Raw genomic sequence first — 55,022 nt, 5'->3', positions numbered from 1 at the left:
CCCGGGCGCGAGTTCGCGGTCGGTGGGGAAGAACTGCAGCGGCACGCGGAAGTTCACGAACGCCGTCCGGTCCCCGAACCAGGCGAAGGGCAGGTGGAACCAGTCCCGCACCCCGCGCTCGCGCAGCCACTCCCGCTGCATCCGCGCCGCCTCGCGCTCGGTCACGCCCGGTTCGAGGCGCGCCGCGACCGCCTCCGCGCACTCGTAGGCGAGGCGCTGCACCCTTCTGAATCCCCGCAGCTCCGTGGGGAGTCCACTGCTCACTGCCGTCGTCATGCCGCCTCGTCCCGTGGTCCGGCCGACTCGCGTCGGATGCGGTACGCGTTCGTAACTTGACACGGAGAATCTCGCAGTTGTTAGAGGTGGCGTCAATAGGCGGGAGCGCAGGTTGGGGACGACTCCGGGTAACCCCTGGGAGGGGCGGCCCTTAGGGACCCGTAATACCTGGGTCGGAGGTGAAGACGGCTCTGTGGTCTGACGACCGGCGTGGCCGGGATCACTACCGTCGGACGGGTGACTGTGATCGCGACCGAAAGCCTGAGCAAGCGGTTCCCCCGGGTGACCGCGCTCGACCGGCTGTCCGTGGACATCGGACCCGGTGTGACCGGACTCGTCGGGGCCAACGGCGCCGGCAAGTCCACCCTGATCAAGATCCTGCTGGGGCTGTCCCCCGCCACCGAGGGCGGCGCCCGGGTGCTCGGACTGGACATCGCCACCGAGGGCGCCGCCATCCGCGAGCGGGTCGGCTACATGCCGGAGCACGACTGTCTGCCGCCGGACGTCTCGGCGACCGAGTTCGTCGTGCACATGGCCCGCATGTCGGGGCTGCCGCCCACGGCCGCGCGCGAGCGCACCGCGGACACCCTGCGCCATGTCGGCCTCTACGAGGAGCGCTACCGCCCCATCGGCGGCTACTCGACCGGCATGAAGCAGCGCGTGAAGCTCGCGCAGGCCCTGGTGCACGACCCCAAGCTGGTCTTCCTGGACGAGCCGACCAACGGCCTCGACCCGGTCGGCCGGGACGAGATGCTCGGCCTGATCCGCCGCGTCCACTCCGACTTCGGCATCTCCGTCCTGGTCACCTCGCACCTGCTGGGCGAGCTGGAGCGGACCTGCGACCACGTGGTCGTCATCGACGGCGGCAAGCTGCTGCGCTCCAGTTCCACCACCGACTTCACGCAGACCACGACCACCCTCGCGATCGAGGTCACCGACAGCGACACCCACCCCGACGGCACCCGGGCGGTCCGCGAGGAGCTGCGGGAGCGCGGGGTGGAGACGCACCAGGAGGGCGCGGGCCTGCCCGGCGCGGGTCACATCCTGCTGCTGACCGCCGCGGGCGAGGAGACGTACGACCTGGTGCGGGACGTGGTCGCCGACCTCGGGCTCGGCCTGGTCCGCATGGAGCAGCGCCGGCACCACATCTCCGAGGTGTTCACGACCGCCACCGCGGGCGACACCGCGGGCGACAGCGACGAGCAGCGGAAGGAGGCCGTCGGCCATGGCGGTTGAGCAGCCCCTGACCTCGCCCCCGGGCGAGACGAGCCGGATCCACGACATCGGCTATCGCGGTTACGACGGCCCGCGCCTCGGCCGCGCCTACGCCCGCCGCTCCCTGTACTCGCAGTCCCTGCGCGGCGCCTACGGCCTCGGCCGCTCGGTGAAGTCCAAGGTGCTGCCCATGCTGCTGTTCGCGGTGATGTGCGTGCCCGCCGCCATCATGGTCGCCGTGGCCGTCGCCGCCAAGACGCACGAACTGCCGGTCGCCTACACGCGATACGCGATCATGTTCCAGGCCGTCATCAGCCTGTACGTCGCCGCGCAGGCGCCCCAGACCGTCTCCCGCGACCTGCGCTTCAAGACCGTGCCGCTGTACTTCTCGCGGCCGATCGAGACCGCCGACTACGTGCGCGCCAAGTTCGCCGCGCTCGCCTCGGCCGTCTTCATCCTCACCGCCGCTCCCCTGCTGGTGATGTACGTGGGGGCGCTGCTGGCCAAGCTGGGATTCGCCCACCAGACGAAGGGATTCGCCGAGGGACTGGTCTCCGTGGCCCTGCTCTCCCTGCTCTTCGCCGGCATCGGGCTGGTCATCGCCGCCGTCACCCCGCGCCGCGGCTTCGGCATCGCCGCCGTGATCGCCGTACTGGTCATCACCTACGGGGCGGTCTCCACCCTCCAGGCCATCGCGGAGGTCCAGGGGCATTCCGGCGCCATCCCGTGGATCGGCCTGTTCTCGCCGGTCACCCTGATCGACGGCGTGCAGTCCGCCTTCCTGGGCGCCACCGCCCGAAACCCCGGAGGAGTCGCTCCTTCGACCGGGGAGGGCGTGGTCTACGTCCTCGTCACCCTCGCACTGATCGCCGGCACCTACGGCCTCCTGCTGCGCCGCTACAAGAAGGTGGGCCTGTGACGACCCTCAGCCTCGACCACGTCTCCCGCTGGTTCGGCAACGTGGTCGCCGTCAACGACATCACCATGACCATCGGGCCCGGCGTGACCGGCCTGCTCGGCCCCAACGGCGCCGGGAAGTCCACCCTGATCAACATGATGGGCGGCTTCCTCGCCCCCTCCACCGGCACGGTCACCCTCGACGGGCAGCCGGTGTGGCGCAACGAGGAGATCTACCGGCACATCGGCATCGTCCCCGAACGGGAGGCGATGTACGACTTCCTCACCGGGCGCGAGTTCGTCGTGGCCAACGCGGAGCTGCACGGCCTGGGCGACAAGGCCGCCCAACGGGCCCTGGCCACGGTCGAGATGGAGTACGCGCAGGACCGGAAGATCGCCACGTACTCCAAGGGCATGCGCCAGCGCGTGAAGATGGCGAGCGCCCTCGTGCACGACCCGTCGCTGCTCCTGCTGGACGAGCCGTTCAACGGCATGGACCCGCGCCAGCGCATGCAACTGATGGACCTGCTGCGCCGGATGGGCGACGAGGGCCGCACCGTGCTGTTCTCCTCGCACATCCTGGAGGAGGTCGAACAGCTCGCCCGGCACATCGAGGTCGTCGTCGCCGGGCGGCACGCGGCCAGCGGCGACTACCGCAGGATCCGCCGGCTGATGACCGACCGGCCGCACCGCTACCTCGTGCGGTCCAGCGACGACCGCGCGCTCGCGGCCGCGCTGATCGCCGACCCGTCCACGTCCGGCATCGAGGTCGACCACACCGAGGGCGCGCTGCGTATCCAGGCCGTCGACTTCGGACGCTTCACCACCCTGCTGCCGAAGGTCGCCAGGGACCACGGCATCCGGCTGCTCACGGTCTCGCCCTCGGACGAGTCCCTGGAGTCCGTGTTCTCGTACCTGGTCGCGGCGTAGGAGGCCGAAGATGTACGACCCCACAGTCGCCCGGCTCACTTACCGGGCCCTGCTCGGCCGTCGCCGGGCCCTCATCCTCGGCGCGCTGCCGCTGCTGCTGATCGTGATCTCCGTGGCCGTGCGCGCCCTCAGCGGGGCCGACGACCAGACGGCCTCCGACGTGCTCGGCGGGTTCGCGATCGCCACCATGGTGCCGATCATCGGAGTCATCGCGGGCACGGGCGCGATCGGCCCGGAGATCGACGACGGCTCTGTCGTCTATCTGCTGGCCAAACCCCTGAAGCGGCCGACGATCATCTTCACCAAGCTGATCGTGGCCATCGCGGTGACCATGGTCTTCTCCGCGGTGCCCACGCTGATCGCGGGACTGATCCTCAACGGCAACGGCCAGCAGATCGCCGTCGCCTACACGGTGGCCGCGCTGGTGGCCTCCATCGCCTACTCCGCGCTGTTCCTGCTGCTCGGCACGGTGTCCCGGCACGCGGTGGTCTTCGGCCTGGTGTACGCGCTGGTCTGGGAGGCGCTGTTCGGCTCCCTGGTGCCGGGGGCGCGCACGCTCAGTGTGCAGCAGTGGTCCCTCGCGGTCGCGCACAAGGTGGCCGGGGGCGAGCTGGTCACGTCCGACGTCGGGCTGACCACGGCGGTGGTGCTGCTGGCGGCCGTGACGGTGCTGGCCACCTGGTACGCGGGGCAGAAGCTGCGGTCGCTGAAGCTGGCGGGGGAGGAGTGAGGGTTTCCGGGGGCTGCCGGTCTTGACGGGGACTTCATCCCTGGCGGGGCACACTGGGCAAATCGTGATGTATGGCTAGGAGGCCGGGGATGGCGGAGGAGATGCCGGGGGGTGGCGGGGGATTCGCGGGGGACGCCTTCGAGGGGCTGGTCCTGGACGAGGACTTCGTGCGGGCCGCCGAGGCGTCCGAGCCGTCCGCCCGAGCGCGGATGCTGGCCGCCCGCTGGCGCGCGGAGGCCCCGGAGCCCCAGCCGTGGCGCGCGGACGTGCCTCCGGCGGGGTGGTTCTTCAGCAAGATACGACGGCGGCGGTGGCGTCGTCGCCCGTGACCCCGAGCCGGGGCCGGGCGGGGGTCGGGTCGCCTGCCCGCGCCGGTGCGGGGAAGCTGAAGAACCCTAGGCCAGCAGTGTTTCGAGGACCACCGCGATGCCGTCCTCCTCGTTCGAGGACGTCACCTCGTCGGCCACGGCCTTGAGTTCGGTGTGGGCGTTGGCCATGGCGACGCCGTGGGAGGCCCAGCCGAACATCGGGATGTCGTTCGGCATGTCGCCGAAGGCGATGGTGTGCGCGGCCTTGAGGCCGAGCCGGCGCGCGGCCAGGGAGAGCCCCGTCGCCTTGGAGAGGCCGAGCGGGAGGAGTTCCACGATGCCCGCGCCGGCCATCGCGACCGAGACGAAGCCGCCGGCCGCCTGCCGGGCCGCCTCCGCCAGCTCGTCGTCGCCCAGGGTCGGGTGCTGTATGTAGATCTTGTTCAGCGGCGCCGCCCAGAGATCGGACGTGTCGGTGAAGGGGACCGCGGGGAGCGGCCCCGCGAGCGCGTACCCGGGCCCCGCGATGACCTCGCCGTCCAGCCCGTCACGGCTCGCGGCGAGATGCAGCGGGCCGACCTCCGCCTCTATCTTCGCCAGCGCCACCCCCGCCACCTGCCGGTCCAGGGTGACCGAGGTCAGCAGGCGGTGCGCCCCGGCGTCGTAGAGCTGCGCGCCCTGGCCGCAGACCGCGAGGCCGTCGTAGCCGAGGTCGTCGAGGACGTGGCGGGTCCAGGGGGCGGCGCGGCCGGTGACGACGATGTGCGCCGCGCCCGCCGCGGCGGCCGCGGTGAGCGCGTCCCGGGTGCGCGGGGAGACCGACCCGTCGGAGCGCAGCAGCGTTCCGTCCAGGTCGGTCGCGACGAGCCCGTAGGGGAAGCTCACCTGGCCACCGGCTCCAGGACCTCCCGGCCGCCCAGGTAGGGGCGCAGCACTTCGGGGATCCGGACGGAGCCGTCGGCCAGCTGGTGGTTCTCCAGGATCGCGACGATGGTGCGCGGTACGGCGCACAGCGTGCCGTTGAGCGTGGCGAGCGGCTTGACCTGCTTGCCGTCGCGGACGCGGATCGAAAGCCGCCGGGACTGGTACTCGGTGCAGTCCGAGGTCGAGGTCAGCTCGCGGTACTTGCCCTGGGTGGGGATCCACGCCTCGCAGTCGAACTTGCGGGCGGCCGAGGAGCCGAGGTCACCGGAGGCGACGTCGATCACCCGGAACGGCAGCTCCAGCGAGGTCAGCCACTGCTTCTCCCACGCCAGCAGGCGCTGGTGCTCGGCCTGGGAGTCCTCGGGGTCGACGTACGAGAACATCTCGACCTTGTCGAACTGGTGCACGCGGAAGATGCCCCGGGTGTCCTTGCCGTGCGAACCGGCCTCGCGGCGGAAGCAGGGGGAGAAGCCCGCGTACCGCAGCGGCAGCTTGTCGGCGTCGATGATCTCGTCCATGTGGTACGCCGCGAGCGCCACCTCGGAGGTGCCGACCAGGTAGAGGTCGTCCTTGTCGAGGTGGTAGACGTCCTGCGCGGCCTGGCCGAGGAAGCCGGTGCCGGCCATGGACTGCGGGCGGACCAGCGCCGGGGTCAGCATCGGGGTGAAGCCGGCCTCGGTGGCCTGGGCCATCGCCGCGTTCACCAGGGCCAGTTCCAGCAGGGCGCCGACGCCGGTGAGGAAGTAGAAGCGGGAGCCGGAGACCTTGGCGCCGCGCTCGACGTCGATCGCGCCGAGCAGCTGGCCCAGCTCCAGGTGGTCCTTGGGGTCGAAGCCCTCGGCACCGAAGTCGCGGATGGTGCCGTGCGTCTCCAGGGTGACGAAGTCCTCCTCGCCGCCGACGGGGACGTCGGGGTGGACGAGGTTGCCCAGCCGGAGCAGCAGCTCCTGGGTCTCGGTGTCGGCCGCGTCGCGCTCGGCGTCGGCGGCCTTGACGTCGGCCTTGAGCTGCTCGGCGCGCTTGAGCAGTTCGGCCTTCTCGTCGGCGGTGGCCTTGGGGATCAGCTTGCCGAGCTGCTTCTGCTCGGCACGCAGTTCGTCGAAGCGGACGCCGGACGACCTGCGCCGCTCGTCGGCAGACAGGAGGGAGTCGACGAGCGCGACATCCTCTCCACGGGCGCGCTGCGACGCGCGCACACGGTCGGGGTCCTCACGGAGCAGGCGAAGGTCAATCACAGGGCCAAGGCTACCGGTGCGGGGATGCCGCTCACGAATCACTATTACGGCGCGCTTGGATTTGCGGCTTACGGTGCGTTATGCGCTAATTGCCGAGCGTGTCAAGGGAAAGTGTCTCACTCCCTGGGACGGGGCACACGCGGGGTGTCCGGTTGACTCGATTTCCTTGTGGAGAACGGAACTTGGCAACCCGGTTGTCCACAGAAATCCACACCCCCGGAAGAGTTATCCACAGGGTGTGGGGAAGTTCTGTGGATGCGGGAATTGATCGCTCCGGATCCGCTGAGCGACGTGCAGAATTCCCTGGCGAAAGTGGATCGACGCCCACTTTCGGGTGGAAAACGGTCGCCCCAAAAGATGAACCAAAGGAAACGGGTGGACGAAGGGTGAGTCGCGTGACGGCCGCCTCACCTGTGCGATGTGAGGCGATTTGTCGACCGGGTCGCACTTCGCTGTCGACTTGTCCCCAGGTCGAGAAGCGCGCCTGTGGATAACTCTTGTGGATAACTAGAAGCGGCCGTCCTGGCAGCGCGCCACCCAGTCCGCGGCCCGTGTGAACTCCTCGTCCGAGGTCCCCGGCTGTACGGCCCGTGCCTGGTCCGGCGTGATGTCGGCGCGCGGGTACGAGCCGAGGAAGCGCACCTCGCGGCAGAGCCGCTTCAGGCCCATGAGCGTCGCCGCCATCCGCCGGTCGGAGATGTGCCCCTCGGCGTCCACGCAGAAGCAGTAGTTGCCGATGCCGGCGCCGGTCGGCCGGGACTGGAGCAGCATCAGGTTGATCCCGCGCGAGGCGAACTCGCCGAGCAGGTCGCGCAGTCCACCGGGATGGTCGGTGCGCTGCCAGAGCACCACCGAGGTCTTGTCGGCACCGGTCTTCGCGGCGGGCCGGGCCGGGCGGCCGACCAGCACGAACCGGGTCTGCGCGTTCTCCGCGTCGTGGATCCCGGTCTCCAGCACCTCCAGGCCGTACCGGGCGGCGGCGAACTCGCCCGCGAAGGCGGCGTCGTAGCGGCCCTCCTGGACCAGCCGGGCCGCGTCCGCGTTCGAGGCGGCCGACTCCCAGACGGCGTCCGGGAGGTTGTCCTTCAGCCAGTTGCGCACCTGCGGCTGGGCCGCGGGGTGCGCGGAGACGGTCTTGATGTCGGCGAGCCCGGTGCCCGGCCGGACCAGCAGCGCGAAGGTGATGGACAGCAGCACCTCGCGGTAGATCGTCAGCGGCTCGCCCGCGACCAGGCCGTCCAGGGTGGCGGTGATGCCGCCCTCGACCGAGTTCTCGATCGGCACGAACGCGGCCTCGGCCTCGCCGGCCCGCACCGCGTCCAGCGCGGACTGCACCGACACGTACGGGATCAGCTCCCGGGTGGCGGCTTCCGGCAGCGTCCGCAGGGCCACCTCGGTGAAGGTGCCCTCGGGACCGAGATACGCATAGCTCGCTGGCATGGTCCTCACCCTAATGGCCGTGGGCCGTCCTGGCTCAGGCGTCTCATGACGACCACTCGACCGGGTGGTTTGGAGGCGGATATCCGCAGAGTCAGTGGAATGTCGGCTAGGCGACGGCTGGGCGGTTGCTGAAGGCTCGACGGCCGGCCGGGATTCCGGCTCTCAGCCCTCCAGCAGCCGCTGCCCCACGTACTCGCCCTTTCCCGCCCCGCCCGGCACCGCGAACAGCGCGCTCGACTCGTGCCGGATGAACCGCGACAGGGCGTCGCCCCGGTCGAGCTTGCGCTGCACCGGCACGAAACCGCGCAGGGGGTCCGCCTGCCAGCACACGAAGAGCAGCCCGGCGTCCGGCACCCCGTCCGCGTCGATGCCGTCGTGGTACGAGAACGGGCGCCGCAGCATCGCCGCGCCGCCGTTCTTGTCCGGCCGGGTGATCCGCGCGTGCGCGTTGAGCGCGATGACGTAGTCACCCTTGGCGTCGGTCTTCTCCAGCTCCATCGCAGACGTCTCGTGCCCCCCGGTCAGCGGCGCCCCGTCCGCCTTGCGACGCCCGATGACCTGCTCCTGGGCGGACACGGAAAGCTTCTCCCAGTCGTCCAAGAGCATGCGGATACGGCGTACGACGGCGTAGGAACCGTTGGCCATCCACGCGGGCTCGCCCGAGGCGGGCACGAAGATCTGCTTGTCGAAGGCGGCGTCCGTCGGCTTCGGGTTGCCCGTGCCGTCGATCTGGCCCATGAGGTTGCGGGCCGTCATCGGGCGGGCGGTGGCGCCCGGGGCGCGGTTGAAGCCGTTCATCTGCCAGCGCACCCGCGCTGCCGCACCGGCGTCCTTCTGGATCGCGCGCAGGGCGTGGAAGGCGACCAGGGCGTCGTTCGCGCCGATCTGCACCCACAGATCGCCGTCGCTGCGCGCCTTGTCGAGATGGTCGGAGGAGAAGTCCGGCAGCGGATCGAGAGCGGTGGGCCGCTGCTTCTCCAGACCGGTCCGGGTGAAGAAGCTGTTCCCGAAGCCGAAGGTGACCGTCAGCGAGGAGGGGCCCGCGTCCCGCGACACGTCGGTGTCGTCGTGCGGGGCCGGCTCGCCCGCCATCAGCCGCTCGGCCGTCGCCGACCAGCGGCGCAGCAGGGCCTGGGCCTCCTTGCGGCCCGCGCCCGCCGTCAGATCGAAGGCGATGAGGTGGCCGCACGCCTGGAGGTCCTCGGTGATGCCGGGCTGGTGTTTCACGTGAAACATCGCGCGGCTGGAGCCCACCGAGGTGAGCGGGGTGGCCGGGGCGGGCGCGGCGGCGTGACCGACGGCCCCGCCCGCCGCGCCGAGCACCAGCCCGGTGGCACCCGCGGTGCCGAGCAGGGTGCGCCGGGAGACGCCCCCGGAACGGGCCTCACGCGCCGGGGCCTCGGGGACACGGGCCTGCTGGGTGGACTGGTCGTGCATGGTCAGGTTCAGCCGATCTGCGCGTTCTTGGAGACGGTCACTTCGTCGATGTCGGAGGTGCGCACGGTGACGGCGACCTTCCAGTCGCCTGCCATCGGGATCTGCACCGCGTCCGCCGCCCAGTGGCCGGTGGTGATGTGCTCGGGGGCCACGGTGAGCGGGCCGATCTTCTTCGCCTCCAGGGTGAGGGCGATCTTCACCTCGGGGACGTCGAAGGGCTGACCGTCGGGCTTGCGGACGAAGAGGTGCAGCTCGTTGGCGCCCGCGTGGGCGGGGTCGAGGTCCAGGGCGACCACGCCCTTGCCGTTCGCGCCGCCCGTGTCGAAGGGCAGGTCCAAGGACACGGTGCCGTCGGTGGGCGCGGTGACGGATCCGGTGGAGGTGGCGGCCTTGGCCTCCTGCTCGGTGCGGCCCGGCTCGGTCTGGGTCAGCGCGGTGGTGACGGCGAGCAGCACGATCGCGACGGCCGCCTCGGCGAGCACCGAGCGGCGCAGCCCGAAGCGTCCCGCATCGCCGTCCCGCAGTCGCTTCCACCGGGCCGTGTCCATCGCGGCCCGCTGCCGGGCGAGCTGGGCGGCGCGGCGGGAGTCACCGGAGCCCTCGGGAGCGGCGCCCAGTGCGGCCGCGTCCGGCTCGGTGACGACGTCCGATGCGTCTGCCGCGGTCGTGGCCGCATCCGCATCCGCATCCGTGGCCGTGTCCGTGGCCGTGTCCTGCCCGGTCGCTGTCGCCGCGGCGACGGACTCCTTCTCGCCCGCCGCCCGCTCCCCCTCCGCCGGCTGCTCCTCCGCTGTCTGCTTCTCCTCCGCGCCCTTGTCCGCGAGCCGCCCCGTCCACCGCCGCGACGCCGACGCGATGCCCACCATGACCGCCACCAGGACGATCTTGGCCAGCAGTAGCTGCCCGTACCGGGTGTCGGTGAAGGCGGACCAGGAGCCGAGCTGGCGCCAGGACTGGTAGATGCCGGTGGCGACGAGGACTACCACCGAGCCGAAGGCCACCCGGGAGAAACGGTGTACGGCGGCGGCCTCGACCGGCGTCTCGGCGGGCGCCCGGTACAAGGCGACCAGCAGCGCGGTGAGCCCGCCCAGCCAGGCGGCGACGGCGAGCAGATGGACGACGTCGACCGGCATGGCGATGCCCGGCTGGAGCCCCACCGAGGCGTGCTCGGCCATCGCCCAGCTGGTCGCGAGCCCCGCCGCGACGACCACACCCCCGGCCCCGAGCCCGAAGGTCAGGTCCCGCTTCTCCGCACCCTCCTCGCGCCGCTGGTACGACCCGAAGAGAACGGCGATGAACAGCGCGGCGGCGGCGAGCAGCAGCAGCCGGGAGACCAGCGCGGCCCCCGGCTTGGTCGCCAGCACCTGGCCGAGCAGCCCGAGGTCGAAGACGTCGGCGAACTTCCCGGAGGTGGTGTACGAGCCGCGCAGGAGCAGCAGCCACAGGGTGGCCGCGGTCAGCGCCAGCCAGCCGCCGACGACCAGTCGTTGCAGCGCCCGTACGCCCGTGCCGCGCCGCCAGCAGACGAGCACGAACGCCGCGCCGCCCGCGAGCACGATGAAACCGGCGTACGACACGTACCGCCCGGCCTGGTAGAGGCCGCCGACGACCCCGCCGCCCACGGTCGGGCCGGTGCCGGAGACCACGGTCCGCGACGGTGCCCCGATGGAGAAGGTGTACGCGCCGGCGACGGGATGGCTGTCGGCGGAGACGACCTCGTAGGTGACCGTGTACGTGCCCCTGCCCAGGCCGTCCTTGAGCCGCACGGCGTACGTCGTCCCGCTCACGTGGGCGGGGGCGCCGGTCTGGACGGGCTTGCCCTTCGGGTCGAGGACGCGCAGCGAGTCGCCGTTCATCGCCACCTTCTCGGAGAAGGTGAGCGACACCCGGGCGGGCGGCTGCTCGACCACCGCCCCCTGCGCGGGGTCGCTGCCGGTCAGCGCCGCGTGGGCGGAGGCCGGTCCGGCGCCCGCGAGCAGCGCGCCGGTGACGGCGAGGAGCAGCAGCACCAGGGTCCGCAGGCGGGGGGTGATGGTCCGGGTCACGGTGGTCCCTTCCCTCAGTTGCCGGTCGTGGGGTGGTACGTGGCGGACTTCACCGGCATCTCGACGGTGAGGGGGCCGGTCTTGGCGAAGGTGAGCTTCAGGGTGACCGTCTGGCCCTGCTTCGGCCGGTGCCGCAGCTGCTCGAACATCAGGTGGTTGCCACCGCTTCTGAAGACGAGCCGGCCGTGGGCGGGTATGGCGAAGGAGGACCGCTCCCGCATCTCGCCGCCCAGGGTGCTGTGCATCGTGATCTGACCGGCGGCTTCGCTGCGCACCGCGGTCAGTTCGTCCTTCGTGCCGCCCTTGTTGGTGATCGTCAGAAAGCCGGCGGCCATGTCGGCGGAGACGGGCTGCGGCATGTACGAACCGCTCACCGACAGTTCGGCCTTCGACGTCCCCGAGTCCGAGCAGCCGGTGAGTGCCAGCGCGCCGGTGACGGCGGCCGCGGCGGTCAGGGCGGCGGGGCGGCGGCTCACGGCTTGGCTCCCTCGACGAGCTTGGGCAGGTCCTTGATGTAGTCGTCGACCGTGGCGTCCTCGCCGTAGAGGACGTAACCGCCGTTCGTCTTCGGGGAGAAGGCGACGACCTGGGTGCCGTGGACGGAGACGAGCTTGCCGTTCTTGTCCTTCGTCGTCGGCTCGACCGCGATGCCGACGGTGCGGGCGCCGGCCTGGACGGTCTTGAAGTCGCCGGTCAGTCCGACGAACCGGGGGTCGATGCCCTTGAGCCAGCTGCCGAGGGCGGCCGGGGTGTCACGGCCGGGGTCGGTGGTGACGAACACGACCCGCAGGTCGGCGCGCTGGGCCGGGGTCAGCGCCTTCTGGGCCGCGACGGCGATGTTGCTCATGGTCGTCGGGCAGATGTCGGGGCAGTGCGTGTAGCCGAAGTACAGCAGGGTCGGGTGGCCCTGGGTCTCCTTGCGGAGGTCGTACTGCTTGCCGTGGGTGTCGGTGAGGACCAGGTCCGGCTTGTCGAAGGGCTGGTCGAGGACGGTGGCGGGGCCGCTGCGGCCGGACTCCTGCGAGATCGAGGAGACCGGTGACCCGTCGTCCTTCTGGGTGCCGCAGGCGGAGAGGGTCAGGGTGGCGGCGGCGAGCAGCGCGGCCGCGGCGAACGTCTTCTTGCGCATAGAGAAATGTCCCAGATGTGAGAACTGCGGCGCGCACCGGGGTCGTACGGGGGCCGGGCCTGACACGGCCCCGGCGCGCGCTGCGGAAGGGTGGGGCTAAGCGGCGCGGCGGCGGCCGGCGAGGACGCCGTAGGCCACGCCCGCGGCGCCGACGACGATCCCGGCCACCCCGAGCACCCGGGCGGTGGTGTCACTGCCGCCGCCGGAGTCCGGGGCGGCGGCCGTGGTCTCCTTCTTGTCGTCCTTGCCGGCGGACGCGTCCTGGGTGTCCGACGTGGCGTTTTCGCCGGCCGGGGCGGTCAGCTGGAGCACCGGGGCCGGGTTCTGCGGCTCGTCCTGGCCGGCCTGCGGCACCTCGATCCAGCGCACGACCTGGTTGTCGGAGTACGTCTGGAGCGCCTTGAACACGAGCTGGTCGGTGTTGTCCGGCAGGGCGCCGACGGAGAGCGGGAACTTCTGGAAGTAGCCGGGCTCGATGCCCTTGCCGTCGGCGGTCCAGGTGACCTTGGTGACGGCCTGGTCGACCTTGTCGCCCTCCACGGTCAGCGGCTTGGCGAGCTTGGTCGTGGTGAGCCGCACGCTCCAGCCCGGGATCGGCTGTGCCATGACGGAGGCCAGCGGGTGGTCGGCGGGGAGGTTCACCTCGACCTTGGTGGTCGAGGCGTCGTCGCGCTCGTTGGGGACCTTGAAGTCGACGACCGCGTAGCCGCCCTTGGCCGCGGCGCCCTCGGGCTGCACGGTCACGTGCGCGAAGGCGGGGACGGACAGGGCGAGCACGGCGGTGCCGGCGACGGCGGCACCGGCGGCGACGCGGGCGACGGTACGACGGGACGCGAGGGACGCGAGGGACGCGAGGGACGCGATGGGGAAAGCCTGCATGACAGGAGCACTCCGTGGTGAGAGTTCCGGTGAGGGGTGAGGAGCGAAGGCGCGCACGCGCGCGGGCCGCGCGACGGGCGGCACCTCCTCGGATCCCGGAGCTTTCCCAGGGAATGGGGGGCGGGCGCGTCGCGTCAGGCGGCGAGTCGCAGGCCGGCGGCGGGCGGACCGCGCCGGATCACCGTGTGCTGGAGCGCGCGGGTGCCCGGGGCGGACGGCTCGTCCCGGTCGGTACGAGGGCCACGCGGGCCGGGCCCGGCGGCGGTCGTCAGACCGGCGCACAGGGCACCCGCCAGCGCGAGCGCCGCCCGCAGGGACCGTACGAGCGCCGTCTCGGCGACTTCGTGCGCGGACAGTTCGAGCAGCCGCAGCACGGCCAGGTCGCCGCGGCGCAGCAGCCAGCCGACGGCGACGGCCGCGAGGACGTGCCCGAGCAGCATCGGCAGCGAGGGCAGTGAGGGCAGCAGCGCCGCGGTGGCGCCGGTGGCGCCGGTGGCGTGCGGCATGGGCGCCGCCGCCCCGGCCACGGGACGGCCCGAGTGGTCGACGAGGTGGGCGGCGAGCAGGAGGTGGAAGGCGTGGCCGGGGGTGAGCGCCGAGGCGTTCGCTCCGCACAGCAGCCGGCCGGCTTGTTCGACCAGCGCGGTGTCGTCGAGCACGGAGCCGCCCGGAGCGGTCTGCCCCGTCGGCATCCCGCTCATGGCCATGGGCGCCCCGTGCTGGCCCAGGTCGAACAGAGTGTGCAGCGCGGTCTGGCCGAGCACGAGGAGCGCGGCGATGCCCGGCAGCGAGCGGGCCCGCCCGGCGAGCGGGATCACGAGCAGCAGCGAGCCGAGGAAGCCCACGCCGAGCGTCCACAGCGGCACGCCCGCGCAGGAGGCCAGGGAGTGCCCGGCCGCGGCCAGCACGACGCAGACCGCGGCGAAGACCGCGGCCCGCAGCATCCGGAGCCCGGCTCCGGGACGCGCCGTGCGCGCGTGGAGGGCAGACATGGCGGGCTCATCATCCCACCGCACCCCCCGCCGCCCCACCTCAGGTCCGGGCGATCCGTCCCTCGAACCGAAGGGATTCGTCCCTCATACACCGATTCCTCCCGTGGCGCACCGGCCGTATGGGCGGAGTCACGTGAACGGTGTGCTTACGGCCGTCTATGGACGGCAATAGGTATCGGTATGTCGAGCCGCGGCCGGGAGGCTGGAGCATGAGCATCTGGTGGTCCCTCCGTCTGCGGCGCGAGGCCGCGAGCGTGCCGCTCGCGCGGCGGTTGCTGATCGGCACCATGGAGACGGCCGGGGTGGATCCGGAGATCTCCTACGACCTCTCCGTCGCCCTCACCGAGGCGTGCGCGAACGCCGTCGAGCACGGCGGCGGCGACGGCACCTCGGCGGTGTACCGGGTGACCGCGTACCTCGACGGGGAGAAGTGCCGTATCGAGGTGACCGACTCCGGCCCCGGTTTCCACCACACCCGCGAACTGCGCGCCGTCCGGCCGGACGCCGAGCACGGCCGCGGCCTCTGTCTGATCCGCGAACTCGCCGACCATGTCCACATCGGCCCCAAGCCGGGCCGTCACGGCACGGTGGTCAGCTTCGACAAGATCCTCAAGTGGCGCGACGACGCACCGCTGCTGGCGGTGTAGCCCCGGACCCGCATAGTGGGGGAATGAGCATCGACAACGGGGAGACGGCGGCGCTGGCCGGGGGAGTGACCTTCCGGCCGCTCGCCGCCGATGACGCGGAGGCGCTGGCGGCCGCCTACACGGTCAACCGCGAGCACCTGGCGCCCTGGGAACCGGTACGGCCGGAGGCCTTCTTCACGCCCGAGAGACAGCGGGAGCGGATCGAGGGCCTGCTGCGGCAGCGCGCCGAAGGCTTCGTGGTGCCCTGGGTGCTGGCGGAGGCGGACGGGCGGATCGTCGGGGCCGTCACCCTGACGGGGATCAGCCGGGGCCCCTTCTGCAGCGCGTATATCGGCTACTGGGTCGCCGTGGACCGGCAGGGCCTGGGGCTGGCCGGCGCCGCCGTGTCGCGGGTGTGCGGGCTCGCGCGGGACCGGCTGGGGCTGCACCGGATCGAGGCGTCCACGCTGGTGGAGAACACCGGGTCGCAACGGGTGCTGGCGAAGTGCGGGTTCGAACCGATCGGCATGGCGCCCGACTACCTGCACATCAACGGCCGCTGGCGCGACTGCCGGTTGTTCCAGCGGATCCTGCACGACGGGGATCCCGCCTGGTAGGACCCCGCGACGACGACGGCCGGACACCTCCCGGTGCCCGGCCGTCTCTCCTCGAATGCCGGCTCGTTCGAAGGCCGGCCTTCAGAGGATCAGCCCTTCAGCGTGGCCATCCACGCCTCGACCTCGTCGGACCGGCGCGGCAGTCCGGCCGAGAGATTCCTGTTGCCGTCCTCGGTCACCAGGATGTCGTCCTCGATCCGGACCCCGATGCCCCGGTACTCGGCCGGCACGGTGAGGTCGTCGGCCTGGAAGTACAGACCCGGCTCGACCGTGAGCACCATGCCCGGCTCCAGGACACCGTCCACGTACGTCTCGGTCCGCGCGACCGCGCAGTCGTGGACGTCCATGCCGAGCATGTGACCGGTGCCGTGCAGGGTCCAGCGGCGCTGCAGACCCAGCTCCAGGACGCGCTCCACCGGGCCCTCGACCAGGCCCCACTCGACCAGCTTCTCGGCCAGCACGCGCTGCGCGGCGTCGTGGAAGTCGCGGTATTTGGCGCCCGGCCGCACCGCCGCGATGCCGGCCTCCTGGGCCTCGTACACCGCGTCGTACACCTTCTTCTGCAGCTCGCTGTACGTGCCGTTGATCGGCAGCGTGCGCGTGACGTCGGCGGTGTACAGCGTGTGCGTCTCCACGCCGGCGTCGAGCAGCAGCAGGTCGCCGGAGCGGACCGGGCCGTCGTTGCGGACCCAGTGCAGGGTGCAGGCGTGCGGGCCGGCGGCGCAGATGGAGCCGTAGCCGATGTCGTTGCCCTCGACGCGGGCGCGCAGGAAGAAGGTGCCCTCGATGTAGCGCTCGCTGGTGGCCTCGGCCTTGTCGAGGACCTTCACCACGTCCTCGAAGCCGCGCACCGTGGAGTCGACGGCCTTCTGCAGCTCGCCGATCTCGAACTCGTCCTTGACCAGGCGCATCTCGGAGAGGAAGACGCGCAGCTCCTCGTCGCGCTCGGCGGTGACCTTGTCGGTCAGGGCCGCCTCGACGCCGGCGTCGTAGCCGCGCACGACGCGCACCGGACCGGTGGCCTCGCGCAGCCGGTCGGCCAGCTCGCGCACGTCGGCGGCCGGGATGCCGTACAGCGCCTCGGACTCGGCCAGGGAGTGACGGCGGCCGACCCACAGCTCGCCCTGGCCGTCGAGCCAGAACTCGCCGTTCTCGCGGTCGGAGCGGGGCAGCAGGAAGATCGTCTCCCGGTGGCCCTCGCCCTCGGGCTCCAGGACGAGGACGCCGTCCTCCGTCTGGTTGCCGGTGAGGTACGCGTACTCGACGGAGGAGCGGAAGGCGTACTCCGTGTCGTTCGAGCGGGTCTTCAGGTTGCCCGCCGGGATCACCAGGCGCTCGCCCGGGAAGCGCGCGGAGAGCGCGGCGCGGCGGCGCGCGGTCTCGGCGGCCTGCTCGATGGGCTTCAGGTCACGCAGCTCGGTGTCGGCCCAGCCGGACTGCATGTTCTCGGCCAGCTCGTCGGAGACGCCCGGGTACAGGCCGTTCTTCCGCTGCTTGATGGGCTCCTCGGACTCGGTTTCCGGGGTCGCCGGAATGAGTTCGTCGGCCACGTGATCCTCCTCGGTACGGCGTGTGATCTCCCCCGGCGGTCCGTGTGGCTCGCCATGGTGGGGTCACTGTGTCCGAGCCGGGGACCTCCATCATCGTACGGTCGTATCGGGAAGGGATCGGGGGCGGATGCCCTGTTATGCCTGGTCACCGCCCGGTCACTGACTGGTCATGCCCGGTCGGGGTGCCGTCTCAGTCGAAGCGGGCCGCCAGCAGCACCACGTCCTCCTCGCTGTCGGCGGCGTCCGGGCCGTCCGGCAGCACCATGCGCAGCACATGGTCGGCGACCGCGCCGGGATCGTGCCGCAGGGCCCGCGGAACGCTCGCGGCGGCCGTGTGCAGCCGGGCGAAGGCACGGTCCATGGGGTCGCCGGTACGGCGCAGCAGCCCGTCGGTGTAGAGCAGAACCGTCTCTCCGGCTTCGGCCTGGATCTCCACGGTGGGCGCCTCCCAGCACGCGAGCATGCCGAGCGGCGCGGAGACGGAGGTCTCGGCGAACTCGGTGCGCCGCTCGCCGGTCACCAGTGGCGGGCTGTGCCCGGCACCGGCCAGCGTGACCCGGCGCAGCTCGGGCTCGCAGTAGGCGAACAGGGCAGTGGCCGAGCGGGCGGGCTCGGTCAGCCGCAGCAGCAGCTCCAGGTCGGACAGGACGGCGACCGGGTCCTCGCCCTCCATCACGGCGTACGCGCGCAGGGAGGCGCGCAGCCGGCCCATGGCGGCCACCGCGCTCGGTCCCGAACCGGTGACCGAGCCGACCGACAGGCCGAGCGCGGCGTCCGGCAGCGGCAGCGCGTCGTACCAGTCGCCGCCGCCGCGCGGGCCGGTGTGGTGCCGGGCGGCGAGCTGGATGCCGGGCAGGCGGGGCAGCCGTGAGGGCAGCAGCTCCTCGGCGATGGTCGCCACGCACGCGCGGGTGCGCTCCACCTCCCGCAGCCTGGCCAGGTGTTCGGTGGCGTGCCGGGTGTAGAGACCCGCGAGGTGGCGCTGCCGTTCGTGGGGCTCGGCGGGCTCGTCGTAGAGCCAGACGGCGGCGCCGAGGCGGCCGGCCCCGTCGGTGGCGAGCGGCACGGCGTAGCTGGCGGCGTAACCGAGGCGGGCGGCGACCTCGCGGTGCCGGGGGTCGAGGCCGTCCTCGGCGAACAGGTCGGGATGGACGATCTCGGCGCCGCTCGCGGTGTCGTACGGCAGCGCGCCGCGCGGCACGGTCTCCAGATGGCCGAGGTCGGCGCGGCCGAGTCCGAGGCCGAGGGTGGTGTGGGGACCGAGTCCGTCGCCGGGCTCCAGGACGACGAGGCCGCGGCGGGCACCGACGAGGGCGGCTCCGGCGCGCAGCAGTTCGTCGAGGGCGGGCTCCAAGGCGCTGGTGCGGGTGAGCCGTTCGGTGAGTTCGTGCAGCGTGGTGAGGTCGGAGACCCAGCCGGCGAGGCGGTCCTGGAGAAGGGTGCCGGGGGCGGGTGCCGGGGAGTGCGGCGCGGGGACGGCGGGGGTGGTGCCCGCGGTGGTGCCCGATGCGGCTCCCGGGGCGGGAGGGGCGGGCGCGACAGTGTGGGCGGGCGTCGGAACGGCGGGATCGATTCCGGCCACTTTCGGAGGGTGCGGGGCGCTCATGGCGCACGGCCTTCCGACCGGTGCACAGTGCTCAAAAGCATCGCAAACCCCCATGTGATTCTGCGCCGCTAGCAGTGTCTCCACATGTACACGCACTCGTGAGGGGATGTCCAGCATTGTCCTGCTGGGATTCCTGGTGTCCAAGGGGCTGGTGGGTTATTTCCCGGAACCCCTTGCCTTACCGTCAAGTTGGCTCAAAACTGCCTGGGGGAACGGTCCACTGCGATCGACTGGGCTCGCTCCACGGAGCGTCACAACGGTCGTGATGGGTACGTACTCGGAGAAGACCAGGGGTGGTTGGGGGCCACCCGGAACCTGGCGACGGACCCGGGCGTCATAGCCACCGACGGCCGAGCCCCATCCTCCCGTGGCGGAGGCGGAGAGAACCACGCGCGACGGCAAACGCCATGCTTCGCCACCCCCACGCCGTGACCGTGTCCTGCCTTGAGTGCCGTGGACGCGGCCGCGGCCGACGCTCGACCCCCTGGGGATCCCATGCCGAGTGCAGGGATGTGATGCGCCACCAGGTACGCACAGTGAAGTGATCAACTCATGTTGTGATGTGGACCACGGTGTTGCCAGCGGTGCAACGGAAAGGAACGAGCGCTCATGCGCGAGATCCTCGGAAGGCGACGCAGGCTCCTGTCCAGGCGACGGAACGACGGGAAGCCTGAGCCGATCAGCGCGGCCCTGACCTTCGCGACGGAGTGGCAGTGGCCCGTACTCCCGGGTGTGGCCCCGGATCCGCAGGGCCGGGCCCGTTGCGGCTGCCCGGACCCGGAGTGCACGGTGCCCGGCGCCCACCCCTTCGACCCGGGCCTGCTCGCGGCCACGACCGACGCGCGCATGGTGCGCTGGTGGTGGACCAACCGGCCGAGCGCGCCCATCATCCTCGCGACCGGCGGGAAGGCGCCCTGCGCGGTCAGCCTGCCGGCGCTCGCCGCCTCCCGCGCCCTCGCGCTGCTCGACCGGCGGGGCATGCGCCTCGGCCCGGTCGTCGCCTCGCCCACTCGCTGGGCGCTGCTCGTCGAGCCGTACTCCATGGCGCAGTTGGGCGAGCTGCTCTACGCCAAGGACTTCGTCCCCGGCTCGCTGCGCTTCCACGGAGAGGGCGGCTACATCGCGCTGCCGCCCTCCGAGACCGGCGCCGGCGAGGTGCGCTGGGAGCGGGCGCCGCTGCCGGGTTCGGCCGCGCCCTGGGTGCCGGACGTCGAGGCCGTGGTGGATGCCGTGGTCGACGCCCTCACTCGTACGGGTGTGAGCGCACCCGAGTTGTAGGGCTGTCCGGGCGCGCACGGTGCGGACGGGCGTGCCGTGCTCGTTATCTTCCGCCCATGCTGCGAATCATTGGGGACCATGGGCCGCGTCGGCCGCGCCACGGGGGACTCGGGCGCCGACGGCCGAACGGCGGAGTGCCGGGGCACGACGGCGGCCGGGATCAGGCGCCGCCGGGCGGCGGGGCCGGTCTCCAGGCAACAGTGGTCGGTGGAGTCGGCCTCCGGGCGTCGGCGGACGGTGGGGGCGATCCACGGGTGCCGGTGGGCGGTGGGGCTGGTTCCCTGGCGTCGGCTGACAGGTGGGGCGGCTCTCAGGCGCCGGTCGGCAACGAGGGTGGATCTCTGGTGTCGGTGGACAGCGAGGCCGGTCCTCGGGTGTCACCGGACGGCGGGGCCGATCCCCTGGTGTCGGTCGGCGGCGGGATCGGTATCGGTCCACAGGTGGCGGCCGGCCGTGAGGCCGGCTTCCAGATGGCGGCGGACGGCTGGGGCGGCCCGTGGACGTCGGCAGGCGGCGGGGTCGACCCGCGGACGTCGGCCGACAGCGGGGGCAACTCCCCGGCCGGTGCCGACGGTTCGCCCGAGCCCCGGTACGCGTCCGGCGGCGGAGCCGAGCCGCGGCCGAGGGCCGGGTTCCGGCGGGCGCGCTACGGCAGGGGCGATCCGCGGCGGACGCACCTCGTGGGGCTCGCGTGCGTGGTGACCGCCGCCGTCGTGCTGCCGCTGACCGTGGCGTCGGCCGGGCAGGTCCGGGACGTGGGCGACGCGCTGGTGCCGGCCGCGCTGCGGCGGGGTGACGGCAAGGCCCCCTCGGCCGCGCCGGGCGGCCCGCCCGCGCTGCTGGGCCTGGGCCTCGCCACCACCGCCCGTTGCGGTCCCCAGCTCAGTTCCCCCGAGGGTGTCGAGGCGCAGACCTGTGTGCTGACGCAGGGCGTGGTCACCTGGGCGCGCTCCTACTACCGCAACGCCACCGGCACATCGCTGGACGCCGAGCTGAGCCTCATGGGCCCCGGCGGCCGCACCACCCAGATGCGCTGTGACACGGGAGTGGACGACGAGCCCGCCACCTGTGAGACGCCCCGCGAGCACAGCCGGGGCACGGCGGCTGCCTACACGGCCGTCGCGGAGTTCGCCGAGCGCGGGCCCGCGGGGGCGCTGCTGCTGCGGTCGGGCAGCAACTCCGCTGAGTCGAACGACAGTTGACGCTGCGCGACATGCCGGGCGCCGGGCGCGGGCATGGAAAGGCCCGGTTGCTGGCGACGGGGGATGCACCAGCAACCGGGCTACTCGAACGGTAACAAGAGATCGGCCGTTCGCAAATTCCGACTCAGTCATTCGGCCACCGATTTCCCGGCGGTCTCCCTGTCGGAGCCACAAGTTGTGACGTGGGTCACTCGCCGGAGGCCTCGGTGTCATGGCGGACCGACCGCCCCGCCATGACACCCACGCGGACGCCGTCAGCTCAGCGTGACCTGGCGGTTGGTCAGTCCGCCACGGGCCCGGCGCTCCTCCGCGGTGAGCGGTTCCTCGACGGCGAGGGCGGCGGCCAGCCGCTCGGCGAACTCGGCGGCCGGCTTCTCCACATCCTCCGCGCTGACCTCGCTCGGCAGGTCCCAGACCGGCACGGTGAGCCCGTGAGCACGGAAGGAGCCCACGAGCCGGGTGCCCTCGCCGAGGCTGGAGCGGCCCTGCGCGTGCAGGCGCGCGAGAGCGTCCAGAAGCCGCTCCTCCGCGTGGGGCATCACCCAGCGCAGGTGGTTCTTCTCCGGGGTCTCGCACCAGTACGCCGCGTCCACGCCGGACAGCCGCACCGTCGGGATCGCCGCCGCGTTGGCGCGCTCCAGGGAGGCGGTGACCTCCGCGGTGGCGTTCTCCGCGTCCGGCACCCAGAACTCGAAGCCGCTGTGCACGACCGGCTCGAACGGGGCGTCGGCCTCCAGCAGTTCCTGCAGCCGGGGGCCGTCGGCGGGGGCGCGCCGGCCCTGCACCGGGGTGCCCGGCTCGGCCTCCAGCGCGCGCTGGAGGGTGTCGGCCAGGTCGCGGCTGATGTCGCCGGACGCCGTGTCGTTCTGCAGGCCGATCAGGACCGAGCCGTCGTCGCGGCGCAGCGCGGGCCAGGCCATCGGCAGCACCGTGGCGAGCGTGACCGACGGGACGCCTTCGGGCAGGCCGTTCTTGAGGGTCAGCTCGACCGTGGCGGCCGGGACCAGCTCGCGCAGCGCCACCCAGTCGCACTCGCCGGGCAGCCCCTCGAACGGGCGCTGCACCAGCTCGGTCACCGCGTGCGCGGCGGCCCGGCCGTGGCACGCCTTGTAGCGCCGGCCGCTGCCGCAGGGGCAGGGCTCGCGGCCGCCGACAACCGGAATGGCACCATCGGCGCCTGCGGCGCCCGCCCCGCCCGCCGGCTGCGGGCGCTTGGCCTTCGTCTGGGGTCGCTTCTTGGCCATCGTGGATGTCTCCCGGTTGCGGCTCTTCTCGTACGGCGGGAGCCTAGCCGTTCGCGCCATCGCGGACGGGAACCTGTGGACAACGGGCGCGCGCGGGTGTCCGCCGATGCGTGACCTGTGGACAGCGCCCGCCCGCCGGGCGCGGATGACCCGCCCCGCTGACCGGTTCTCAGGCCAGGTCCTCGAACGCCTCCGCGAGATCCAGCCCGGACAGATCCGGCGGCGCCGTCGCGGTGAGCCGCGCGGCGACATGGTCGCGGCGGCAGCCCGCGTCCGGATCGTGCACGTCACCGTGGACCACCACCCAGACCGTCACCTCACCGCGGACGTCGTCCCGCACTCCCCAGTCGTCGGCGAGCGCGGTGATGATGGCCAGCCCCCGGCCGCCGTGCGCGGTCACCGACGGGGTGGCCGGCGCCGGGCGGGTCGGGCCCCCGCCGTCCGTCACCTCCACGATGAGCCGGCCCCGTGCGTCGACCCGCCACGCGGCCCGTACGTCACCGCCGTCGTGACCATCGCCGTTCCTGGCCCTGGTGTCGCCCAACGGCCGTCCGTGCTTGCACGCATTGCTCAGCAGTTCGGAAAGGATCAGTACGGCATCGTCGACAACCGATTCCGCCACGCCTCCGCCGCGCAGCTGCGCGCGCATCCGGCGCCTCGCGTCCCCCACGCCCGCAGGGCCATGGGGTACGGCCATGCACGACGACGTGGGCACCTCCTGTGCCACCACCAACGCCACCCCCGAGACCTCCTTCGCCCCACGCCACGGTGTGGATGCCCCGGTGACCTGTACCGGAAACCGGCCAATCCCCTTCCGGTGACGCATTCGGTACACGCGCGCACGCAGCGAACGCGCCGGAGCACTCCCCGTGACGGCGCCGTCGGCGGGCGGCGGGGTGTCAACAAGGAAGGTCAGCGGCCGAGCTGGTCCAGGACGGCGCGCGGCCGGTTGGTGATGATGGCGTCGACGCCGAGTTCGAGGCAGAGGTCGACGTCCTCGGGCTCGTTCACGGTCCACACGTGCACCTGGTGGCCCGCTCGCTTCAGCCGCTCCACGTAACCGGGGTGGTTGCGCACGATGCGCACCGAGGGGCCCGCGATCCGCACCCCGGCGGGCAGCCGCCCGTCGCGCAGCCGGGGCGAGAGCCACTGCACCAGGTAGACCGTCGGCAGTGTCGGCGCGGCCGTGCGCACCCGGTGCAGGGAGCGCGCCGAGAAGCTCATGACGCGCACCGGCGACTCGGCGGCCGTGGCGGGCGCGGCCAGGCCGAACCGGCCCAGCAGGCCCAGCAGCCGCTCCTCGACCTGGCCCGCCCAGCGGGTGGGGTGCTTGGTCTCGATGGCCAGCTCGATGCGCCGCCCGGAGTCCGCCACCAGTTCGAGCAGCCGCTCCAGGGTGAGGACGGAGGTCCCCTCGCGGTCCTCGGGCCGGTGCTCCCAGTCGGGCTCCTCGTCTCGGCCGTGGAAGGTCTCGGGGGTCTTCCAGGAGCCGAAGTCGAGGGCGGCGAGATCGGCCAGCTCCAGGGCGGAGACGGCGCCCCGGCCGTTGGAGGTGCGGTTCACCCGCCGGTCGTGGACGCAGACCAGGTGCCCGTCGGCGGTCAGCCGCACATCACACTCGAGGGCGTCGGCGCCGTCCTCGATCGCCTTCCGGTAGGCGGCCAGGGTGTGTTCCGGTGCGTCTTCGGAGGCTCCCCGGTGGGCGACTACCTGGACGGAGAGCTGTGGTGCGTGGGTGGTCACCGCGTCATGGTGCCACTCTCGTGGGGTAGGCGGGATGGCACTCATGTGTCCGGGCGGTCAACGGTGGCAGGCAATGCGCCGGTTTATGTAACTTTTGCCCTGGATGCCCAATGTAAGAGTCGGTCCCGGACCCACAGCCACGGCTTATGGTGCTCTGACGGCCCGTGGGAAAAGCTGACTGCATACAAACTGGAACCTGGAACAGTGAACGCAGGACCATGCGCAGCCGCATCGTGACAGGCCACGACCAGCGTGCACGCGCCGCCGAGCGTGAACGAACGTGACCGACTGCGACCGAGAAAAGACAGCCGTGGATCGAGGAGTAGACCTGTGAGCACCGAGAACGAGGGCAACCCGGTACCCCCGGCCCCGTCCGCACCTCCCGTGCCGGTGGCCTCTCCTGACGCGTCCCCGCAGGCGCAGGACAGCACGCCGGAGGGGACCGAGGGGCCGGCGGGCCCGGGGCACCAGACAGAGCAGCAGACGGCGCAGCAGGCGGGGCAGGCAGCCCCGGCGCCCCAGGCGGACCACCAGGCAGACCGGCCGGTTCCGGGCGGCAACGAGCCGACCACCCCGCTGCCGCCGGTCCCCGGGAGCGCCCCGCAGCCGCCCGCCGCCACCCCCGAGGGCGCCTGGCCGCCCCCGCCGTCCGGCACGCCCGCCTACGCCGACGGCGCGGGCGACGGTGCCGCCTGGGGAGCGTCGTACCAGCAGCCCGCCCCCAAGCCCCGCGGCCGGGGCGGCCTCGTCGCCGCGGTCCTGGTGGCCGCGCTGGTCGCGGGCGGTCTGGGCGGCGGCCTCGGCTACACCCTGGCCAGGAACAACGACAACGGGAGCTCGACCACCGTCTCCGCGTCCGACAACGGCGTGGCACAGGTCAAGCGCGCCCCCGGCACCATCGCCAACGTGGCCGCCAAGGCGCTGCCCAGCACCGTCACCATCGAGGCCGAGGGCAGCAACGGCGACGGTGGCACCGGCACCGGCTTCGTCTTCGACAAGCAGGGCCACATCATCACCAACAACCACGTGGTGGCGGACGCCCTCGACGGCGGCAAGCTCAGCGCGACGTTCCCGGACGGCCGGAAGTACGACGCCGAGGTCGTCGGCCACGCGCAGGGCTACGACGTGGCGGTCGTCAAGCTCAAGAACCCGCCCTCGGACCTCAACCCGCTGGCGCTCGGCGACTCCGACAAGGTGGCCGTCGGCGACGAGACGATCGCCATCGGCGCCCCCTTCGGCCTGTCCAACACCGTGACGACCGGCATCATCAGCGCCAAGAACCGCCCGGTGGCCTCCAGCGACGGCAGCGCCACGAGCAAGGCGTCGTACATGAGCGCCCTGCAGACCGACGCGTCCATCAACCCGGGCAACTCCGGCGGTCCGCTGCTGGACGCCTCCGGCGCGGTGATCGGCATCAACTCGGCGATCCAGTCCTCGGGCACCAGCGGCGGCTTCGGCTCCGGCGGCCAGTCCGGGTCGATCGGCCTCGGTTTCGCCATCCCGATCAACCAGGCCAAGTACGTCGCCCAGCAGCTGATCAAGACCGGCAAGCCGGTGTACGCCAAGATCGGCGCGTCCGTCTCCCTGGAGGACTCCGCGGGCGGCGCGAAGATCACCGACCAGGGCGCGGACGGCGCCGCCGCGGTCGAGGCGGGCGGCCCGGCCGACAAGGCGGGCCTCAAGCCCGGCGACGTCATCACCAAGCTCGACAACTCGGTGATCGACAGCGGCCCCACCCTGATCGGCGAGATCTGGACCCACCAGCCCGGCGACAAGGTGACACTCACCTACAAGCGCGGCGGCCAGGAGCACACGGCCGAGCTGACCCTCGGCGCCCGCGCCGGCGACAGCTGACCGACCGCCTCCCACCGGGGCCGTTCTCCCCAACGCCCCCGCGACCGCCCCCGGGCCGGTACGCTGTACCCCGCTCCGCCCCAGGTGGGCGGCGCGGGGAGGCGTGCCCGAGCGGCCTAAGGGAACGGTCTTGAAAACCGTCGTGGCAGCGATGTCACCGTGGGTTCAAATCCCACCGCCTCCGCGTGACGAGCACGGAATACGGCCCCTGACCTGGTGACCTGGTCGGGGGCCTTTCGTATGACCGGACTCCGCGCGGTCTCCACGGGCCCGGACACGGGCACGGGTACGGACACGGACACGGGTGAAGGATCCATACCGCCCGGTCCGCGTCGTCGCGGTGGATCAGAGGGTGGCGGCGCGCAGCACGATCAGGGCGACGGAGGCCACGGTGAGGACCAGCGCCGGAGGCGCGCCCTTGCGGTCGCCGACGCGCAGGTGGGAGGCGACCGCCCCGGCGAAGTAGAGCGTCAGGCCGATCGCGGCGGCGATTCCGACGGGTCCCCACCAGAGTCCGGCGATCGCACCGGCCGCGCCCGCGATCTGAGCGCCGATCAGGAAGGCCATCATGCTCTGCGGCACCCCGAGGGTGGCCATCTGCTCGGTGATGTGCCGCGTCCGCAGGGACTTGGCCCCGGCCGACACCAGGAGAACCGCCGACATGAACACGGTGACGATGGCAAGGGAGACGAACACGGCTGGAACCTCACCGCCAGCAAGTGGTTCATGGTCACGCTCTTCGCGCTGACCGATGGCCCGTTGCGCCACGGCGAGCTGGTCGAGCTCAGCGGTGGCATCTCGCGCAAGGTACTGACCCAGACGCTGCGCCGGCTCCAGGCCAACGGGCTCGTCGAGCGGCACGCCTACGCCGAGGCGCCGCCGCGCGTGGAGTACAGCCTGACCGATCTCGGGCGCACCCTGGAGGAGCCCATCAGGATGCTCACCGCCTGGGCGCGGGAGAACGGCGAGGCGGTCGTCACCTTCCGGGAAGCGGCCGAGGCGGCCGGGACCGCCGAGGAGGCCGGGACCGTCGAGGCGGACCGGGCGACCTTGGTGAAGGCCCCTCCTGCTGATGAGGAACTGATCCGTCTGTGAGGCTCAGGCGGCGCCCGGATCGTCCTACGCCCGGGTGAAGCTGTCCGCGCCGTAGTTCGTCCAGTCGACCGTCATGGCGTTCTCGGTCAGGCCCCAGATCTTTCCCACCGTGCGCTTCGCGTGCGGGTCGTCGCACTTCAGGCGGATGGTGAGGATGCCGTCCTCCCTGGCGACCGAGCCGGCGCAGGCTACTCCCCCGCCCCGGAGTCCGACCTGACGACCGGTGAAGTTGAGTACCACGGTCGGGCCCGAGAAGAACGCGCCCCAGGAGCCATGGAGTTGCGCGATGGTCTCGGCCTCGGTGGCCGGTGATGCCGTGTTCCGAGGGCCGGTGGCGTGCGTCTTCGGTGATGCCGGGTCGGAGCTGCCACAGCCGACCAGGAGGAGGAGCGCCGGGACCGTCAGCGCGACGTGTGTTCGCTTGAGCATTTGATCTCTCCGGACGGGAAGGTGTGGAGGCGGGGACCAGCGAGGCGGAGAGTATCGCGGAGATGCCAACGCCCTTGAGTCCGCTGTGCGTTACGGCAGGCGGCCCGGGAGGGCGACCCCCGATGCCGGGGGGCCGGCATCGGGGCTGGTCCTGGCGGTGTACGGACGGGCCGGTCGGGGTACGACCCGCAGACGCGTGCACCCCTGCTCCACCTTCAGGAGGTGGGGCCGTCCCCACCCCTACAACCTGAGGGGGATCCCGCTTCGGCACCTGCGGCCGATCCGGGGGCGCGGAGCCCGCTCATAGCGTGGAGCCATGACCACACCCGTCTGCACCGGCACCTCGGCAGCGGCCCCCGCGTACCCGTCGTTCACGTCGTACGTGCGCGCCCGCCGGCCCGTCCTGCTGCGCGCCGCGCGCTCGCTGACCGCGAACCCCTGCGACGCCGAGGACCTGCTGCAGACCGCGCTGGCCAAGACCTACGCCGCCTGGGAGCGGATCGAGAACCAGCGGGCGCTCGACGGCTACGTGCGGCGCGCGCTGCTGAACACGCGGACCTCGCAGTGGCGCAAGCGCCGGGTGGACGAGTTCGTCTGCGACGAGCTGCCCGAGCCGGAGCCGCTGCCCGGCGACGACCCGGCCGAGCGGCAGGCGCTGCACGACGCGATGTGGCGGGCCATCATGAAGCTGCCCACGCGACAGCGGGCGATGGTCGTCCTCAGGTATTACGAGGACCTCAGCGAGGCCCAGACCGCGGAGGTGCTGGGGGTGTCGGTGGGCACGGTGAAGTCGGCGGTGTCGCGGGCGCTCGGGAAGCTGCGCGAGGACCCGGAGCTGGACCTGGTGCGGTAGCGCCGCGGGCCGGAGGGCGCCGGATCGCGATTTCCGCCCCCGTTTCCGCCCCAGTGGCATTCCGCCTAGTGACATACCACGCGGTATGTGCGCAGAATCAGCGCACCCCCCTACTACCGCGTAGGCACCGTCGCCGGGAGGACTCCGTGCTGAGCACCATGCAGGACGTACCGCTGCTGATCTCCAGGATCCTGACCCATGGGTCGACGGTCCACGGCTCGTCGCAGGTGATCACCTGGACCGGTGAGGCCGAGCCGCAGCGGCGCTCCTACGCCGAGATCGGCGCCCGCTCGGCCCAGCTGGCGCACGCCCTGCGCGACACCCTCGGGGTGGTCGGCGACCAGCGGGTGGCCACGCTGATGTGGAACAACGCCGAGCACGTCGAGGCGTACTTCGCGGTCCCCGCCATGGGCGCGGTGCTGCACACCCTCAACCTGCGGCTGCCCGCAGAGCAGTTGGTGTGGATCGTCAACCACGCCGCCGACCGCGTGATCATCCTCAACGGCTCCCTGATCCCGATGATCGCCCCGCTGCTGCCGCAGCTGAGGACCGTCGAGCACCTCGTGGTCACCGGCCCCGGCGACCGCGCCCCGCTGGCCGGCGCCACCGCGCGGGTGCACGAGTACGAGGACCTGATCGCGGACCGGCCGACCGGCTACGACTGGCCCGAGCTGGACGAACGCCAGGCCGCCGCCATGTGCTACACCTCCGGCACCACCGGCGACCCCAAGGGCGTGGTCTACAGCCACCGTTCGATCTACCTGCACTCCATGCAGGTGCAGATGACCCAGTCGATGGGCCTGACCGACCGGGACACCTCGCTCGTCGTCGTCCCCCAGTTCCACGTCAACGCCTGGGGCCTGCCGCACGCCACCTTCATGACCGGCGTCAACCTGCTGATGCCGGACCGCTTTCTGCAGCCCGCGCCGCTCGCCGAGATGATCGAGCGGGAGCGGCCGACCCACGCGGCGGCCGTGCCCACCATCTGGCAGGGCCTGCTCAAGGAACTGCTCGCCCGGCCCCGTGACGTCGCCTCCCTCACCCACGTCACCATCGGCGGCTCGGCCTGCCCGCCCGGTCTGATGCGGTCCTTCGACGAGCTGGGCATGCCGGTCGTGCACGCCTGGGGCATGACGGAGACCTCTCCGCTCGGCACCGTGGCCCGCCCGCCGGGCAGCTCCCTCGGCACCGACGCGGAGTTCGGCTACCGCCTCACCCAGGGACGCTTCCCGGCCGGTGTCGAGGCCCGCCTCACCGGCCCCGACGGGGAACGCCTGCCCTGGGACGGCGAGTCGGCCGGTGAGCTGGAGGTGCGCGGCCCCTGGATCGCGGGCGCCTACTACAACGGCCCCGACGCGGAGCCCCTGCGCCCCACCGACAAGTTCAGCGCGGACGGCTGGCTGAAGACCGGCGACGTCGGGGTGATCTCCCCCGACGGCTTCCTCACCCTCACCGACCGCGCCAAGGACGTCATCAAGTCCGGCGGCGAGTGGATCTCCTCCGTGGAACTGGAGAACGCGCTGATGTCCCACCCGGACGTCGCCGAGGCCGCGGTGGTCGCCGTACCGGACGACAAGTGGGGCGAGCGCCCGCTGGCCACGGTCGTCCTCAAGGAGGGCGCGGGCGCCGACTTCGCGACCCTGCGCGCCTTCCTCGCCGAGGAGGCCCACATCGCCCGCTGGCAGTTGCCCGAGCGCTGGTCGATCGTGGAGTCGGTCCCGAAGACGAGCGTGGGCAAGTTCGACAAGAAGGTGCTGCGCAGGCGCTACGCCGACGGCGACCTGGACGTCACCCGGCTGTGAGACACCGGGGGCCGGGGCCGGGCAGGAACCCGGCCCTCCCCTGACGGCTAGTTGGTGCCGATCCGGGACAGCAGGTCCACGATCCGGGACTGCACCTCGGTGCTGGTGGACCGCTCCGCGAGGAACAGCACCGTCTCGCCCGAGGCCAGCCGGGGCAGGTCGGCGGGCTCGACGGCGGCCGTGTAGACGACCAGCGGGGTGCGGTTGAGCTGCCCGTTCGCGCGCAGCCAGTCCACGATCCCGGCCTGCCGCCGGTGCACCTGCATCAGGTCCATCACCACGAGGTTCGGCCGGAACCGGCCCGCCAGCGCCACCGCGTCGCCGTCGCCCGCGGCCCGCGCCACCTGCATCCCGCGCCGCTCCAGCGTCGCGGTCAGTGCCAGCGCGATCTCCTCGTGCTCCTCGATCAGCAACACCCGCGGCGGATGCTGCTCGCTGTCGCGCGGCGCGAGCGCCTTCAGCAGCACGGCGGGGTCGGCACCGTACGCCGCCTCGCGCGTCGCCTGGCCGAGCCCGGCCGTGACCAGCACCGGCACCTCGGCGGCGACGGCGGCCTGACGCAGCGACTGAAGGGCGGTGCGGGTGATCGGCCCGGTCAGCGGGTCCACGAACAGCGCGGCGGGGAAGGCCGCGATCTGCGAGTCGACCTCCTCGCGCGAGTGCACGATCACCGGCCGGTAGCCGCGCTCGCTCAGCGCCTGCTGCGTGGTCACGTCGGGCGCGGGCCACACCAGCAGCCGCCGCGGGTTGTCCAGCGGCTCCGGCGGCAGCTCGTCGTCCATCGGCTGCGGCCGCGGGGTGTCCGCGATCTCGACGGCCCCACCGGGACCGTCCAGCGGCTCGGGCCCCTCGGCGGCGTTCGCGTCCGGCGCGCCGATGGCGTACGACCGTCCGCCGCCCTCGGTCCCCGGCGCGCGCCGCTGCTGTCCGGGCAGCGCCGCCCCCGGAGCGGCGGGCGCCACCTCGGTCGACGGCTCCTGTCGCGCCGCCGGATCGGGCGGTGTGCCCAGCTTCCGCCGCCGCCCGGAACCACCCGGCGCGTGCGGAGGCGGGGTCGCCTGCGCGACCTGCCGGGCGAACGGCACGCCCTGCCCGAGGGTCCGCACGCTGATGGCCCGGCCCTGGGTGGAGTCGGGGTCGTAGGCGGGAACGGTGGCCTCGGCGGGCAGCGGCAACGGCTGCGCGGCCCGCTGCGGCCGGGCGGCGCCCGGGTGCTCGGCGGGGAGCGGGGTCCCGGCGGGCGGAGTCGTGGCCTGCGGGGGTACGGCGGTGCCGGCGGCCGGGGTGGGCTGCGGCATGGGGGTCCCGGGGGCCGGTGCGGCCGGGGACGGCTGGGCGGTCGCGGGCCCCTGCGCCGCCGCGGGCACCTGCCCGGCACCGGCCTCGGCCGGCAGCGGCAGCGGTTGCGCGACGGGGGTACCGGCGGCCGGGGTCGCGGGGGGAGCCACGGGGGGCTGCGGGGCCGGAGCGACGGGCGCCGCGGCACCGGGCCGCGCGGGAAGCGGCGGTACGGCCTTTGGCGCGCCCGGCGCGACGGGAGCCACGGGCGCCGCGGCAGCCGCCGGAACGGCCGGCGCACCCGGCGCCGGAGGAACGGGAGCCGGAGGAAGAGGAGGAGCCGCCGGGGCCACCGGAGCGGAAGCCCGCACCGCGACCGTGGGCCCGGCCTGGAGGGCGATGCCCTGCCCGACCGTCCCCGGGGCCGGCGCCGGAACGCCCTGCCCCGGCATGCCCGCGCCGGGCAGCGCAGCGGCCTGCGCCGGAGCCCCCGGTGTCGGCCCGGCCTCCGCGACCTGCGCGGGATGCGCCACCGCCCGGCGGCGCCGACCGGTCGGCGCGGTCGTGGGATGTGGCTGCGGCGGGGTGTGGTCCTCGGCCTGGCTCAGGGGGACGGCGTCGTGCCGGCCCTCGTCGCCGGGCGCGCCCTCGACGACCGGCGTTACCGGCACCTGCTCGGCCCCGCTGTGCGGCCCCACGGCCTCAGCCTCCGGGGCGCGGTCGGCCGCGGCGGGCGGCAGGGCGAAGACCGTACGCGCCCCCGCCTCCTGCGCGGCGGCCCGCTCGGCCGCGGCGGCCAGGGCGCGGCGGCGCCGCCCGGAGGACTGGCCCGCGTCGGCCGCGTCCTCGGCATCCGGCGCGCCCTCGCCCCCGGCCGCCGGAAGGGCGGCGGGCAGCGCGGCCTGCGGAGCCGGCTCGGCGCCCGGGTGGGCGGGCACGGGAACTCCCTGCGGCGGCACGGTCCCCCCGAGCCCCGTACCGGAGGCGGCGGCCCCCGCGGCATGCTCGGCCGCGGTCACCACGGCCCCCTCGGCCACTCCGTCGGCACCGGCGTCGGCGCGGGCGGGATCGAGTTCGGCGGGCCGTCCGCGGCGCCGTCCGGTCCCGCCGGACGCGCCCTGCGTGGCCTCGACCGGCACCGCGGCCGTCTCCTCGGCGGGCACGGCCGCGCGCCTGCGCCGGCGTCCGGTGGGCACGGGCGCGTCACCGGCCGGGGTACCCGAACCGCTCACGTCGGCGTCCAGGAAGGCGTCCGTGGACCCCCGCCGGGCCCGCCGGCGGCCACCACCGGTGGTCTCCTCCGCCGCTTCGGCGGACTCCAGCTGCGCGGGCGGTGCCGCGACGGCCCCCGCGACGGCCCCCGCGACGGCCCCCGCGCCGCCCCCGAGCGGCACCTCCAGGACGTACGCGCTGCCGCTCATGCCCGGCACCTCGTGCGTCTGGAGCACACCGCCGTGGGCGCGCACGATCCCGCGCACGATCGGCTCGTGCACCGGGTCTCCGCCGGCGTACGGCCCGCGCACCTCGATCCGGGCGACCGAACCGCGCTGCGCGGCCGCGACGACCACGGTGTTGTCGAGGTACCCGCCCGTGGAGACGGGCGCGTTGCCGGTCGCGTCGACGCCCGCGACGTCCGCCACCAGGTGCGCGAGCGCGGTGGCGAGCCGCTGCGGGTCGACCTCGGCCTCGATGGGCGGCGCGTGCACGGCGAACTGCACCCGGCCGGGGCCGATCAGCTCCACCGCGCCGTCGACACCGGCGGCGACGACGGCGTCCAGCATCACCTTCGTACGGGTGATGTCCTCGCTGCCCGTGTCGATCCGCTGGTAGGCGAGGACGTTGTCGATGAGGGTGGTGATCCGCGAGTACCCGGCGGAGAGATGGTGCAGCACCTGGTTGGCCTCGGGCCACAGCTGCCCGGCGTCGTCGGCGGCCAGGGCGGCCAGCTCGCGCCGCAGCTCGTCCAGGGGGCCGCGCAGCGACCGCGCGAGCAGGGTGAGCAACTGCTCGTGCCGCCCGGCCAGCGCCTCGTACCGGTCCTTCTCCCGCTCGCCGAGCGCGGCGTAGCGCTCCTCGCCCGCCGCCAGCTCCTCCGTGTGCTTCTCGCGCAGCTCGGCCAGCTCGGTGTCGTACTTCTCGCGCAGCTCCTCGACCTCGGTGGCGTGCTGCTGGCGCAGCGCGGTGAGGTCGGAGGCGTGTTCCTCGGAGAGCTTCTCCAGTTGTTCGGCGTGCGCCTGCTCCAGCGTGGCCTTCTCGTCCACCAGGGAGTCGAACGGCCGCCGGTCGGTGAAGGTCATCACGGCGCCGACGAGCTGGTCCCCGTCCCGCACCGGCGCGGTGGTCAGGTCGACCGGCACCTGCTGGTCGCCCTTGGCCCACAGCACCTGCCCGCGCACCCGGTGCTTGCGCCCGGAGCGCAGGGTGTCGGCGAGCGGCGACTCGGCGTACGGGAAGGGGGAGCCGTCGGCCCGCGAGTGCAGGACGAGCTCGTGCAGCTCCCTGCCGCCCAGCTCGCCGGCCCGGTAGCCGAGGATCTGCGCGGCGGCCGGGTTGACGAGCACGATCCGCCCGTCGGTGTCGGTGCCGACGACGCCCTCGGACGCCGCCCGCAGGATCATCTCGGTCTGCCGCTGCGAGCGGGCCAGCTCGGCCTCGGTGTCGACGGTCCCGGACAGGTCCCGGACGACGATCATCAGCAGCTCGTCACCCGTGTAGCCGTAACCGTCGTACGCCTGCTGCCCGTTCTCCAGGTTCGCGCTGGTGACCTCGACCGGGAACTCGGTCCCGTCGGTGCGCCGGGCGACCATCCGCGCCGGCTTGGTCCGGCCCTGCGGGTCCCGCTGGCCGGGGCGCCGCATGGAGCCGGGGATGAGCCGCGAGTCGAACTCGGGCAGCAGATCGAGCAGCCCGCGCCCGACGAGCGCGGTGCCGGGCGCCTCGAAGGCTTCCAGCGCGATGGTGTTGGCGTTGACGACGGTTCCGTTGGCGTTGACCAGGATCAACGCGTCCGGCAGAGCGTCGAGTATGGCTGCGAGGCGAGCAGCGCCTCGGGATGGCCTGCTGCTCACGAGACGCTTCCTCCCTGTTACCGCACCTTGCCGACCGCTCGGGCCATCTTGCCAACCGGCCCGCGACGTGTCACGCGAGGGAGTCTATGCGCACGTGTTGTGCCGGGGGTGCGGGATGAGAGGGAGGTCCCACGAGGAAGTGACGCCGATGCGGTGACGACCGGACCTTTGGGCCGGGCCTATCCGATCTCCGGCAGCAGCGGCACCATCCGCTTCCACCGCTCGATCTCGCACCCGTTGTGCCGGTCGTACGAGGCGTCGACGGGCCGTCCCGCCCAGGTGCCGATCACCCGCGCGGTGGCAGGCCCGCCGGAGATCATGCTGCAGATGCTCCCGGGAGGCACCGGCGCGAAGAGATCGCGTCCCCACTGCGTCTGCGCGTCAAGCTTCTGACAGGCCTGCTCCGCGTTCGGGTGATGCCCGCCGCTGGGATGACAGAACAGCTCGTGCGTCCCGTCCCGCCCGGCCCCGGCGTGCCGGACGACGACGGTGAGGTGATCACCCCTGTGCTCGTGCCCCTGGCCGACGGCGGCGGCGGGGGCGGCGATCAGCGGGACGACGGCGACGGCGACGGCCGCGGAGACGGCGGACGCGGCGGAGATGGCGAGACCGGTGACACCGGACAGAAGAGAACTCATGCCCCTCTCAACGCCCGACTTCCGAGGACGTTGCGCCACGTTCCCCCGGAAAACGCCACCCCGAGGAAGAAGCCCTTTGCCCTGTGGCCCGACTCCCTAGTACCGTGGGGGTCAATTGGTGACGGGCCACTGGCTGTGTCATCATCTGCACGCACCACTCGCGCGCTCGCGGGAGCGGTTGTGCTGGAGGCGTCGCCTAGTCCGGTCTATGGCGCCGCACTGCTAATGCGGTTTGGGCCTTAAAGCCCATCGAGGGTTCAAATCCCTCCGCCTCCGCCCCAACCGAAGCCCCGGTCCCTGTGACCGGGGCTTCGTCGTTCCCACCCGGGGTCCGCTCCCGGCTCCGCCCCGGCTCCGCTCCCGACCTCGGTCCTGGACGTTTCCGCAGGTCAAAAGGGGTGTGCGAATCGGATTTCACATGACGGCGGCAGTCATGTAATGTTCTTCCTGTCGCCGGGACGGGCCGAAAGGAACGGAAACGGAGACAAGAACAAAAGAACAAGCACTCGTAGCTTAACGGATAGAGCATCTGACTACGGATCAGAAGGTTGCAGGTTCGAATCCTGCCGAGTGCACAACAGTTCAGAGGCCCTGTGGAGTGATCCACAGGGCCTCTGGCTTTTGCCTTGACGGCAGTGTTTGACGGCAACCGCCTCGGAGCGCGGATGCGGAGCCGATCAGATGGCTATGAGGACACCGGCCGTGCCGTCGTCATCATCCGGCCGGTTGCCGTCACCCCTCAGCGCGTCTCCGACGCGATCGAACGCAGAGCGCTGGGAGTCGAGCCGGACGAAGGTGTAGACGTCCATGGTCACGCGAATGGAGCTGTGACCCAGGACCTCCATGATCATTCGGGCGTCGGCGCCCTGTTCGTGGAGCAGGGACGCGCAGGTGTGGCGGAGGTCATGGAAGCGGACCTTACGGACTCCAGCGCGAGCGCACAGCGTCTCGAAGGACCGGTTCAGGTTGCGCGGCTCGATGGGGGTCCCGTTCTTCGTGGGTGAAGACGAGGCCCTGACCCGTCCCCTTCCAGTTGGCACCGGCTGCCTTCCGGTCGGCTACCTGCTGCGCGCGCTGAGCACGGAGCGCCGTCACACATTCGGCCGGCAGAGCCACGCGGCGGGCCGAGCGCTGAGTCTTCGGCGCGACGATCAGCAGTTCGCCACCGACCCGCTGTAGGGCCTGCCGGACGGTGAGGACACCTTCGTGGAGATCCACGTCCGACCAGCGCAGTCCCAGCAGTTCACCCCGACGCAGCCCGACGCGGACCGCCAGCTCGTAGACGGCCCACAGCCGGGACTCACGGGCCGTCGCCAGGAGCTGACGCCCTTCCTTGGCGGTGAGCGGTTCGATCTCGCGCTTCGTCCCCATGCTCAGCTCCACGTTCCGGGCCACGTTGCGCGGCAGTTCGTCTTCTCGTACGGCGTGCTGAAGGGCGGCCCGCAGGATCACGAGCAGGAAGCGCACCGTCCGATCAGAGGGGAGCTTCTTGCAGCACTTGCCGAGGGCGCAGCAGCGCCGCTTGTGCTCCGGCCGCCTCTTGTCCTTGCCCTGCGCGCAGCACTGGCAGGTGGCCGCCGTCTTGGCCAGGAAGGCCCGGATATCGCGGGCGGTGAGCCGGGCCAGCTTCTTCCTGCCGAACTCAGGCGTGACGTAGTTGCGGATGAGCGATTCGTAGTTGACGTACGTTGTCCTGCGCACCTTTCCCTGGGCGACGTTCATCAGCCAGTACGTCAGGTACTCACTGATGGTCATCTTGCTGGTGGCTACCGGCAACCCGTTGAGGGAGTCGGCCTTGAGCTTGGTCAGCTTCTCGTGTGCCTCCTCCCAGGTCTTGCCGTAGACGCTGCGCCGCTTGTAGGTGCCGTCCGTCGTCAGAACGTAGGCACTGCCTTCCCAACGGCCGTCCTTCCGCTGGTAGATGGTGCCCTCGTTGTTGGCGTTCTTCTTCGGCTTGGCCATCAGGCGGCTTCCTGTTCGGTGCGGAGGGATACGTAGGCGTCCAAGGCGGCTTCGCTGATGCGGCGGCAGCGGCCGATCTTGAAGGAGGCGAGTTCACGGGAGCGGATCAGGTCGTGGACCTTCCAGCGGCTGATGCCGAGACGTTCCGCGACCTGGTCCACGGTGAGCACGGCCGTCGTCATGCGGGTACAAGTCCTTCCTGCTTGAGGCGTTGGGTGTGGGCGATGTCGTAGCGAACCTGGGCGGCGAGGAGTTCTTCGCCCGGGCGGTAGCCGCTGCTGAGGTAGGTCCAGGAGGAGGCGGTGACGAGAGTGGTCTCGTTGGTGGTGGGGTGGCCGGCGCGGGCGCGGGCTGCTTCGGCCTGGGCGAGGCGCCAGGCGCGGCGTACGTCGCGGAGTGCGCCGAGGGTGGTGGAGTAGGCGCGGGATTTGCTGGAGAAGTGGCCGCGGAAGCCGAGCATGTGAGCCCACTTCCAGAGCTTGAGTTCGGCGAACTCGGGCAGGTGGCCGAGGGCCCAGGCGGTACGGATCATCTGCCGCACGTGCTGCTGGACGGGCAGGGCGTCGGTTGTGACCGTCCAGCCGTGGAGGTTGATGGGACGGGTGCAGCCGCGCAGGTTGCGGACCTGTTCGGTGACGCGGTCGAAGTCGTGGGTGTTGGCCAGTTCGATCAGGTCCCGCAGGCCGGGGCTGACGACGTGCCGCAGGTCGAGGGGGCGGCGCATGAGTGGCGGGGTCTCCTCTCTGGCGCGAGGGTGTGACCTGCGGGCAGCAGCGAACAGTGCGCTCGGGCTGCTGCCCGCAGGCATGACGGACTGGGCCCAGGGACGGGCGAAGGTGGGAGATGCCGAGGGCCGGCGGGGTAGGGCGGCCTTACAGGGCGGCGTGGAGGGCGGTGGCCATGGGCAGGCCGATGCCGAGTCGCCTCTTGAGCTGGGCCGCTGTGATGGGTTCGCCGTGCTCGGCGTGGTGGGATGCGGCGATGGAGCGTGCTTCGGCGAGCAGCGGCTCAGGCACCTTGACGGCAGGCGCAGGCGCAGGCGCAGGCGCGGGTGCGACGAGCGCCGGGGCGCTGGGTGCGACGACCGGAGCAGGTTCCGGCGTGACGGGTGGTGCAGGCGTCGGGGCAGGTTCCGGCTCGGTTGAGGTCGGGGCGTGCTCTCGGGCGGGTTCCGTCTCGGCAACCGGGTCGGGGGCGGGCTCTTGGGCCGGTTCCGTCTCGTCAGCCGGGGCCGGGGCGGCTGCGTCGGTGGTGACCGCGTGGAAGGAGCGCAGGAGCTGCGGGCCGACCGATCCCCAGCCGAGGAGCAGTACCGGGGCCACGGCGTCCACAGCGGCGCGGCCGTAGTGCTCGGCGACGATGGGTTCAGCGATGTTGAGGGCCAGGGTCAGCAGTCCGGAGACGTGCATGAGACGGGTGGCCGCTTTCATCTGCTCGGGCGGGACGCCGCGCAGGGAGAGGTAGCGCAGGGCGACCAGGAGGCCGACCACGGACAGATCCACCATGGGGGCGATCAGGGGTGCGATGGGGGCGGGGACGCCCAGGCGCAGGGCCAGGTCCCAGACGTTGCCGAAGGAAAAGACGAACGCCAGGGCGGCGATGATGCCCATGACCACGGTCACGGTGCGCTGGGTGATCCGGTCCTCAGACATTGGGAGTTCACCTCCTCTCGTGGTGTCGATGGCGAATCGGCGGGGGTGGTCAGGGACTGGGGGCGAGGCCGGCCCGTCTGGCAGCGTTCGGGCCGAGGTAGGTCTCCAGGACCCGACGTTCGTTGGCGTTGGCGACGCGGTAGGCGGCGATGCCGATCCGACCGGCCAAGTCGAAGTCCTGAGCGGTGATCGCCTTGCGCATGTGCCGGATGTAGATCCTCATGAATCGGCGCATGTCAGGCCGCCATGGCGGGGGGCGTGGGGTCGTCCTTGGTGAGGTCCACGACCGTCCGCCCGGTCAGGTCCTCCAGGAGCCGGGCCGGATGGCGTACCAGGTGGGCGGTGGCTTCGGCGACGCGGGCGGCGTCCTCGTCGGCGACATAGGGGGTGCGGATGCGGATGAAGCCGGGTCGGCCGTGCTGGGACATGACCGCGACACCGACGTACGCGGGGTCCTGAAGAAGGACCGGGCTCGCGTCGGGCCACTCGCGGATGTCGTCGCCGAGCGCGGCCACGGCGGCGTCAGCGGTCTTCTGCGCGAAGGACAGGCCGACCGGGCAGACATCGCGGATGAAGGTGGGGATGGCGTCTCCGGTGGTCTTCTGCGTGGTGAGCAGCGTCAGGAAGCCGACGGAGCGGCCCTTTTTCACCAGGTCCTCCGTGAGCCGGGCGTTCTCCGCCGCCAACGCCGCGAGCTTCTTCGTGGCCTGGTCGGAGCCCTTGTGGTCGCGGAAGTAGGTGTGGGCCTCGTCGATGATGACGACGATCAGGGGCCAGTCAGCCGACGGGCCGACGTGCCACATGTTCTTCGTTCCCAGCACCTTGCGGATGCTCGCGGAGCGGGCGCGGCGCAGCTCCACCAGCTCCTTGAGGAGCTTGTTTGCTTCCTCCAGGTCATCCCCGCAGAACGCGAACGCCCGCTGTACGAGGTCGGCGTAGTCGCCCTCGTAGGCGTGGGACACCTTCCCGTCGAAGAAGACGAACTGCACGGCCGACGAGGGCGCCCAGTCACACACCAGCCGGTTCACACACGAGGTCTTCCCGAAGCCCGGCAGACCGCCGATAGCCACTCCGGGCACTTCCTTGAGGGGCACGAAGACGGGCATGCCGAACTCGTCCACCCCCAGGTCCCACTTCGCGTACTCCTCAGGCGGGCGGCCGGTGGGCGTGTGAACGGTCGGTGTGATCAGCGGATCCACGCGCACCCCGCGCAGCATGACGTGTCCGGGCTTGTCCCCCGGCAGCGCGGACACGCGGGTCATACGCCAGGCATCCGCCAGGTAGGGGGCCGCCTTCTGGTACTCGGCCAGGCCGACGCCCGGCAGACAGCCTGCCCGCGCGATCACCCCGAACGCGTCATGCGTGACCTTCAGCGCGGGGACCAGGACGCGAGGCTTCACGGGCTTGCCGTCCGTGCTCGCCAGCGAGGCCAGCGGGGTCGGCATCTTGTCCGTGGCGCACAGCTTCAGCATCTGTGCGAGCCGCTTCCACGTCCGCCGCACCCGCACGGCCTGCCGGATGGATTGCCGTGTCATGGCGTCGGCCCGCAGGTAACGCACCACCCACCACACCGACCAGCCGATCAGCACGACCAGAGCCACGCTGACGACCAGGGGGGCGTAGCCGAAGACCCCTCCGGTCGGATCGTTGTCCTTCATGTGTTGCTCTCCTGATAGTTGTAGAGGAAGGCAGCGAGGGCCATTTCGAGCGCCGCCTGATCCGGGGTGGCGCGGCATGGCAAGCCGTAGCCGACGAGCACGGCCGCCACCGAGTTGCTGAGGGAGTTACTGAGCCGGGCATCCGGCCCGGCGTGAGGCAGTGGGTAGCCGCACTTGACGCCGGACCGGAACGCATAACCGCTCACGCCGCCTCAGCGACCGAGGCCGGGCCGCCGATCAGGTCCAGGCGGTCCGCGCGGTAGGCGATGCCGTCCGACAGCGACCCGTTGAAGATTCGGGCCCACGGAGTGGCGAACAGCTCCACTGGCATGACCGGCACACCCGGCTTGAGGCCGTTGGGAAGACCGGTCTCCGGAACCGTGATCTTCAGCGCCTCGGCGCGGTCCTCCTCCATGAAGAAGAGGGTGACCGTGAACAGCTTCGCGCCGGTCTCACGGTCGGTCGCGAACTGGGTCTTCTCGGCGTCCGCATACTTCGGCACCGGCAGGTTGCCGACCATGAACGACGCGGACGGGAGCAGCCCAACACGGATACGAGCCATCGGTGTTGTGTCCTTTCGGTAGGCGCTCCGCCGAGTGGCGGGGCACGACCTATAGAACCTCGCTCACCTAGCACTGTCAAGTCACAAGGGTGAGCTAGGCACAAGCCGACGCAGTTCAGCTATGTCAGCGGGGTGTGCTAGGGGAGCTAAGGGTCGCTACCCTTGGGGCATGACTCCCGCGCCAGAGAAGAAGCAGGATCGCCGGCCGCCGTACCAACACGCAGCCGACGAGCTCAGGCGCGACATCAAGCAAGGCCGCTTCAAGCCGGGCGAGCAGATGCCGTCCGTCCGTGAGCTTCAGGAGCGCTTCGGTGTAGCCAACATGACCGCACGAAGCGCGCTGAACGTGCTGCGGGACGAAGGGCTGATCTACACCATCCATGGCCGGGGTAGCTTCGTCGCCGACGTCGCCGACGGTACGGGCGAGTTCACCATCGACTACAACCCGCCCGCCTGGTACCTGGCCAAGAAGGACAAGGAAGGGCCGGACGAAGAGGCCGAGGAGAAGGAGCCCGGTAGCGAATCCACCGGGTCCACCCTCATCAAACTGCTGGCCGACCTACGCGACGAGATCCGAGCACTCAGCGCGGAGCACCAAGAGTTGCGTCGGGAAGTCGAGGCCCTGAAGAAGGCCCAGCAACCGCCGCCGTCCTGATCGCCGCACTCCTGAGCCGAGCGACCTCCTGTCGCATTTGCGTTGCTTCATGGCTGAGTCTCGTCACCGTGGCCCTCATCTCGCGGACCAGTGCGACCACCTCTGCCGCCTCCCGGCCGTGAACAGTGATCAGCTCCCTTTCTGAGTCGCGTATCTGCTCGGTCATGTCTCCCCGTTCGCTGCGGTGCCGTTGTCCTGTTGCGCCAGCCGCCGAGGACTTGCCCGAAGGCTTGCCCGGCGGTCATCCTTCGCCGGATCAGGGCTTGCCCGTGCCGCTTGGCAAGCCGTAATCGCGGCCGTTGCTAGGTCTATCTGCCGGACCGGACACCTACGTGGTGTGCGGCGCAGCGCTCCCGCGGGGCGGGCAGAATCCGACCTTTGGAATCCTCTGCATCCCGCCGGGCGGGAACCGGTGTCTCTCTGCGCCCACATCGCTCGTCCTTCCAGTCGCCGCCAGGAGCGTTAATGGTCCGGAGAATCGCCGGTTTGGGTATCCGGCGATGGTCGGCTACGTTCTGCCGCCGCCCCTTGGGGGATCGCCTATAGAGGTGTCGAACTCCGCATCGGTGTGACGTCCCGCTTCTCTGGCCCACGGCACTCCCCCTTCTCCAGCTCTGTGGCCGGGGTGGATCTCTGGCTCATCTGCTACAGGTGTCGGAAAGTTCGCCGGTGTGACAGTCGCTCGGAAGAAAACAGTTCAGCGCTCACTGCCGACCATCCCCCGACCGAGATCACGAAGAGGTCACGGGATGACGGGGAATGCCCCGACCAAGCCCGCAATGGCATCCTGCAAGCTCTGGCCTGTGGATAAAGTTTCGGCGACCGCGAGAGCGAACTGGTATGAAAGCGGATCTATCGGGCTCAACGCGGCGCACGGACCGACGACCATGTGAATAGTCGAGGTCAGTGCATGCCGCGCGCCCGGTCAGTAGCCCAGCGCAGCGGAGCTGTTCAGAGTTTCTTTACTGGATCAAGGCGGCCCGCCTGCGGCGGGCCGCGCGCGCTGGCGGCCCAGGGCCGCCGCCGCTCCATGTCTCCGCCACCGCTCCGGCGGCCCCCACCCGCTCAGCGCGCAGCACCGCCAAGGCGGTTTACCAGGCCAGGAGGAAACCCGACCGCTCCGAGCACCAGGACCAGGCCGACACCGACCAAGCGTGACCACACCGGCCAACCGGCCGCCGCTCCAAGCCGGATCGGCCGCAGAGCCGCAGGCAGTGCCCATGCGTCATGCAACGCTGACAACGCTTCGGCCGGAATGGGACCGAGGACCGTGACGCATCGAAGAAGCGTGGTCGAGGCCGGCGGGTGGTTGCTGGAAACACACGTGACGGGTGCTCGTTCGGCGCACCCGCCGTCGTGGCTGGCTTTCGGTGGCTCAGGTCAGAACTCCTCTCCAACGCGACAACGAGGAACCGAGGTTCGAACAACACCCGTATACGGGCACGCCAACCGCCCCGGTACCATCGGCACCGGGGTCCTGACCAGGGATTCCGCGACCGGGCCACCCCGAATGCTGTCCAGGCCGAGGGGTGGTCCGGTCTTCTGCTTGTGGGTCTACGGCTCAGCTCAGGGCTTTGCCGACCTCGTAGATCGTGGGCCTGTCTTCGGGCGCCGGGCTGAGCATGGCGTCGATAAGTTCGCCCAGCTCGCCATGCACCTTCACAGGCCGGCGCTTGCCACTCGCGACGGCTCGCCTCTGCTCGGGGCGCGGTGCATCGTCCGGGTACTCGACGGCCCGCCAGCCCGTGGCGGAAATGAGCAGGGACGCGCCGAGCGCATAGATATCGGCTTCTTGCGTAGGCTCCGCCTCTCCGGTCGCAAGCACGCTGCGCGCGATCTCCGGCGCCTCGTAGTGGACGAGGCAGCCGCGGAACGGGAAGTCGTATCCCTCGGGGACATGTCCGCCGCGCGCCAAGGCCAGGTCGATGAGGTGCGTGCGATCCGGGCCGATGATGAAGTGTGCGGGCTGCACGTCGCCGTGGGCCCAGCCCTTGTGGTGCAACTCGGCCAGCGCCCCTACACAGCCGAGAGCCGCACTGGTGTGAGGTTCCATACGAGAGCCCGGCTCACGACAGGGCTTCCACAGCTCGTACAGGTCGGGCCCTTCGTGCCACGGCTGAAAGTTCCAGGTGCCCAGCTCCCACTCGCCGTACGCGAAGTCATCGAGGCCGAGTCGGTACAGCACGGCCCCTTCGCGTGCGGGGGCGAGTGCCGGCCAGGGCTGGGCGGGCCAGTCGGCCGTAGCCTCGATCGGGTAACCGACCTTCACGGCGTACTGCCCCCGATGGCTCTCGACCTTCCAGACCATCGAACCCCGACGATTGACGACCAGGCGCTGAGCCTTGGGCATCAGTGCGTCGAGCACGACGATCGGCAGTTCAGGGGGTGTCCCGGACAACGTCTGTTCTCCTTCCGGGCAACGCGGCCGACCTCGCATCGAGACCGGCCGCGTCGCTGGTGTCGTGTCGCTACGCCTGGCCGTACGGACGGCCGCAGTCCGCGTCGCACTGCGCGAGGTTCGTGCCGTCCACGGTCCAGAGGCCGTCGAAGACCATGAACCCGGCCGCCTTCATCGCGTGCGCGGACGCGGCGACCTTCTTCGGGTCACGGGGCCCTCCGCCCGGCATGGGGTTGTGGTGGAGGAAGCGGCCGGCGTACCGGTCGCAGAGCGCGGCGTACTCCTTCGTGTGCAGGATGAGCGCGTGCAGACCGAGGTCCACATCGTCGGACGGGACCATGGAGACGGTTGCGGTCGAGGCGGTGACCACGAAGGCCACCGCCTGGTCCGCGATCCGCTCGGCCCGTTCGCGGGACTGCCCGTTGTGGACGATCACGAAGTGGGTGAGGCTGTCGAACAGCTCCTCACCAGCCACCGCGCGACCGGTCTTCTGGTCGTTGGCCGTTGCCGTCATGCGAATACTCCTTGAGCGTCGCTGTGCTCTGGCACTTGCGCCTGCATCGGTCGCCGAGGCACGGCCTATGGCGACCGGGGGATGGAAGGCCGACCCCGAACGGGGAAGGGGGAGCCAGGGAAGGTGGCACCCCGTTCGGGGCGGCCGGTCTACTGGCTGGTACCGAGGGCCATGCCGATCACCAGGCCACACGATCCGCTGATCATGATGATTAACAGGACCCCGGCATACCGGCCGATGGCGCGCATCACAGGCCGTACCGGCTGTTGCCGTTCTTGATGGCCAGGCGGGCGCTCAGTTCTTCCCGCGCGGTTAGGGTCACCACGTTGTCCGGCAGGGCATCCCACTCCACGCCGCCGCCGACGGGCCTTATCTGCACCCGGGCGCCGACCTCGCCCATGACGACGCCGATACGTCCACTGGCAGTGTCCTTCGCCAGTTCCCCGATGCCTGGTCTGGTCTGCTGGTTGCTCGCCATGCGGACGAGCATCCTGCCGCTCATCAGGACGTCGGAACCTCCGACAAACCCCACTTCGGGACGTCCCGCGTCAGGTAGAACGTCCCTAGTGCCGTCCCCAGGTGTTAGGAGAGATTGGGATGCCGAACGAGAGGCTACGTGCTGCCATGGCGGTCGGCGGCTGGACGTACGCCGCCCTCGCGGACAGGGTGGAAGTCGATCCCAAGTCCGTCGAACGATGGGTCAATTTGGGGCGTACGCCGCGTCGTGCCACGGCCATGCTGGCAGCGGAAACACTAGGAGAAGACGTGCACGCTCTATGGCCCGCGCTCCGGCAGGCACGTCCTGCCCGCGCTGTCAGTCCGGAACTTGTGGCCCTCTACGGCCAGCGGGCGGACATCCCCGTGTCCACCTTCGTGGACATGCTGACCCAGGCGCGCGAGCGCATCGACGTGCTGGTGTACGCCGCCGTATTCCTGCACGAGGCGTACCCGCGGCTCAACGACTTGTTGCGAGAGCGAGCGGACGACGGGTGTGCGGTCCGTATCGCGATCGGCGACCCGGACAGTACGAATGTCCAACAGCGCGGCGCAGAGGAGAGGTTCGGCCACGGCATCGAGTCCCGTTGCCGACTCGCCCTCATGCACTACCGCCCGCTTGCCGGGGTACCTGGCATCGAGGTGCGCACCCATGCCACCACGCTCTACAACTCGATCTATCGTGCGGATGACCAAGCACTGGTCAATGCTCATGTCTGGGGCGTGAACGCCTACGGTGCTCCCGTGTGGCATCTCCGGCGCAGCGGAAAGGGCGGCATGTTCGACACCTACGCCAGCAGCTTCGACGCGGTGTGGGAGACCGCGACGCCGGTACGAGAAGGGTGACCATGGCACGGACCGAGTACTACGACGACCCAGCGGCACCAGAGCCGAACAGCCTGGTGGTCGCCGCGTCCGCCGTGGTCACCGACGGCGACGGGCGCATTCTCCTTCAGCGCCGACGGGACAACGATCTCTGGGCGCTGCCAGGTGGCGGCATGGAGATGACCGACTCACTCCCGGGAACGGCCGTCCGGGAAGTGAAGGAAGAAACCGGTCTGGACGTAGAGATCACTGGGCTTGTGGGCACGTACACCGACCCTCGCCATGTCATCGCCTACTCGGACGGTGAGGTGCGCAGGCAGTTCAACGTCTGCTTCACCGCCCGCGCGGTCGGGGGCCGGCTCGCGATCTCGGACGAGTCCACGGAGCTGCGGTTCGTCCAGCCGGAGGAGATTGATCAGCTGCCGATGCACCACACGCAGCGGCTCCGGATCCGTCACTTCCTGGAACACCGTGAGCGGCCCTATCTCGGTTGACCTCGAAGAGGCTCAGGAGAAGACCTGGCTGAGCGCGCCGGCCAGGGCAGCCGCGAGCGTGAGTACGGTGGCGAACGTGGTGGCAGCCCTCATGACGGCCGTGGGGTAGGTGGCGCCGTCCAGGCGGGCGAGCTTGCCTGCACCGGCGGCGGCTAGCAGCGCGACGATGACCACAAACGCGATGGTGAGCAGAACAGTGGCGAGGCCGGACACGACAAGCTCCTTTACTTGACTGGCTATTGATGTGTCTGGACTGTCGCGGAACGGCTGTGTGGCGGGGTGCGGCTGGACAAAGATGAACACTGGCGAACACACCAGTCTGGGGGGCAAGTGCACGAACCTGAGCAGGAGCGGAACGCAGCGCTTGTTGAACTGCAGACGAGGTTGGCAGACGGGCTGGCTCGCACGCGGCTGACCAAAACTCAGCTGGCCACCCAGGCGAGATTGAGTCGCACGACGGTGCAGATGGCTTTTCAACCCGATGCGATCGCCGCACCATCAGCACAGACGGTCGTGGCCTTGGCACGGGTGTTGCGACTGCCGGAGAAGGAGTTGTTGGATCTTCGAAGGGTTGCGACCGAAGAGCCCGGCCCAATCTGCGGTACTGATGAGGGCCCAGGCAAACCGATCAGCGACTGGGACCCTCATGATTTGGAGGTCCATCCTGCCGGCCCTGCTATCACTTGGGGCCGTTCTAAGGGTCTGACGCACCTGTCCGGCTACGTTATGCGGGATCACGATCGGATTCTTGCGGAGGCGGTCCGAGATGCGACTGAAGGCCGCAGCCGGATGGTTGTCCTGGTCGGGTCATCCTCAACAGGCAAGACGAGGGCTTGTTGGGAAGCTGTTCAGCCACTGGCGAGCAGGGGATGGCGGCTATGGCATCCCTTCGACCCGACTCGGAGCGAGGCCGCACTTGAGGGGCTGCAACGAGTGCGCCCCTGCACCGTGGTATGGCTCAACGAGGCGCAGCATTACCTGGGCAATCCTGGTCTGGGAGAGCGGGTCGCAGCTGCCATCCACAGCCTGCTCACTGAACCGGCGCGGGGGCCCATTCTCGTGTTGGGTACTCTTTGGCCTGAGTTCGCCGACGAATACACGGATTTGACCTCGCCGGGTCAAAGAGACCGGTACAGCAGAGTGCGGGAGTTGCTGGCGGGGCGGACACTGACGGTTCCGGATTCTTTCGACGAGCAGGCGTTGCAAGCCGCGGCTTCTCTTGCGGAAAACGGTGATCAGCTGTTGGCTGATGCCCTGACAAGGGCAATTGCTGGCGGACGGTTAGCTCAGGATCTCGCCGGAGCCCCCGAACTGCTGCGGCGCTACGAACAGGGCACTCCGGCTGCCAAGGCCTTGCTGGAGGCAGCAATGGACGGGCGCCGCCTCGGTATTGGTTTGCATCTGCCCCAGAGCTTCCTCATCGATGCTGCTAGTGGCTATCTGAGCGATGGAAATTTTGATCAGCTCACGGAAGACTGGGCGGAATCATCCTTCGCCGATCTCGCCCGTCCAGTTCACGGCAAACAGGCACCTCTGCGCCGTACTGGTGCCCGCCCCGATCGGCGTCCTCCTGGCAGCCCTCCCGGCGCACCACAAGACCCTTCGACCGGTCCTATGTTCCGGCTTGCGGACTACCTTGAGCAACATGGACGCAAGACACGTCGAACTAAATGCCCGCCCGACTCTTTTTGGCACGCGGCCTTTACTCACTTGGCCCACGCCGAAGACCTCAACGATCTGGCGGAATCCGCTCTGGATCGACATCGCCTCCGATGGGCTTATCATCTGCACCAGCGGGCCGCTGACCTCGGAGACCCGAGCGCGTTGGTGTACATGGGGCGCATGCAGGAAAGCTTTGGTCGCGACGAGGAAGCAGTAGCGCTTTTTCGGCAGGCTGCAGAATCAGGTTATAGCGATGCTTTGCTTGAACTTGCCTTCATTCATAAGAAATGCGGAGCTAAGCGGGAAGCTTATTCACTTTTTCGTCTGGCGGCCGACGCTGGGAATATGCGTGCGGTGATCCATCTAGTGCTCAATTTGGTGGACGATGGTGACTGGGAGGGGGCCGAAGCTGTGGCGTTGTCGGCCCTGGCTGGTGGCTATCCTTTGGCCCTATACCTCCTGGCGGAGCAGCGGGAGCGAGTTGGGGACTCCGCTGGCGCCACATCCATGTATCGCCGGGCTGCTGATGCTGGTGAATCCCGAGCTCTGGTGGCCTTGGTCCGGTTGCGGCGACAGGCCGGAGACGGGGAGGGCGCCGAGGCATTGGAGAAGCAAGTGGTAGATGCTGGAAAGCCCCATGAGCTGTACTCACTAGCGGTGCTGCGGGATGCCCTCGGAGAGTCGGCCGCAGCCATGGCCCTGATCCGCCAAGCTGTGGGCGTCGGTGATTTTTCCGCAATATTTCCGCTCGTCGCTATGCGGTTGCATGCCGGTGATCGAGAGGGCGCTGAAGCATTGGTCACCATGGCTGCAGATGATGGCGATGCAATGGCGCTGACGTACCTCGCCCAGCTGCGCGACGACAGCGGAGACTGGGCAGAGGCCGAAGAATTGGCCCGGAGAGCGGCAGATGGTGGCGACACCGTTGCCTTGTGCCTCCTTGCGACACGTCGAGAGGAGGCGGGGGACTTTGAAGCGGCCGAGACTCTTTATCGTCAGGCGATCGAGGTTGGTGACGAGAGTGCCCTGGCTAAACTGGCTCGGCGGCGGGAGAAGGCTGGCGACCAGCAGGGGGCAGACGCCTACTATCAGCAGGCAGCTGACGCGGGCAAAGCTCAGCATTTGCAACTAGGTGCTCGATGGCCGCATGGGCTGGATGCAGACGGCCTGCCTACAGCACCCTGGCTGTGACTGCCCAGCTCGAGAGTGACGGCAACGCTGACGGCAACGGCGGCACACGGACGCGCAGGCTCGCGCACCCAGGCCATCAGAGTGGGAAGCCGCTGGTACGCCCCGTGGCCTGCTGCCCGATCCTACGGATCAGAAGGTTGCAGGTTCGAATCCTGCCGAGTGCACAGCAGACCGGAAGCCCTGTGGAGAGATCCACGGGGCTTCCGGCTTTTGTGGTTTGTGCAACCTTTGGCGCGCGTTGCCGGTCTGAGGCGGCGGTTGGATCACTCCCGTTCGCCCGTCCGGCAGAGGAGCGCCGTGCCGAGTCGTATGTCCCGCAACGCCCTGCGGGCGAGCGCCATCGCCCTCGCGGTGGGGCTGCTGTCCCTGGGCGCGCCGTCCGCCGGTCGGGCGGCCGAGGCCGGGCTGTCGCTGGAGTTCGTCCACGACCTGGGTGACAAGCCGGTCCGGGTGGAGCCGTACGAGGGGGAACTCGGCGGCCGCGCGTCCCTGACGGCGCGCAGCACCGGCTCGCGGGAGCTGACGGACTTCACCGTGACGGTCGACGCCACGGCCCTCGAAGGGCAGATGAAGCTGTCGGGTGACCCGTCGGCCTGCGTGGAGAAGCAGCCCCTGGTCCTCGTGTGCGATGGCAGGGAACTGCACGGGGGCGAGCCGCTGAGGCCGGGCGATCTGCTGGACGGGCCCTCCTTGGACTTCACGGCTCTCGCGGCGGCGAAGCCCGGTTTCACCGGCGAGGTGAAGGTCTTCGGCGAGGCGGGCGGCGCGCGGCTCGGGCAGACGGTGTTCAAGGCCGCCGTGAAGGACGTCGGTCCGGTCATCGACCAGGGCCGCGACTTCAGCACCACGACGAGGCCGGGCACGACAGTGCACCCCGTGGTCGGCTTCACGCACTACAGCGCCCGGCCGCTGAAGGGCGTCTACGTGGACATCACCCTGTCCCAGGGGCTGTCGCACACGGAGGAGTTCAGCAACTGCGAGTACGGCAAGCGGGATGACTACGGCGTGGAGGCACGCTGCTATGTGCAGACGCCCGTCGAACCGGGCGGCTCCTACGACTTCGACCAGCTCTCGCTGAAGGTCGGCGGCAGCGCGCTGCACGATTCGTGGCGCCTGTACGTGCGCGAGGCGGCCGGGAGATCCTCGTCGCCGCTCACCGGCGTCCACCGCGGCACCGGGCGCGAGCTGAAGCTGGTCCCGCGGGCCGGCGGTCCCGGAACGATGGAGTTCGGGGAGGCGCGCGGCGGCGTCGAGGTGGCGAACTCCATGGACTTCGCGGCGGTGGGGGACACGGTCGACGGCAAGGCCGGACAGGTGGTGAAGGTGGAACTGGGCGCGCGGAACATCGGGCCCGCCACCATCGCGAACTCCATGGGTGAACCCGGCGAGGGCGTCACCTCCTACATCGACGTGAAGCTCCCGGCCGGGACGACGGCGGTGAAGGCCCCGGACCTGTGCAGCCCCTGGAACGGGTCCGGCGACGGCAAGCCCGGCGCCAAGCGCTACACGTGCCGCCAGGACTACGAGGGCGACTTCTACTTCGACGCGGGACAGGTCACGCCGTTCGTCTTCGAACTGCGCATCGACGAGCCGGGTGCCCTCGCCCCCGGTTCGATCAGGGTGTCGCGCCCGCTTGAGGACAATAAGGCCGAGAACAACACCGCGCCGATCACGGTGACGGTCGACGGCAGGACGGGCGGTGGCCCGGGGCCGGGCGGCACGGGCCCGCTGCCGTGGTACTCGGCGGCGGCCGTGGCCCTGGCGGCCGGTGCCACGCTGTTCACGGTGGCCCGGCGCCGCAAGGCGAATCGACGTGGACTCGATGTCGGCGACCGCTGAAGGTCGTGAGTTCGAATCCTGCCGAGCGCACACAGACGAGAGGCCCTGGAGAGATCCGGGGCCTCTCTCCAGGGGGCCGTGGGTCAGCCGGGGAGGTCGCCGGTGTAGCGGTAGATGTTTCCGGCCGCGTTCACTCCCCACACGTTGGTCCTGGATCCCGCCGTGATCCGCACCAGCGCGCCGCTGATCTGCTTCCAGTCGGCCATGCCGCCGACTCCTTTCCGCTTGGAAATGCTGCGGAGGGACGCTCCCCAAAAGCCATGTTTGTGGAGGTGGTTGCCGACGTGGGCTGGTCTGGTATCCCTGCGGAGATCCACAGGACGGCCTGAACCGCGTTCATCCGTGTGGGTCGGCCGGGTGGAGGGTGTTGACGGGTGGGGCTGAGTAGTCGTACTCATGCGCTCGTCCTGCCCGCGCGGGCAGGGTGACGGGTATGGATCTGCCTGTCGCTCCGCCGGCCTTCGACGCGACCACCGGTCCCGGGCGCCGCCGCCACACCGATCCGGGGGCCGACATCGGGGCCGGATGCGGTCTCGTGTTCCTTGAGCTGATCCTCCTCGTGGGCATCTTCTGGCTCTGGTACCTGTCCGTGTTCAACCTCGACCCGGCCAGGACCGTCACCGCCGACCCGTTGTGGAAGTACCTGGCCGCCGTCGGCGGAGTCGGGGTGTTCGCCGTCGTGGCGACCGTGATCGCCGCGCGGGCCGGGGCCGTCGTGACGGTGGTCACGCAGACCATCATGGCCGTCCTGATCTGCGTCGTCATCGTCGGCGGGGCCGCGGTGCAGTCGCACCAGGATCAGCGGTGCCGTGACCTGCCGACGGCGTCCGGCTGCAAGGACGGCGGCCGAGACGGCGACTGAGACGGCGGCGGGGTGGAGGTTGAGACGGCGGGGCCGGCTCAGGCGATCGTCCGGGCCGCCTCGGGCGCCCGCGCGAGCACCAGGAAGTACGAGCAGCCCGCGAGCAGGCAGACGCCCGCGGCGGTCGCCAGCAGCGCGGGGGCGTGCTGAGGCCGGAGGAAGAGGCCGACCGAGAAGCTCAGGAACAGGGACGCGTTCAGGATCCAGTTGAAGGCGGCCCAGGCGTGCGGCTGGCCCTCGGCCGGGACGCCCGACCAGATGACGCGGGTGAGGAGGAGGTTGAACACGCCGTTTCCGATGCCGCCGAGGGCGAAGGTGACGGCCGCGCACCAGAAGGGGAGGCCGAGGCTGGGGAGGCCGACGGCCAGGGCCACCAGGACGTCGGCCAGCGGGAGGAAGGCCCGGACGCCCGTGACCCGCCGGGGAGTCACCGCCGCCGCGATCATGGACGCCACGGCCCAGCAGGCCAGCACCACGCCGAGCCCGTGCGCGTCGTACTCCGGCGTCCGGGCCAGCATGAAGGGGCCCGACACGCCCTCCAGGCTGGTGGTGAGCAGCATGGCGGTCACGCAGAGGAGGCCGAGGGTCCCGAACGCGCCGGGTGCCACCAGGCGGCGGAAACCCGCGGTGGCGCTACGGCGCCCCGGCGCGTCGTCCTCCGGGACCCGCGGCGACCAGGCCACGGTCAGCACCAGCAGGAAGGTGAGGGCGTTCAGCGCGAAGGCCGACGCCGTGCCGGACACGGTCACCAGCACACCGGCCAGCCCCATGCCCGCGGCACCGGCCCCCGCCTTCGACACCCCCCACCACCTGGCCAGTTCGGCCTGCCGCCCGTCGCTGAGCGCGTGCAGGAGCGAGCGGGAGAACGGCATCGTCAGGGCTTCGCAGGACGCGGCGACCAGGACGCAGCCCAGGACGGCGATCCGGTGGTCCGCCATCGTGGCGGCGCCGGCGAACGCCGCCACCTGCCCGGTCAGCCCGGCCCGCCACGCCGTCCGCGAGCGGATCCACCCCCGGGAGCTGACGAGCGGGGTCAGCACCAGGACGGGGACCGTCTGGGCGGCCAGTACGGCGGCGAGGAACGTCGTCGAACCCGCCCGCACCGCGATCAGGGCGTAGGCCACCTGGACCAGCCTGTCCCCGAACTCCGAGGCCGCCAGGGCGAGAAGAAGCCTGACGAGCCCGGCCGGGCGGACGGCGGATCGGCCTGACAACGCTGGTGCCTCCCATGCCCATGCCCATGCTCATGTCCATCTCCGTGCCCATGCCCATGCCGTGCCCGTGCCCGGAGAGACGACAGGGGAGGCTATCCCGCGCCCCGCCGGCAACGCTCGGAATTTCCGGTCGGCCCGGACTGACCGGGGTCAGCACTCCTCCGTCGGGTCGCCGAAGTTGAGCTTCTCCAGGTACTCGTGCGCGATGGCCGTGGAGCGGGTGAACCAGTCGGTGATGACGGCCAGTTGGTCCGGGGTGTAGTCGGTGAGCAGGGCCGCGAGGCGTCGGTGGTGGCCCGCGTACATCGCCTGGACGCGGGTGACCGCCTCCGGTACGGCGGCCACCCGCACCCGGCGGCGGTCCGTGGGGTCGGGGCGGCGGGTGACGTATCCGGCACGTTCGAGGCGGTTCAGGATGCCGGTCACCGCGCCGGTGGTGACGTGTGCGCGGGCGGCGAGGTCGCCGGCCGTGAGCAGGTCCTCGCCCGCCCGCCGGACGAAGGTGAAGCAGACCAGATCGGTGACGGTCAGGCCCAGGCGCCGGGCCAGTTCCTGCTGTCCGATCAGGTGGGCGTCGATGAGGTGGTCCATCGCCGACAGGGCCTCGGCCGGGGTGGCCGACGGGTGGGGTGTGCCCTGCATCTGTCCAATTCCCCTTAGTCCGTGAGATATTCGAGCCATGAATGCCTTAGTCAGTGAGAGAGTTTCGTCGGTCTCGTCCCTGGAGGCTGCCCCATGAGTCTGTACGACGAAGGCCACACGATCGCCGGCTGGACCGGCTTCGGTGTCGCGGCGGTGGGCGGTTGTGCGGTGGGGCTCGGGGTGTGCGCGGTCTCGCTCCCGTTGATCGTCGGCGGACTCGTCCTCGCGGCGGTGAGCGTCCCGGTGACCTGGGTCCTGCATCTGGCCGGCTGGGGCAAGCCGCCGGGGGTGCGGCCCAGGGGCCAGTGGCCGCTGCGGGTCCGCGACGCACAGGCCCGGCAGGGGCACACGGGATGCCTCAGCTGCCGGCTGGCGGGACGGGGGCGAGGGGCCGCCGAGGTGACCGTGCCCGCCGCGCCGCGGGATGGCGAATCGATTCCCTTGACCTCAGCCGTCGAGTGAACGACCTGTCGAGCGAACGACCCGTCGAGTGAAGGTGCACCTCGGCGGGCGCCCGCCGACGGATCGCTGACCCGCGGATCTCGTCGCCCAGGGCACTTGTCACACCCGCCCCCTACCCTCACGGGTGATGGCACGGATGTGGAGATGTTCAGGGCTTCGCTGGTCCGGCGACGGCTTCGTGCTCGCCTGGGAGGGCGGGCGGACCAGTACGCCGGCGTGGGGGCAGCGGGTGGGCTTCGCCGTGCCGGAGGGGAGCGGGCGGACCTGTGTGGGGGCGCGGGGGCACGCCTGTCCGGCGCGGGCGGCGGTGCCGGGGCGCGGCACGGGCGCCCGGTGTGAGGAGTGCGCGCGGCTCGACCGGGCGCACTCCGTGGCCGCCGACACGATGGCCGATGACCCGCGGCCGTACCGCGTCTACCTCGCCTGGTTCGGGCCGGGCATGGTCAAGGTCGGCATCACGGCCGTCGAGCGGGGGCCGGCCCGGCTGCTGGAGCAGGGGGCGGTCTGTTTCAGCTGGCTCGGCACCGGTCCCCTGATGGCGGCCCGGCGTACCGAGGAGTTGCTGCGGGCCGCGCTGGGGGTGCCGGACCGGATCGCGTACACCGAGAAACGCGC

Annotated in this window: 54 protein-coding genes, 3 tRNA genes and 3 pseudogenes (2 of these 60 only partly in view); 24 read left to right on the top strand and 36 right to left on the bottom strand. The window is 71.1% G+C overall.

Annotation, left to right across the window (positions count from 1 at the left end):
• Positions 1 to 276 carry the beginning of a M24 family metallopeptidase gene (locus AB0927_RS08445; protein ID WP_366666745.1) on the bottom strand. 567 nt of this gene lie to the left of the window's left edge, so the window shows 276 of its 843 coding nt (coding positions 1–276); its start codon is at positions 274 to 276; its stop codon lies off the left edge, out of view.
• Between the two features lie 243 nt (positions 277 to 519).
• Between AB0927_RS08445 and AB0927_RS08440 the strand changes: the two genes are divergently transcribed.
• The 5 genes from AB0927_RS08440 (at position 520) to AB0927_RS08420 (ending at position 4,377) form a co-directional block, all read left to right on the top strand.
• Positions 520 to 1,512 carry an ABC transporter ATP-binding protein gene (locus AB0927_RS08440; protein ID WP_366666894.1) on the top strand — a complete coding sequence of 331 codons (993 nt, stop codon included), beginning with the start codon at positions 520 to 522 and terminating at the stop codon, positions 1,510 to 1,512.
• The gene (locus tag AB0927_RS08435) at positions 1,502 to 2,410 is read left to right on the top strand and encodes an ABC transporter permease (RefSeq protein WP_366666744.1); all 909 of its coding nucleotides are present in this window, start codon (positions 1,502 to 1,504) and stop codon (positions 2,408 to 2,410) included. The genes AB0927_RS08440 and AB0927_RS08435 overlap by 11 nt, the downstream gene beginning before the upstream one ends.
• Positions 2,407 to 3,318, top strand: a complete 912-nt coding sequence (locus AB0927_RS08430; protein WP_366666743.1) for an ABC transporter ATP-binding protein — start codon at positions 2,407 to 2,409, stop codon at positions 3,316 to 3,318. The genes AB0927_RS08435 and AB0927_RS08430 overlap by 4 nt, the downstream gene beginning before the upstream one ends.
• Before the next feature lie 10 nt (positions 3,319 to 3,328).
• Complete coding sequence (locus tag AB0927_RS08425) at positions 3,329 to 4,048, top strand: ABC transporter permease (protein WP_366666742.1); 720 nt, start codon at positions 3,329 to 3,331, stop codon at positions 4,046 to 4,048.
• An 89-nt stretch (positions 4,049 to 4,137) separates the two neighbouring features.
• The gene (locus AB0927_RS08420) at positions 4,138 to 4,377 is read left to right on the top strand and encodes a hypothetical protein (protein WP_366666741.1); all 240 of its coding nucleotides are present in this window, start codon (positions 4,138 to 4,140) and stop codon (positions 4,375 to 4,377) included.
• A 66-nt stretch (positions 4,378 to 4,443) separates the two neighbouring features.
• Here the strand turns inward: AB0927_RS08420 and AB0927_RS08415 are convergent, their stop codons facing one another.
• The 9 genes from AB0927_RS08415 to AB0927_RS08375 all read right to left on the bottom strand — a co-directional run bounded on the left by AB0927_RS08415 (position 4,444) and on the right by AB0927_RS08375 (position 14,437).
• The gene (locus tag AB0927_RS08415) at positions 4,444 to 5,241 is read right to left on the bottom strand and encodes an HAD family hydrolase (RefSeq protein WP_366666740.1); all 798 of its coding nucleotides are present in this window, start codon (positions 5,239 to 5,241) and stop codon (positions 4,444 to 4,446) included.
• Positions 5,238 to 6,515 (bottom strand): serine--tRNA ligase, encoded by a 1,278-nt coding sequence (gene serS / locus AB0927_RS08410; RefSeq protein ID WP_366666739.1) that lies wholly within the window; start codon positions 6,513 to 6,515, stop codon positions 5,238 to 5,240. Before serS ends, AB0927_RS08415 begins: the two co-directional genes overlap by 4 nt.
• Positions 6,516 to 7,022: 507 nt before the next feature.
• Positions 7,023 to 7,955 (bottom strand): prephenate dehydratase, encoded by a 933-nt coding sequence (gene pheA, locus AB0927_RS08405; RefSeq protein ID WP_366666738.1) that lies wholly within the window; start codon positions 7,953 to 7,955, stop codon positions 7,023 to 7,025.
• 162 nt (positions 7,956 to 8,117) lie between these two features.
• Positions 8,118 to 9,392 (bottom strand): iron uptake transporter deferrochelatase/peroxidase subunit, encoded by a 1,275-nt coding sequence (gene efeB, locus AB0927_RS08400; protein ID WP_366666737.1) that lies wholly within the window; start codon positions 9,390 to 9,392, stop codon positions 8,118 to 8,120.
• Positions 9,393 to 9,400: 8 nt separating this feature from the next.
• On the bottom strand, positions 9,401 to 11,437 hold the full coding sequence (locus AB0927_RS08395; RefSeq protein ID WP_366666736.1) for a copper resistance protein CopC: 2,037 nt from the start codon (positions 11,435 to 11,437) through the stop codon (positions 9,401 to 9,403).
• 14 nt (positions 11,438 to 11,451) lie between these two features.
• Positions 11,452 to 11,913: a copper chaperone PCu(A)C gene (locus AB0927_RS08390; protein WP_366666735.1), complete on the bottom strand. Its 462-nt coding sequence runs from the start codon at positions 11,911 to 11,913 to the stop codon at positions 11,452 to 11,454.
• Entirely contained in the window at positions 11,910 to 12,566 is a 657-nt protein-coding gene (locus tag AB0927_RS08385; protein WP_366666734.1) for an SCO family protein, read from the bottom strand. The genes AB0927_RS08390 and AB0927_RS08385 overlap by 4 nt, the downstream gene beginning before the upstream one ends.
• Positions 12,567 to 12,662: 96 nt before the next feature.
• Positions 12,663 to 13,445 (bottom strand): YcnI family protein, encoded by a 783-nt coding sequence (locus AB0927_RS08380; protein ID WP_366666733.1) that lies wholly within the window; start codon positions 13,443 to 13,445, stop codon positions 12,663 to 12,665.
• Positions 13,446 to 13,579: 134 nt separating this feature from the next.
• Positions 13,580 to 14,437, bottom strand: a complete 858-nt coding sequence (locus tag AB0927_RS08375; RefSeq protein WP_366666732.1) for a hypothetical protein — start codon at positions 14,435 to 14,437, stop codon at positions 13,580 to 13,582.
• A 209-nt stretch (positions 14,438 to 14,646) separates the two neighbouring features.
• On the opposite strand from AB0927_RS08375, the gene AB0927_RS08370 reads away from it, so the two are divergent.
• Positions 14,647 to 15,084 (top strand): ATP-binding protein, encoded by a 438-nt coding sequence (locus AB0927_RS08370; RefSeq protein ID WP_366666731.1) that lies wholly within the window; start codon positions 14,647 to 14,649, stop codon positions 15,082 to 15,084.
• Positions 15,085 to 15,107: 23 nt separating this feature from the next.
• On the top strand, positions 15,108 to 15,680 hold the full coding sequence (locus AB0927_RS08365) for a GNAT family protein (protein WP_366666730.1): 573 nt from the start codon (positions 15,108 to 15,110) through the stop codon (positions 15,678 to 15,680).
• Positions 15,681 to 15,769: 89 nt separating this feature from the next.
• On the opposite strand, the gene AB0927_RS08360 is transcribed toward AB0927_RS08365, so the two are convergent.
• Both AB0927_RS08360 and AB0927_RS08355 read right to left on the bottom strand, forming a co-directional pair.
• Positions 15,770 to 17,230 (bottom strand): aminopeptidase P family protein, encoded by a 1,461-nt coding sequence (locus AB0927_RS08360; RefSeq protein ID WP_366666729.1) that lies wholly within the window; start codon positions 17,228 to 17,230, stop codon positions 15,770 to 15,772.
• Positions 17,231 to 17,420: 190 nt separating this feature from the next.
• On the bottom strand, positions 17,421 to 18,953 hold the full coding sequence (locus AB0927_RS08355) for a PP2C family protein-serine/threonine phosphatase (protein WP_366666728.1): 1,533 nt from the start codon (positions 18,951 to 18,953) through the stop codon (positions 17,421 to 17,423).
• 492 nt (positions 18,954 to 19,445) lie between these two features.
• On the opposite strand from AB0927_RS08355, the gene AB0927_RS08350 reads away from it, so the two are divergent.
• Both AB0927_RS08350 and AB0927_RS08345 read left to right on the top strand, forming a co-directional pair.
• Positions 19,446 to 20,114 carry a bifunctional DNA primase/polymerase gene (locus AB0927_RS08350; protein ID WP_366666727.1) on the top strand — a complete coding sequence of 223 codons (669 nt, stop codon included), beginning with the start codon at positions 19,446 to 19,448 and terminating at the stop codon, positions 20,112 to 20,114.
• 695 nt (positions 20,115 to 20,809) lie between these two features.
• A complete protein-coding gene (locus AB0927_RS08345) occupies positions 20,810 to 21,316 on the top strand; it encodes a hypothetical protein (protein ID WP_366666893.1) in 507 nt (168 codons plus the stop codon).
• Positions 21,317 to 21,570: 254 nt separating this feature from the next.
• Here the strand turns inward: AB0927_RS08345 and AB0927_RS08340 are convergent, their stop codons facing one another.
• The 3 genes from AB0927_RS08340 to AB0927_RS08330 form a co-directional block, all read right to left on the bottom strand.
• Positions 21,571 to 22,560: a DUF5926 family protein gene (locus AB0927_RS08340; protein WP_366666726.1), complete on the bottom strand. Its 990-nt coding sequence runs from the start codon at positions 22,558 to 22,560 to the stop codon at positions 21,571 to 21,573.
• Between the two features lie 169 nt (positions 22,561 to 22,729).
• Positions 22,730 to 23,386 carry an ATP-binding protein gene (locus AB0927_RS08335; protein ID WP_366666725.1) on the bottom strand — a complete coding sequence of 219 codons (657 nt, stop codon included), beginning with the start codon at positions 23,384 to 23,386 and terminating at the stop codon, positions 22,730 to 22,732.
• A gap of 86 nt (positions 23,387 to 23,472) precedes the next feature.
• Entirely contained in the window at positions 23,473 to 24,348 is an 876-nt protein-coding gene (locus AB0927_RS08330; RefSeq protein ID WP_366666724.1) for a glycerophosphodiester phosphodiesterase family protein, read from the bottom strand.
• Between the two features lie 285 nt (positions 24,349 to 24,633).
• Between AB0927_RS08330 and AB0927_RS08325 the strand changes: the two genes are divergently transcribed.
• Both AB0927_RS08325 and AB0927_RS08320 read left to right on the top strand, forming a co-directional pair.
• Complete coding sequence (locus tag AB0927_RS08325) at positions 24,634 to 26,157, top strand: trypsin-like peptidase domain-containing protein (RefSeq protein ID WP_366666723.1); 1,524 nt, start codon at positions 24,634 to 24,636, stop codon at positions 26,155 to 26,157.
• Positions 26,158 to 26,254: 97 nt separating this feature from the next.
• Positions 26,255 to 26,341: transfer RNA gene (locus AB0927_RS08320), tRNA-Ser, on the top strand.
• Between the two features lie 161 nt (positions 26,342 to 26,502).
• On the opposite strand, the gene AB0927_RS08315 is transcribed toward AB0927_RS08320, so the two are convergent.
• The gene (locus AB0927_RS08315) at positions 26,503 to 26,853 is read right to left on the bottom strand and encodes a DoxX family protein (protein ID WP_366666721.1); all 351 of its coding nucleotides are present in this window, start codon (positions 26,851 to 26,853) and stop codon (positions 26,503 to 26,505) included.
• A gap of 15 nt (positions 26,854 to 26,868) precedes the next feature.
• Here AB0927_RS08315 and AB0927_RS08310 point away from each other — a divergent pair.
• Positions 26,869 to 27,252: pseudogene (locus AB0927_RS08310) on the top strand (helix-turn-helix domain-containing protein); the annotation flags it as partial.
• 24 nt (positions 27,253 to 27,276) lie between these two features.
• Here the strand turns inward: AB0927_RS08310 and AB0927_RS08305 are convergent.
• Positions 27,277 to 27,681, bottom strand: a complete 405-nt coding sequence (locus AB0927_RS08305; protein ID WP_366666720.1) for a hypothetical protein — start codon at positions 27,679 to 27,681, stop codon at positions 27,277 to 27,279.
• 316 nt (positions 27,682 to 27,997) lie between these two features.
• Between AB0927_RS08305 and AB0927_RS08300 the strand changes: the two genes are divergently transcribed.
• Both AB0927_RS08300 and AB0927_RS08295 read left to right on the top strand, forming a co-directional pair.
• The gene (locus AB0927_RS08300; RefSeq protein ID WP_366666719.1) at positions 27,998 to 28,534 is read left to right on the top strand and encodes a SigE family RNA polymerase sigma factor; all 537 of its coding nucleotides are present in this window, start codon (positions 27,998 to 28,000) and stop codon (positions 28,532 to 28,534) included.
• Positions 28,535 to 28,680: 146 nt separating this feature from the next.
• A complete protein-coding gene (locus AB0927_RS08295; RefSeq protein WP_366666718.1) occupies positions 28,681 to 30,336 on the top strand; it encodes a long-chain fatty acid--CoA ligase in 1,656 nt (551 codons plus the stop codon).
• 47 nt (positions 30,337 to 30,383) lie between these two features.
• Here the strand turns inward: AB0927_RS08295 and AB0927_RS08290 are convergent, their stop codons facing one another.
• Positions 30,384 to 34,682, bottom strand: coding sequence for a PAS domain-containing protein (locus tag AB0927_RS08290; protein ID WP_366666717.1), 4,299 nt, complete (start codon positions 34,680 to 34,682; stop codon positions 30,384 to 30,386).
• 179 nt (positions 34,683 to 34,861) lie between these two features.
• Complete coding sequence (locus tag AB0927_RS08285; protein ID WP_366666716.1) at positions 34,862 to 35,320, bottom strand: SSI family serine proteinase inhibitor; 459 nt, start codon at positions 35,318 to 35,320, stop codon at positions 34,862 to 34,864.
• A 185-nt stretch (positions 35,321 to 35,505) separates the two neighbouring features.
• Here AB0927_RS08285 and AB0927_RS08280 point away from each other — a divergent pair.
• Together AB0927_RS08280 and AB0927_RS08275 are read left to right on the top strand one after the other, a co-directional pair.
• Positions 35,506 to 35,596, top strand: a tRNA-Ser gene (locus AB0927_RS08280).
• A 226-nt stretch (positions 35,597 to 35,822) separates the two neighbouring features.
• Positions 35,823 to 35,895: transfer RNA gene (locus AB0927_RS08275), tRNA-Arg, on the top strand.
• 102 nt (positions 35,896 to 35,997) lie between these two features.
• Here AB0927_RS08275 and AB0927_RS08270 read toward each other — a convergent pair.
• The 10 genes and pseudogenes from AB0927_RS08270 to AB0927_RS08225 form a co-directional block, all read right to left on the bottom strand.
• Positions 35,998 to 36,129, bottom strand: coding sequence for a hypothetical protein (locus AB0927_RS08270; RefSeq protein ID WP_366666900.1), 132 nt, complete (start codon positions 36,127 to 36,129; stop codon positions 35,998 to 36,000).
• Positions 36,130 to 36,174: 45 nt separating this feature from the next.
• Positions 36,175 to 36,264 (bottom strand): annotated as a pseudogene (locus AB0927_RS08265) (hypothetical protein); the annotation flags it as partial.
• Positions 36,239 to 37,282: a tyrosine-type recombinase/integrase gene (locus AB0927_RS08260; protein WP_366666715.1), complete on the bottom strand. Its 1,044-nt coding sequence runs from the start codon at positions 37,280 to 37,282 to the stop codon at positions 36,239 to 36,241. The gene AB0927_RS08260 and the pseudogene AB0927_RS08265, both read right to left, overlap by 26 nt.
• The gene (locus AB0927_RS08255; protein WP_019324615.1) at positions 37,282 to 37,464 is read right to left on the bottom strand and encodes a helix-turn-helix domain-containing protein; all 183 of its coding nucleotides are present in this window, start codon (positions 37,462 to 37,464) and stop codon (positions 37,282 to 37,284) included. The genes AB0927_RS08260 and AB0927_RS08255 overlap by 1 nt, the downstream gene beginning before the upstream one ends.
• Positions 37,461 to 37,841 (bottom strand): annotated as a pseudogene (locus AB0927_RS08250) (replication initiator); the annotation flags it as partial. The pseudogene AB0927_RS08250 and the gene AB0927_RS08255, both read right to left, overlap by 4 nt.
• A gap of 313 nt (positions 37,842 to 38,154) precedes the next feature.
• Positions 38,155 to 38,934, bottom strand: coding sequence for a DUF2637 domain-containing protein (locus AB0927_RS08245; RefSeq protein ID WP_366666714.1), 780 nt, complete (start codon positions 38,932 to 38,934; stop codon positions 38,155 to 38,157).
• 49 nt (positions 38,935 to 38,983) lie between these two features.
• Positions 38,984 to 39,157, bottom strand: coding sequence for a hypothetical protein (locus AB0927_RS08240; protein ID WP_366666713.1), 174 nt, complete (start codon positions 39,155 to 39,157; stop codon positions 38,984 to 38,986).
• A 13-nt stretch (positions 39,158 to 39,170) separates the two neighbouring features.
• A complete protein-coding gene (locus tag AB0927_RS08235) occupies positions 39,171 to 40,592 on the bottom strand; it encodes an FtsK/SpoIIIE domain-containing protein (protein ID WP_366666712.1) in 1,422 nt (473 codons plus the stop codon).
• Positions 40,589 to 40,798, bottom strand: coding sequence for a hypothetical protein (locus AB0927_RS08230; RefSeq protein WP_366666711.1), 210 nt, complete (start codon positions 40,796 to 40,798; stop codon positions 40,589 to 40,591). The genes AB0927_RS08235 and AB0927_RS08230 overlap by 4 nt, the downstream gene beginning before the upstream one ends.
• Positions 40,795 to 41,154, bottom strand: a complete 360-nt coding sequence (locus AB0927_RS08225; RefSeq protein WP_366666710.1) for a hypothetical protein — start codon at positions 41,152 to 41,154, stop codon at positions 40,795 to 40,797. The genes AB0927_RS08230 and AB0927_RS08225 overlap by 4 nt, the downstream gene beginning before the upstream one ends.
• A gap of 169 nt (positions 41,155 to 41,323) precedes the next feature.
• On the opposite strand from AB0927_RS08225, the gene AB0927_RS08220 reads away from it, so the two are divergent.
• Positions 41,324 to 41,809, top strand: coding sequence for a GntR family transcriptional regulator (locus AB0927_RS08220; protein ID WP_366666709.1), 486 nt, complete (start codon positions 41,324 to 41,326; stop codon positions 41,807 to 41,809).
• Between the two features lie 1,561 nt (positions 41,810 to 43,370).
• Here AB0927_RS08220 and AB0927_RS08215 read toward each other — a convergent pair.
• From AB0927_RS08215 to AB0927_RS08205, 3 genes are all read right to left on the bottom strand, one after another.
• On the bottom strand, positions 43,371 to 44,207 hold the full coding sequence (locus tag AB0927_RS08215; RefSeq protein WP_366666708.1) for a protein kinase: 837 nt from the start codon (positions 44,205 to 44,207) through the stop codon (positions 43,371 to 43,373).
• Positions 44,208 to 44,277: 70 nt separating this feature from the next.
• Positions 44,278 to 44,721, bottom strand: coding sequence for a hypothetical protein (locus AB0927_RS08210; protein WP_366666707.1), 444 nt, complete (start codon positions 44,719 to 44,721; stop codon positions 44,278 to 44,280).
• A gap of 247 nt (positions 44,722 to 44,968) precedes the next feature.
• Positions 44,969 to 45,211 (bottom strand): hypothetical protein, encoded by a 243-nt coding sequence (locus AB0927_RS08205; RefSeq protein ID WP_366666892.1) that lies wholly within the window; start codon positions 45,209 to 45,211, stop codon positions 44,969 to 44,971.
• Between the two features lie 107 nt (positions 45,212 to 45,318).
• On the opposite strand from AB0927_RS08205, the gene AB0927_RS08200 reads away from it, so the two are divergent.
• Both AB0927_RS08200 and AB0927_RS08195 read left to right on the top strand, forming a co-directional pair.
• On the top strand, positions 45,319 to 46,062 hold the full coding sequence (locus AB0927_RS08200) for an XRE family transcriptional regulator (RefSeq protein WP_366666706.1): 744 nt from the start codon (positions 45,319 to 45,321) through the stop codon (positions 46,060 to 46,062).
• Between the two features lie 2 nt (positions 46,063 to 46,064).
• Positions 46,065 to 46,535, top strand: coding sequence for an NUDIX domain-containing protein (locus tag AB0927_RS08195; RefSeq protein WP_366666705.1), 471 nt, complete (start codon positions 46,065 to 46,067; stop codon positions 46,533 to 46,535).
• Positions 46,536 to 46,547: 12 nt separating this feature from the next.
• Here the strand turns inward: AB0927_RS08195 and AB0927_RS08190 are convergent, their stop codons facing one another.
• Positions 46,548 to 46,748: a hypothetical protein gene (locus AB0927_RS08190; protein ID WP_366666704.1), complete on the bottom strand. Its 201-nt coding sequence runs from the start codon at positions 46,746 to 46,748 to the stop codon at positions 46,548 to 46,550.
• A 117-nt stretch (positions 46,749 to 46,865) separates the two neighbouring features.
• Here AB0927_RS08190 and AB0927_RS08185 point away from each other — a divergent pair, with 117 nt between their 5' ends.
• Positions 46,866 to 49,388, top strand: coding sequence for a hypothetical protein (locus tag AB0927_RS08185; RefSeq protein WP_366666703.1), 2,523 nt, complete (start codon positions 46,866 to 46,868; stop codon positions 49,386 to 49,388).
• Positions 49,389 to 49,685: 297 nt separating this feature from the next.
• Positions 49,686 to 51,227, top strand: coding sequence for a hypothetical protein (locus tag AB0927_RS08180; protein ID WP_366666702.1), 1,542 nt, complete (start codon positions 49,686 to 49,688; stop codon positions 51,225 to 51,227).
• An 83-nt stretch (positions 51,228 to 51,310) separates the two neighbouring features.
• Here AB0927_RS08180 and AB0927_RS08175 read toward each other — a convergent pair whose 3' ends face one another.
• On the bottom strand, positions 51,311 to 51,433 hold the full coding sequence (locus tag AB0927_RS08175) for a tectonin domain-containing protein (protein ID WP_366666701.1): 123 nt from the start codon (positions 51,431 to 51,433) through the stop codon (positions 51,311 to 51,313).
• Positions 51,434 to 51,660: 227 nt separating this feature from the next.
• Between AB0927_RS08175 and AB0927_RS08170 the strand changes: the two genes are divergently transcribed.
• The gene (locus AB0927_RS08170) at positions 51,661 to 52,089 is read left to right on the top strand and encodes a DUF6234 family protein (protein ID WP_366666700.1); all 429 of its coding nucleotides are present in this window, start codon (positions 51,661 to 51,663) and stop codon (positions 52,087 to 52,089) included.
• 38 nt (positions 52,090 to 52,127) lie between these two features.
• On the opposite strand, the gene AB0927_RS08165 is transcribed toward AB0927_RS08170, so the two are convergent.
• Positions 52,128 to 53,303, bottom strand: a complete 1,176-nt coding sequence (locus AB0927_RS08165; RefSeq protein ID WP_366666699.1) for a hypothetical protein — start codon at positions 53,301 to 53,303, stop codon at positions 52,128 to 52,130.
• Between the two features lie 150 nt (positions 53,304 to 53,453).
• Positions 53,454 to 53,945: a MarR family transcriptional regulator gene (locus tag AB0927_RS08160; protein WP_366666698.1), complete on the bottom strand. Its 492-nt coding sequence runs from the start codon at positions 53,943 to 53,945 to the stop codon at positions 53,454 to 53,456.
• Between the two features lie 93 nt (positions 53,946 to 54,038).
• Between AB0927_RS08160 and AB0927_RS08155 the strand changes: the two genes are divergently transcribed.
• Together AB0927_RS08155 and AB0927_RS08150 are read left to right on the top strand one after the other, a co-directional pair.
• Complete coding sequence (locus AB0927_RS08155) at positions 54,039 to 54,407, top strand: HGxxPAAW family protein (protein WP_366666697.1); 369 nt, start codon at positions 54,039 to 54,041, stop codon at positions 54,405 to 54,407.
• A 127-nt stretch (positions 54,408 to 54,534) separates the two neighbouring features.
• On the top strand, positions 54,535 to 55,022 hold the 5' portion of the coding sequence (locus AB0927_RS08150; RefSeq protein WP_366666696.1) for a DUF2797 domain-containing protein. Its footprint extends 385 nt past the window's final position; only the first 488 of its 873 coding nucleotides appear in the window; its start codon is at positions 54,535 to 54,537; its stop codon lies beyond the right edge, outside the window.

Origin of the sequence: Streptomyces sp. NPDC048106 (assembly GCF_040706415.1) — a bacterium.
In the GTDB taxonomy this organism is placed as follows: domain Bacteria; phylum Actinomycetota; class Actinomycetes; order Streptomycetales; family Streptomycetaceae; genus Streptomyces.
This window is presented reverse-complemented; position numbering and strand designations above follow the sequence as displayed.

Excerpts from the sequence above, each read along its gene's own strand:
- AB0927_RS08260 (WP_366666715.1), bottom strand. The coding sequence starts at position 37,282 with ATGGCCAAGCCGAAGAAGAACGCCAACAACGAGGGCACCATCTACCAG.
- AB0927_RS08365 (WP_366666730.1), top strand. The coding sequence starts at position 15,108 with ATGAGCATCGACAACGGGGAGACGGCGGCGCTGGCCGGGGGAGTGACC.
- AB0927_RS08200 (WP_366666706.1), top strand. The coding sequence starts at position 45,319 with ATGCCGAACGAGAGGCTACGTGCTGCCATGGCGGTCGGCGGCTGGACG.
- AB0927_RS08170 (WP_366666700.1), top strand. The coding sequence starts at position 51,661 with ATGGATCTGCCTGTCGCTCCGCCGGCCTTCGACGCGACCACCGGTCCC.
- AB0927_RS08175 (WP_366666701.1), bottom strand. The coding sequence starts at position 51,433 with ATGGCCGACTGGAAGCAGATCAGCGGCGCGCTGGTGCGGATCACGGCG.
- AB0927_RS08240 (WP_366666713.1), bottom strand. The coding sequence starts at position 39,157 with ATGAGGATCTACATCCGGCACATGCGCAAGGCGATCACCGCTCAGGAC.
- efeB (WP_366666737.1), bottom strand. The coding sequence starts at position 9,392 with ATGCACGACCAGTCCACCCAGCAGGCCCGTGTCCCCGAGGCCCCGGCG.
- AB0927_RS08380 (WP_366666733.1), bottom strand. The coding sequence starts at position 13,445 with ATGCAGGCTTTCCCCATCGCGTCCCTCGCGTCCCTCGCGTCCCTCGCG.
- AB0927_RS08210 (WP_366666707.1), bottom strand. The coding sequence starts at position 44,721 with ATGACGGCAACGGCCAACGACCAGAAGACCGGTCGCGCGGTGGCTGGT.
- AB0927_RS08375 (WP_366666732.1), bottom strand. The coding sequence starts at position 14,437 with ATGTCTGCCCTCCACGCGCGCACGGCGCGTCCCGGAGCCGGGCTCCGG.
- AB0927_RS08340 (WP_366666726.1), bottom strand. The coding sequence starts at position 22,560 with ATGGCCAAGAAGCGACCCCAGACGAAGGCCAAGCGCCCGCAGCCGGCG.
- AB0927_RS08225 (WP_366666710.1), bottom strand. The coding sequence starts at position 41,154 with ATGGCTCGTATCCGTGTTGGGCTGCTCCCGTCCGCGTCGTTCATGGTC.
- AB0927_RS08235 (WP_366666712.1), bottom strand. The coding sequence starts at position 40,592 with ATGAAGGACAACGATCCGACCGGAGGGGTCTTCGGCTACGCCCCCCTG.
- AB0927_RS08205 (WP_366666892.1), bottom strand. The coding sequence starts at position 45,211 with ATGCTCGTCCGCATGGCGAGCAACCAGCAGACCAGACCAGGCATCGGG.
- AB0927_RS08195 (WP_366666705.1), top strand. The coding sequence starts at position 46,065 with ATGGCACGGACCGAGTACTACGACGACCCAGCGGCACCAGAGCCGAAC.
- AB0927_RS08435 (WP_366666744.1), top strand. The coding sequence starts at position 1,502 with ATGGCGGTTGAGCAGCCCCTGACCTCGCCCCCGGGCGAGACGAGCCGG.
- AB0927_RS08335 (WP_366666725.1), bottom strand. The coding sequence starts at position 23,386 with ATGCGTCACCGGAAGGGGATTGGCCGGTTTCCGGTACAGGTCACCGGG.
- AB0927_RS08270 (WP_366666900.1), bottom strand. The coding sequence starts at position 36,129 with ATGGACGTCTACACCTTCGTCCGGCTCGACTCCCAGCGCTCTGCGTTC.
- AB0927_RS08425 (WP_366666742.1), top strand. The coding sequence starts at position 3,329 with ATGTACGACCCCACAGTCGCCCGGCTCACTTACCGGGCCCTGCTCGGC.
- AB0927_RS08285 (WP_366666716.1), bottom strand. The coding sequence starts at position 35,320 with ATGAGTTCTCTTCTGTCCGGTGTCACCGGTCTCGCCATCTCCGCCGCG.
- pheA (WP_366666738.1), bottom strand. The coding sequence starts at position 7,955 with ATGCCAGCGAGCTATGCGTATCTCGGTCCCGAGGGCACCTTCACCGAG.
- AB0927_RS08385 (WP_366666734.1), bottom strand. The coding sequence starts at position 12,566 with ATGCGCAAGAAGACGTTCGCCGCGGCCGCGCTGCTCGCCGCCGCCACC.
- AB0927_RS08255 (WP_019324615.1), bottom strand. The coding sequence starts at position 37,464 with ATGACGACGGCCGTGCTCACCGTGGACCAGGTCGCGGAACGTCTCGGC.
- AB0927_RS08420 (WP_366666741.1), top strand. The coding sequence starts at position 4,138 with ATGGCGGAGGAGATGCCGGGGGGTGGCGGGGGATTCGCGGGGGACGCC.
- AB0927_RS08305 (WP_366666720.1), bottom strand. The coding sequence starts at position 27,681 with ATGCTCAAGCGAACACACGTCGCGCTGACGGTCCCGGCGCTCCTCCTC.
- AB0927_RS08245 (WP_366666714.1), bottom strand. The coding sequence starts at position 38,934 with ATGTCTGAGGACCGGATCACCCAGCGCACCGTGACCGTGGTCATGGGC.
- AB0927_RS08330 (WP_366666724.1), bottom strand. The coding sequence starts at position 24,348 with ATGAGTGCCATCCCGCCTACCCCACGAGAGTGGCACCATGACGCGGTG.
- AB0927_RS08155 (WP_366666697.1), top strand. The coding sequence starts at position 54,039 with ATGAGTCTGTACGACGAAGGCCACACGATCGCCGGCTGGACCGGCTTC.
- AB0927_RS08350 (WP_366666727.1), top strand. The coding sequence starts at position 19,446 with ATGCGCGAGATCCTCGGAAGGCGACGCAGGCTCCTGTCCAGGCGACGG.
- AB0927_RS08300 (WP_366666719.1), top strand. The coding sequence starts at position 27,998 with ATGACCACACCCGTCTGCACCGGCACCTCGGCAGCGGCCCCCGCGTAC.
- AB0927_RS08160 (WP_366666698.1), bottom strand. The coding sequence starts at position 53,945 with ATGCAGGGCACACCCCACCCGTCGGCCACCCCGGCCGAGGCCCTGTCG.
- AB0927_RS08355 (WP_366666728.1), bottom strand. The coding sequence starts at position 18,953 with ATGCTGGACATCCCCTCACGAGTGCGTGTACATGTGGAGACACTGCTA.
- AB0927_RS08370 (WP_366666731.1), top strand. The coding sequence starts at position 14,647 with ATGAGCATCTGGTGGTCCCTCCGTCTGCGGCGCGAGGCCGCGAGCGTG.
- AB0927_RS08220 (WP_366666709.1), top strand. The coding sequence starts at position 41,324 with ATGACTCCCGCGCCAGAGAAGAAGCAGGATCGCCGGCCGCCGTACCAA.